Source organism: Paludibacterium sp. (assembly GCF_019232825.1).
Lineage (GTDB): Bacteria > Pseudomonadota > Gammaproteobacteria > Burkholderiales > Chromobacteriaceae > Paludibacterium.
Genome location: NZ_JAFAND010000080.1, coordinates 1 through 53,683 on the forward strand (window position 1 = coordinate 1; position 53,683 = coordinate 53,683).

The following is a 53,683-nucleotide window of genomic DNA, read 5'->3' on the forward strand; positions in this document are numbered from 1 at the left end:
AGCGTGCGTTCGCGAAGCAACGCACGACCTTCCCATAATGTGTTCACCTCTAGGAGGATGAAGCAGGCGATTTAAATCATGGTGGCCACAACAGGATCAAGGGGTCTGGCAACGCGACGAAGACGCCCCGCCATGCCCATCGGAGCCGGCCCAATGTTCAGGAAACGTTAGTCGTTGGCTGCGCGCAGCCAACGACGCCATGCGTCTGCCCTGGAGATAGTGCATCGGCAAGGATTGCCCTATATGCTATTTGCTTGAATCAGACAATCAACCGACATCTTGGCAAGGGCGCCACATGCACATCCGTCTCGACGATCTCCACGGCGACGCCATCGTCCAACTTCTCGGCGAACACCTGTGCGACATGCACGCCAATTCGCCGCTTGGCAGCGTGCACGCGCTCATGACATTGATGCTCCAGGAGTCCTAAGACGCCGCGATTGCGGGTATGCTGTGCACCTATCTTTAAGCCGCCATATTAGGAGAAGCCCATGTCCCATGCCCGCGCCGAACCCGCATCCCACGGGTACGCCGGCCAGATCGTCGCCACTGGCGTGGTGTTGGCGCTGCTTTACCTCGGACGGGACGTGCTGATTCCGATCACCCTGGCGGTGATGCTGAGCTTCCTGATCGCGCCGCTGGTGCGCAAACTGCGTCATCTCGGCCTGCCGCAGAGCGTGGCGGTCTGCGCGGCCGTGGCGGCGCTGACCGTGGGACTGCTGTTTACCGGCATGGAGATCGGCAGCCAGGTGATCAAGATCGGCGCCGCCATGCCGCAGTACGAAAGCACCATTCACGACAAGCTGGCTGAGCTCAACCAATTGACGCTGGGCCGGCTCGACATCTTGGCGCAGCGCGCCGACGCGGTCATGCGCGAGATGGCGCCGCCGGCCGGCGCCTCGGCGCCCGCCGCGCATGTCGCGGCCGTGCTCAACGGCAGCGGCGGCGAACCGATTCCGGTCGAGCTTCATCCGCCGCGCCCCGGTCCGCTGCAACTGCTGCTGAACATCTTCAATACCGTGTCGCGGCCGTTGGAGACCACCGGCGTGGTGTTGATCGTGCTGCTGTTCATCCTGTTCGAACAAGACACGCTGGGCGACCGCTTCGTCCGCTTGGCCGGACCGGGCAATTTGCGCGCCACCACCGCCGCGGTGGGCGATGTGGCGCAACGGTTGTCGCGCTATTTCGTATCGCAATTCGGCGTCAACTTGGCCGTCGGCGCGGTGATTTGGCTCGCGCTGGCGCTGTTGGGTCTGCCGCAAGCGTTCTTGTGGGGTGCGATGGCGGCGCTGTTGCGTTTCGTGCCCTACATCGGCGTGTGGATCGCCGGTCTCTGCGCCACAGTGCTCGCCGCCGCCATCGCCCCGGGCTGGTCGCAGGCGGTACTGACCGCGGCGGTATTCCTGGCCACCGAACTATTGGTATCGCAACTATTGGAGCCGCGGCTGTATGGCCACAGCACCGGGCTGTCGCCATTGTCGGTGGTGGTGTCCGCCATTTTCTGGAGCGCGCTGTGGGGACCGGCGGGATTGGTGTTGTCCACCCCGCTGACGCTGTGCCTGGTGGTGGCGGGCCGCTACTTGGCGGCGCTGCGCTTCCTCGACATCCTGTTCGGCGACGTGCCGTCGCTGAGCCAGCCGGAGCGGTTCTACCAGCGGGCGCTACGCGGCGACAGCCACAGCATCGTGCTGAGCGCGCGCCAGTTTCTCAAGGCGCAATCGCTCGGCGCCTTCTGCGACAAGGTGCTGATGCCCGCGCTATTCATGGCCCGGGCCGATTTCGAGCAGCAGGCGATCACCGACGACGAGCGCGACAAGGTCAACCACTCGGTGGCGGCCCTGCTGGTGGCATTGGCCGGGCAGCGCGAGCGGCACCGGGTTTCGGTGTCGGTGCTGGACGGCGAATCGCTGGCGCGTAAGCTGCGCCTGCAACGGGAACGGCAAGGCGGTCGCTGGCAAGGGCCGCTCGATGTGCCGGCCGCCTCGGTGGTGGTGGTGATCGCCGTCGGCGGCGAGTTGGACGAGCTGGCCGCCGAGGTACTGGTCTGGGCGCTGCGCGCGCAGCAGATCGACGCCCGCCGCATCGCGCTTGACGAACTGCGGCCGGCCGATGCCGCCGAGGCGCCGGTCGACATCGTGTCGCAGTTTTGGTTGGTGAGCGCCGAAGCGGCGGACATCGGCGCGGCGCGGGCGGCGGCACGGGCACGCCTGCCGGAGACCAACAAGGTCATGACGCTCAGTCTGCACTCGCCGTACGCCGCGGGGCGCGATCCGCTCCCCGCCTCGCCGGACGATTTCGGCAGCTACCAGGCGGCGATCGAATGCTGCAAATCGGCAACCGCCCAGGGGGCGCTGGCCGGGTCATGACCGGGCCGGCGCTCGCCTCGCGGCAGCGCTAATCGCCCAACACATGCGCGTGACCGTCGACGGCCACGCGCACCATGCTGCCGAGCGCCGGCAACGCGAGCCCGGCGTATTTCACCTGCAATGTGACCGCCTCTTCCCCATCGCGCGCGGGCAGCACAATGTCGAGCAGGCTGCTATGCCCGCCGAAATCGATGTCGGCGACCCGCCCCTGACAATCCGCGCCGTCGCCGGCCGGCAGCAAGCGCAGCTGTTCCGGCCGCAGCATGATGCGTGCCGTCCCCGCCACCGCTTGGCCGGGCGCCGGCAAATCCCCCAACGCGCAATGGGCGCGGCCGTTATGCAACCGGGCCGGCAAAATCACCGCCTCGCCCAGAAACAGCGCGGTGGCGCCGTCGCGCGGATGCCGGTACAGCTCGGCCGGCGTGCCGTGCTGCACCAGCCGCCCTTGCCGCATCACCGCCAGCTGATCGGCGAACGACAACGCCTCCGCCTGATCGTGCGTCACCAGAATGGCGGTAATGCCCGTCTCACGCAGCAGCTGCGCCACCGCCTTGCGCATGCTGACGCGCAAGCCGGTATCCAGCGCGGAAAACGGCTCATCCAGCAACATCAGCCGTGGCCGCTGCGCCAGGGCGCGCGCCAGCGCCACACGCTGCTGCTGCCCGCCGGACAACTCGTGCGGCCAGCGCGTGCCCAGGACCGGGTCGAGCGACACCATGGTCAACAGCGCATCGATGCGGGCGCGTTTGGCGTGGCGCGTCTCGGACAAGCCGAAACCGATATTGTCCGCCACGCTCAGATGCGGAAACAGCGCCCCGTCCTGCGGCACATAACCGATCCCCCGCTCGTGCGCCGGCACGGCGCGGTGCGCGTCGGCCAGCAGTTGACCGTCCAACGCGATGCGGCCGGCGTCGGGAAACTCGAAACCGGCGATCAGCCGCAAAAGCGTGGTCTTGCCCGAGCCGGAGGGACCGACAACCGCCATGCGGCTGCCGGCGGCGATGCTCAGCGTGACGTCGTCGACCGCGGGCATGGCGCCGTAGTGCTTGCTCAGTTGGTGAATGTCGATCGCGGTCATCGGCCAGCACTCCGTCTGGATTGGTGATAAAGCAGCCACGTCAGCGGCAGGGAGAGCAGAATCATCAGCAGCGCATACGGTGCTGCCGACACATAGTCGATTTCGCTGGTCAACGACCAAAAGCAGGTCGCCAGCGTGCGCGTGCCGTTGGGCGCCAGCAGCAAGGTAGCGGTCAGTTCGTTGGTGATGGCCAAAAACACCATGGCGGCGCCGGCGGCGGCGCCGGGCGCGGCCAGCCGCAGGGTCACGCGCCACAGGGCGCGGCCCGGCGACACGCCCAGGCTCTGCGCGGCGTTTTCCAGCGTTTCCGGCGCCTGCGCCATGCCGGCGCGCAGGCTGATCAGCGCACGCGGCAAGAACATCAGCACATAGGCGAGAAACACCGTCAGCAGCGTTTGATAAATCGGCCGCGCCCAATGGATGGTGACCGTCACCAGCGCCAATGCCACCACGATGCCGGGCATGGCGCTGGCCAGGTAATGACAGCCCTCCCACACGCGATTGAGACGGCTGGGATGGCGCACCGACAGCCAGGCCATGGGGATGGCCGCCAAGGTGGTCAACACCGCGCCGGCGAAGGCCAATAGCAGGGTTTGCCCCAATGCCGGCAACAGGCTCTGCCACGGCCAAGCGCCCAGGCCGCCGATCAGCAGCCAGCGCCCCAGCGTCAGCAGCGGCACGCCCAGCGTCAATGCCGCCACCGCGCCGTTGAGCAACAGGCACAGCGCCGCCATGGCCGGCGACAGCCGCCGCGGCGCGATGGACCGGGCGCTGCCCGAGCCGACGCGGGCATAGCGGGCCCGGCCGCGCATGCGCGCCTCCAGCGCCAACAGCAACAGACAGCAAAGCGCCAACACGCCGGCCAGCATGTTGGCGGCCGGGCCGCTGAATGTGGATTGGAATTGATCGAAAATGGCGGTGGTAAAGGTATCGAAGCGGATCATCGCGTAGAGCCCATACTCGGCCAACAGGTGCAGACCGACCAGCAGCGCGCCGCCGCCAATGGCCAGGCGCAGCTGCGGCAGCACCACCCGCCAGAAGATGCGCCCAGGGGATTGACCCAACGACGCGGCGACGTCTTCCAACGCCGGATCGAGCCGGCGCAGCGTGGCCGCCACCGGCAGGTACAGAAACGGGAAATAGGCGATGACCGAAATCAGCACGCCGGCCGCCAAGCCGTGCAGCGACGGCACCAGGCTGACCCAGGCGTAACTGTGCACGAACGCCGGCACGGCGATGGGCGCCACCGCCAAGGCCGACCACATGCGCCGCCCCGGCAGGGTGCTGCGCTCGGTCAGCCAGGCGAGCCCCACGCCCATGACGATGCACAGCGGCACCGTCAACAGCACCAACGACACCGTGTTGATCAGCAGCTCGCCGACGCGGGGCCGGAACAGCAGGGTCACGATGGTGGCCCAACCGGTCTCTAGCGCCACGACGGCGACAAAGCTCAACGGCAGCAGCGCCAGCAGGGCGATGGCCACCACCAGCCCCGTCAGCCAGGGGACGGCACTGCCGCCGCGGCGCGCGGCGGCGGGCAGGGCGCGGGCCGTCGCGACGGCCGGCTCGGCAAACGGCGGCAAGGCGCGCGAAAGCGGTTCCGACATGGCGTTACAGCAGGCCAGCCTGCATCATCAGATCGATCACCTTCTTGCCGTTGAGCTTGGCGGCATCGACCCGAGGCGCGTCCAATTCGCTCAGCGGCATCAGCTTGGGATTGGAGGCGGCGCCTCGACCGACCGCATATTCAAATGCGTTGCCAGTGCGCAGCACCGTCTGCCCTTCTCCGCCGGTGATCCACTTCACGAAGGCCTGCGCCTGTTGCGGGTGCTTGCTCGATGCCAGCACGCCGGCGCCGGACAGGCTGACGAACGCACCCGGATCCTTGTGCTTGAAGTAGTACAGCGCGGTGTTCTTGCTGTTTTCGCCGGTCTTGGACTGGTCGACGAAACTGTAATAGTGGTAGATCACGCCGCCTTCGACCTGGCCGGCATTCACCGCCTTGAGCACCGTGCTGTTGCCCTTGTAGGCGACGACGTTGGCCTTCATGCCCTTGAGCCAGGCAAGCGTGGCCGCCTCGCCCTTCAGGGCCAGCATGGCGCTGACGATGGCTTGGAAATCCGCCCCGCTGGGCGACGCGGCCCAGCGGCCTTGCCACTTGGGCGCGGCCAGATCGAGCAACGACTTGGGCAGGTCGGCCGGCTTGAGCTTGTCCTTGTTGTAGACGAATACCGTCGAGCGGGCGGCGATGCCGATCCACTTGCCATGGACGGGCCGGTAGGCCGGCGCCACCTGGGCCAACGTCGCGGCCGGCAGCGGCGCGAACAGGCCGGCATTGTCGACCAGCGTCATGGCCGGCGAATTCTCGGTCAGAAAGACGTCTGCCGGCGACGCCTTGCCCTCTTGCACGATCTGATTGCCCAGCTCGCTATCGCTACCGTTGCGCAAGGTCACCTTGATGCCGGTGGCCTGGGTAAAGCCATCCACCCAAGCTTGCGTGAGATTTTCGTGCTGGGCGTTGTACACGACGATACCGTCGTCGGCCTGCGCGGCCTTGGCGCCAAACAGGACGGCCACGGTCACGGCGGCCAGCGCCATGTTGCCAAGACGGGAAGAGAGGGAAGCCATAGAGCCTGAATTCCTGGTCAAGAAACAGCGATGAGAAGAGGCGGGCGCGATACTCCCAAAGCATGCGCCTACGAATTAGGACTAATTATAACGATTAATTTTGATAATGGGAATGATTTTCATTTAGATCGCTGGCGCCGCTGACCAACGGCAAGCAGCGATCACAAGGTCAGCACGCGCACGCTCATGAGCAGCAGCACCACGCCGGTGGCCCGATTGACCCAGCCCATGCGGCAACGCAGCAGGGTCAGCACGCGCGGATGGGACAGCAGCAGCGCCACCAGCGAATACCAAGCCATGTCCAACACGCCGGCCAACAGCACCATGCCCGCCTTGTGCGCCCACGACATGCCCGGCACCACGAACTGGCTGAACAGCGCCAGGAAGAAGACCGCCAAATGCGGATTGGACAATGCCACGACCAGCCCCTCGCGCGTCGAGCGCCACAGCGACGAGCGCGCTTGCGCCGGGTCCGCTAGCGCCGGACCGTCGCCCCCCGCGCGCAGACTCTGCCAGCCGAGCCAACACAGAAACGCCGCGCCGGCCCAGGTGATGGCGCGAAACAGCCACGGCTCGGCGGTCAACACCAGCGCCAGTCCCTGCACCGCAGCCAGCGCGAACAGACCGACGCCGACGCCGTGGGCCGCCGCGGCGCACACCCCTTGTTGCCGGCTGCCGCCGAGCGTTTGACGGATGATCATGGCCAAACTGGGTCCGGGCGACATCGCCCCCAGCAAACACACCCCGGCCAATGGCAGCCACGCGGTGAAATTCATACGCAATCCCTCTTTCTCAACGGCAACGATTCATGAGAAAGCAGTCTAGCCGGCATGCACCATGCAGGGAACGGCTATCTCCTCATGGTCACCATGAGAAATTTTCATGCTTGGTGATGCCGTAGATCGAGTGGTACAGCACGTCGAACACTTGCTTGCGGAACCACTGGTGTGCCGGATCGCGCTCCATGCGCCCGTGCCACAACAGCCAATAGCGGTAGGTGTGCGCGTCGAACGGCAGCGGACGGAAGCTGACCGGGAATTGCAGCGCGAAACGCGCCGCCAGGTGCTCGGGCAAGGTCAGCAGCATCGTGCTGCCTGCCACCACACGCAGCGCCGACACGAAGAACGGCACCGAGACCCGCACCTCGCGCCGCAGTCCGGCCTGGGTCAAATAGTGGTCGACGAAGCTATCCTTGTCGCTGGCGGTGGTGATGCGCGCATGCGGCCAGGCCAGGTAGTCGCTCAGCTCGAACGTCGCCTGGCGGCACAGCGGGTGGTCGTGCGCCATCACGCAAACCGGCTTGTCCTGTCCTAGCGACATGCCGTGCAGATTGTCCGGAATCCGCTCGGCGATGGTGGTCACCAGATCCACCCCTTCGTCGACCAGAATGTCGAACCGCCCGGCCTGCCACATGCGGAAAATCAGCGTCAGCCGCGGCGCCTGCGGCAGCACCTGGCGCAGGATATCGGGAAACATGTATTCCGCCAGATAGTCCGAGCCGGCGAACTCGAACTGGCGCGCGCACGTGGCCGGATCGAAGCGCGGCAGCTGCGACAGGCCGTCGATATCGGCCAACACCCCCTTGAGCGGCAGCCGCAGCGCCTCGGCGCGCTCGGTCAGCACAAAGCGCTGCCCCTCGCGCAACAACAGCGGGTCCTCGAAATGGTCGCGCAACAGCGCCAAGTGGCGGCTCATCGCCGATTGCGTCAGCGCCAGGCGCTCGGCCGCCCGGGTCAGGTTGCGCAATTCGAGCAGCACGTCCAGCGAACGCAGCAAATTGAGATTGAGAGAAGACAGCATGACGATCGTCCTTCACCGTCAAGCGGTTAATCGTTTGCGGCGGAATCGGACGCGTTATCCCTACTGTCCGCGCCAGACCGCAGCAGCGATTTACTCTGTGTCCATAAAAACAGCAGCGCGCCCAGCGGCAGAGAAATTGACAGCGTCCAGCCACCAAACAAGGGAGCAAAATAGCTCTCACCCAACAAGAGCAAGCTGACAGGGTGGAACAGCCATTCCCCCGTGGTCCAGTTAAGGCTGAATTGACCTAAGCCGACAAGAATGAACAGTATCCACAGCCACTTGCGTTTAACCTCCTTGCTCCTTATGCAGCAGACCACGGCAAATATCATCAGCAGAGGAATGAGAACGCAGGAGAGCAGAACAAAATAATGGAGCGGACCTTTACCTGCCAGAGTAAATCGGTTGATGTGCTCGAGCGAGTCGGCGCTCTGATAGACGTGCATGCCGGTAAGGGTGACGCCTGTCGCGCTCTTTTGACTCGCCACGTTAATGATCAGCCACTTATCGGAGAATTGGTATTCGTAAGTCAGGTTGACGGTTGTCCAGGCCTTTAGCGTGGAAGAGTAATCGGACGCTCTCCAATCGACCACCTTCGCGGAGAGCGGGGCTTGTTGCGGCAGCAGTCCAGCCATGGCCACGAACGTCTCATGGGCTTTGGCGCTTTTGAGTCCGGGGTCGAGATCTTTCTCGAGCTGGTCGAACTGCCGGTTCTGCAACAAGGCGATATAGTGTTTAGCCGTGGTCATGTCCTGTGCCGGCACCTGCTGTTCGATCGCGGCGTCCTCTCCACAACCGCCCAGCAGGACGAACAAGGCAAAAACGGGAATCCATATTCTCCACCGCATACTGCCACCCTGATTATTATGCAAATTTGTTAGGTGACAGTGTACCTGATCCATATCGATTGACGACAGGACGGCAAGAGAACGGTCAATGACGTTTTCAACGCCAATCGGGGCCGGTCATCACCGTTGCGGCAGCGCCGCCAGATAGGCCGCGTACGGCGCGGCGTCGTAGATGAACTGATCGGCGACGATCTTGCCGGCCCGGACGGTGAGATGCTCGGTCACGTAGCCCCCTTTCACCGGCAGGGTGTCGGCACGGTAGACGATCACCGCCCGTTCTTCGTCGCCGAACAGCGCCTGCAGCGTGAGTTTTTCCAGCATGCGCGCGAAGCCCTCGTGAAACCCGCGATAGGCTTGCACCCCCGACAGCGACCCCGCGGGACTGTCGCAGGTGACCTGCTCGGCGGCCAATGCCAGCACGCCCGCCACGTCCTTGTTGGCCATCGCCTCGAAGTAGGCGCGCGCCACTTTCACCGCCCCATTGATCTGCCTTGCCATGTCGTCCTCCCGCCGCGCGACGGTTGCCGCGATATGAGCAAGATAACAACGGCTAATGACAGTTTTTGTCAGCAGCACCTAGTAGCGTGCGTTCGCGCAGCAACGCACGGCCTCGGGCGCAAACAGAACGTGCATTGCTTACGGCGAATGCGTGCTACAAGCCTTTGGTAACGCAGAGACCACGGACCGGGGTGGATACACTCACTGCGGGATGCGCACCATCATGGCTGGCGCTACCCCCAGATCAGTTCCCCTTATCTCAAAGCCGGTATCACTGGCGTTCTTTCTGATGTGCACCCCCCGATAACCAAACACCAGCGGCTTGGTAAAAATACTGTCCATCGAGATCGTGCCGGTCGAACCTGTGGTGATGGTGCCGGACACACCAGGTAAGTTCTCCTGCGAGCTCTCCATGCCGGTCAGCAGGCTGACCACCGCCGCAGACAACGCCTGGGTTTGCGCGTCTTGACCGGATGCAGTGCCACCATTGCCAGCGGGGGCTTGCGTCTTGCCGGCAGTGGCAGCGCTAGCCTGCAACTTTTGGATCGTACTTAGTGTATTGGCCACCGTACTGCCGCTGGACAACACGGTATTCAGCTGCATCTGTGCGGTGGCGGCCTTGCTGGACTGCAGTTTCAAGCGGATGCCATTGGCCAGGAACACTTCGGAAACCACGACTGCCTGAGCGTACAAATTTAACGGCTGGCACTCGGCCTCTTTGGCGTCAAGCGCCTTCTTGAAATCCTCCCTGCCGAGTTCGCCATTTGGACCAATCTGCTCCTTCACCAACGGCATGATCTTTGCCTGTGGCAAGCCGTAATAGGATGCGGAGGTGATAGACAACGAACCCGAGTCCACCTCCTGGCTGCTGATGCCAAACCGTCCCAGCGCAACCCCGGCGGGAATCAGCGCCGAAAGGCTACGGCTATCTAGCGAGGCATGCATCGCATCCGGAAACGCAACCAACTGCAAATGGGTAAACGTTCCGCTTGCCGAGGTGTTTTGCTGAATGCTCGGCTGCGACGCAGCCTGTCCGCCAACCACTTTGTTGATCGGCATGATCAGGCGGGTACGGTAGTAGTCTTCAAGTAATTGTTTGATCGTCGTGGCATCCAAGCGCGTCCAATACGTGGAAATGGGCAATACCTGCTTAGATGGATGAGTCGGGTCACTCCCGGCACATAGGATGAAAACGTCGCCCGGCTGAATATCTTCGCGAATAGGGAACACCGGTTCAACTTGCATCTGACGCAGCTCCTGCCCCCAACTGGTTGCCACTGATTGCGTAGGATCCGTTGAGCTACAACCCAACAAAAGCGACACGGCGCCAAGCGAACAAGCGCTGATATAGAGGGTCCGCATCATGTTCTCTCCTGCTACAAACAAGAAGATATTTGTATATGAAAAAATATATTATTATGCAAAAAAATTACCATGAATTAATAATCAGGCGCATCGCCTGACCCGATTCCGCGCCAGGCGACCACCCGGCGCGGTCGATCCGTCACTTGCCTTGCAGGGTGTGAAAAGTGCCCAGCAGCACGATCAGCGCATCGCGGCAATCCGCTTGGCGTGGCGTGTCGGCGCGCAACGCCGACAATGCACGGTCGATCGACGCGTCCAGCCGATGCCAGTCGGCCGGCGCGCGCGGCTTGAGGCCCGCCTCAGCCGTGTCCCACGCGATTTCCAGATCCTTGATCCTCGTCTTGGCTGAAGCCAGATCGCCCTTGTCCACGCGTGCGGCGACGTCGGCGGCGATCACGCTGAATGGCGTCAAATCGCCCAGCGCCGAGGCGGGGGCACTAGCCGCGGCGCTCGTGCCGCTCGGGGAGGACACGGAAGAAGGCGCCGGTGGCGCCGACTTGGAGCAGGCGGCCAGCCCCAGCAGAAACAAGACGGCCAACAGCCGGCGTGTCGTCAACATCAACATACGGTTCCCTTTCTCAAACGCTCAATCGGCCGCATCGGCAGCCTGCGCCAACGGCGGGATGGGTGCGCGCCGTTGCGCCATGCCGACGAGCAGCACGATCACCGACAAGAACAAGACGCTGGTCCACATCGGCCCCATGCCAAGACCGCCATAGTCGCGCGCTTGGGTCAGCCAATCACCTAATGCCGCGCCGAATGGCCGCGTCAAAATGTAGGCAATCCAAAAAGTCAGCACCGCATGGCAGCGCAGGCGCCATGCCAGCCAGGCTAAACCGATCAACGCGCCGAACACGAAGACACCCAACACGAAGCCCAGACGCAGCGCCTCGGTCGCCAAGTCGCCGGCCGCGGTGCCCAGGGCAAACGTGCACAGAATAGCGGCCCAGTAAAACAGTTCGCGTCGGCGCGTTGTGACGGCGGCAATCGACAAGGTGCGCTCAATGCGATACCAGACAAAGAAAATGCCGGCCAATACCATGGCGAAGGCCGCGGTGCTGACATAGAGACTGACACCCAGGCCATCGGTGAGCAGATCGGTGATTTGCGTGCCGACCACGCTGACCAGCACCACGCTCAACCAATAGGTCCACGGCGTGTAGCAGCGCGCGCGCAATTGCGCCGACAGCGCCACCAGCAACAACGCCCCCATGGCGACACAGGTCAAGCTCTGCCCCCAGCCTGCGTTGACCGCGAGAAAATCGGCGCCGGTTTCGCCGACGGTGGTGGACAAGATTTTGATGATCCAGAAAGACAGCGTGACGGCGGGCACCTTATTCAATAAGGCCCGCGCATCCGCCTCGGCAACGGTTTGCATCGGTGCGACTCCTTCGCAAAAAGATAAAAGGACAGGGGGAGCTTAATAGGTCAGACTTAGCTGATACTTAACCGCCGGCAACGGCACCGAGCTGGCGGTGCATACACGCCACACGACGAATGCGTTATGCTCATGTCCTTTCATTCAAAACAATACCCATGACGCCATTGCACCAACCCGTCGGCATCTTCGATGCCGGCATCGGCAGCTACGCCATCGTCGAGCGCGTGCGCGCCCATTTTCCCCAGCAGGACATCCTCTACCTCGCCGATCGCGCGAGCTTTCCCTATGGCGCCAAAACGCCGGCCGAGCTGCTCGACGCGGTCGGCGCCGCCACGCGCTATCTGCTCGGCCAAGGCTGCGCGGCGGTGATCCTGGCCTCCAACGCGCCCAGCATCGTGGTGTGGGAGGCGCTCCGCGCCGAGGTCGACGCGCCGATCATCGGCGTCTTTCCGCCGGTAGGCGACGCGCTGGCCGCCTCGTCGAGCAAGCAGGTAGCTGTGCTCGGGGTGAAATCGATGGTGACGAGCCAAGCGATGCACGACTACGTGGCGCGCGAACGGCAAGACGCGGGGGAGGTCGCCTTGATCAACGCCTCGCCGCTGGTCGACCTGGTGGAAAACTTCGCCTTTCTGCGCGACCCGGACGGCACGCAACAAGCGGTCGGCCGCTTCATGGCCGAACTGTTGCAAGCAGAGCCGCACATCGACGTCATGACGCTGTCGTCGACCCATCTGCCCTGGCTGCGGCCGTTCTTCGAGCGCGCCGCGCCGCGCGTCACCTTCCTTGATCCGGCCGATAGCGTGCTCGATCAGCTCCGCCCCTACAACACGTCCGGCGCCGGCATCACCCGCTGCGTGGCGACCGAGACCGCCGCGCTGACGTTGACGGATTTCAACGCGGCACTGGCGGCGCTGGGTTCGCCGCTGCGGGCGACGTTAACGACATCCCCTTAAGTCCAGGCGGCCGCGAGGACCTCGCGGCATCGCCTAATGCCATGCAAATTTAGTCACATCGCAAACTATCTCCTATACATAAGATTTGGGCATAGCGTTTGACGGACCTCGCCGCCGGCAGCGCCGGCGCGGCGGGCATATTCTTCGTGACGGCATCGGTCTGGCGGGAGTTTCGGATGTTGAGCGCGTTTTTCACAACGGGCGACCCCCTGTCGCTCTATATGCAATCGAGCTACAACCCCTGGCTGGTGGCGTTGTCGCTGGCGATCGCCATCATCACTTCTTGCCTGGCGCTGCAGATCGCCGGGCTCGCGCGCCACGCGCAAGAGCGCTGGCTGCGTCACGCGGCGCTGCTGTCGGGCTCGATCGCCATGGGTTGCGGCATCTGGGCCATGCACTTCATCGGCATGCTGGCCTTCACCCTGTGCAGCACCATCCGCTATGCGTTCTGGCCGACGGTGCTGTCGATGGTGCCGGCGCTGTTGGCGTCATGGTTCGCCTTGCGTCTGCTGGCCAGCACACACATCAACACGCGCCGGCTGGTGGTCAGCGGCGTGCTGGTCGGCGCCGGCATCGGCGCCATGCACTACAGCGGCATGGCGGCGATGGAAATGGCGCCGCTGTTGCGCTACGACCCGCTCTGGTTCGCCGCGTCGATCGTCGTGGCGGTGCTGTTAAGCACCTTGGCGCTGTGGATCCGTTTCGGGCTGCGCCATACCCGCCTGAACGACACGCTCTCCATCCTGCTTAGCGGCATCGTCATGGGCTGCGCCATTACCGCCATGCACTATTTCGGCATGGCGGCGGCGCGCTTCATCGGTGTGAATGAGCCCGGCTTCGCGCCATCGGTCAACAACGTCGCCTATTTGGCCCAGGCCATCACCCTGACGGTCTTGGCATTGGGGGCGCTGATTTTCGGTGGCAACATCCTGCTGCGCTATCGCCCGCTTTATCTGTCCGCCCAAGCCAATGAGGCCAAGCTGCAAGCGGTGGTCAACACCATGGCCGACGGCATGATCACCTGCGACGCGGAAGGGACGATTCTGACGGTCAACGAGGCCGTGCCACGGCTGTTCGGCCAGCCGGCCGAGGCGCTCATCGGCCAGAACATCCGCGTGTTGATCCCGGCACCCCACCAACTTCGGCGCGCCGAGGACCTCAGCACGGCGCCAGGCCTCGATCTGCCGCGCCTGGCCGGCAGCGAGCGCGAGACGGTCGGACTGCGGCACGATGGCGCCACGTTCCCCCTCCGTCTGGCGGTCACCAAGACGCTGCTGCCGGATCAGGCGTTATACGTCGCCTTCATCGGCGATCTGAGCGAAAGCAAGCGCATGCAGCGCGAGCTGGCGGCCAGCGAACAGCAGCTGCGCTCGCTCATCGGCAATATCCCCGGCGTCGCCTTCCGCAGCCGCAGCCATGAGCCGTGGGAAAAGCTCTTCATCAGCGACGGCATCGAAACGCTCAGCGGCTGGCCCAAGGAACTGTTCATCAGCGGCGAGAAAACCGTGCTGGAGCTCGTTCACCCCGATGACCGCGAACGGGCGCGGCTCGCGATCTATCAAGCGCTGGCGCGGCGCCTTCCCTACGTGGTCGAGTACCGCATCCAACGCCAGGACGGCACCGAACGCTGGGTATCGGAAAGCGCCAGCGGCGTCTTCGGCCCGGCCGGTCAGGCGGACTTCATCGACGGCGTCATTCTCGACATTACGGCGTCGAAGCTGCGCAATGCCGAGTTCGAAAGCATCGTGCACGCCATCAGCCGGGCCATGGCGGTGGTGGAGTTCGACATGCAGGGCTACATCGTCGACGCCAACGATCACTTTCTGCGTTTGAGCGGCTATGCGCGCGACGAGCTGATCGGCATACACCACGGCGTTTTCTGGGTGGCCGAAGGCAACGGCAGCAACAATCTGGCGACGCTGTGGCAAGCGCTGCGCCGCGGCGAGTTTTGCAGCGGCGAATACGCGCGCCGGAGCAAAAACGGCGAGTTGATCTGGGTGTATTCGCATTACAACCCGATTCTTGGCGCCGACGGCAAGCCGTATAAGGTGCTCGGCTTCGTGGTCGACCTCACCGAGCGCAAGCAGTTGGAAATCAGCCTGCTGGGCGCCAAGGAGCGCGCCGAGGCCGCCACTGCGGCCAAGAGCGCCTTTCTGGCCAATATGAGCCACGAAATCCGCACGCCGATGAACGCCATCATCGGCTATGCCGACTTGCTGCTCGACACCCCGCTGGAAACCAGCCAGCGCCAGCACTTGGAAACCATCGAGCAATCGGCGCGCAGCCTGCTGGGGCTGCTCAACGATATCCTGGACACCGCCAAGCTGGAGCAAGGCGCATTCCAACTGGAGCACGAGCCGTTCTCGATGCATCAGGTCTGCCAGGGGGTGATCGACGCGCTGTTTCTCAGCGCCACGGCCAAGGGCCTGCAGCTGCGGCTCGATTACCCGGCGTACATGCACGACATCTACATCGGCGACGCCTTCCGCCTGCGCCAGGTATTGCTCAACCTGATCGGCAATGCGATCAAGTTCACCGAACACGGCTACGTCGATTTGAAAGCCAGTAACGACCAGGGTCCGGTGATCTTGACCATCAGCGACAGCGGCATGGGCATGAGCGCGGAGACGCTCGCCAAGATATTCGCGCCGTTCGTGCAGGCGGAAGCCTCCACCGGACGCCGCTTCGGCGGCACGGGCCTGGGTACGACGATCTCGCGCCAGCTGGTGGAAAAAATGGGCGGGCAAATCGAGGTGGAGAGCACGCTGGGCCAAGGCAGCGTGTTCCGCGTGATCGTGCCGCTGCCGCGCGGTAGCCAAGCCGCGGCGTTGAAGGCGCCGCCGGCGTTGGCGTCCGCCTTGCCGGCCCTGCATATCCTGATCGCCGACGACGTGCCGGCCAACCTCAAGCTGATCCAGCTGCTGCTCAAACGCAAAGGGCACACCGTCGAGACCGCCACCGACGGCGCCGAGGCACTGGCGCTGGCACGCGCCGAGCACTTCGACATCATCCTGATGGACGTGCAGATGCCGAACATGGACGGCCTGGAGGCCTGCCGCCAGATCCGCCAGTGGGAAAGCGAGCAAGACCGGCCGGCGGTGCCGATTCTGGCGCTGACGGCCAGCGTGCTGCACGAAGACAAGGCCGCGGCGGATGATGCCGGCATGAATGGCTTCGTGACCAAGCCGATCAACCTGGCCGATCTGGAGGCCGAGATCGCCAGAGTGCTGAACCTGGCGAACATGTCGATAGAGGAACGTGCATTGCCTACGGCGAATGCACGCTACGATGGGGCGTAGGGTGCCGGGCCCTAGCCGGTCTTGAGCATCCGCGCGCAGACGAAGTCGACGAAGCTGCGGATTTTGGGGCTCTCGTGGCGGCTTGACGGCCACACCGCCCAGAACGTGCCGCGCTGCGGCAGGCAATCGCTCAGCGCCGTGTCGAGCGTGCCTTGCGCCAAGGCCTCGCCGATCAGGAAATCGGGCAGATACGCCAACCCCAGCCCCCGGCCGGCGGCCTGTATCAGCGCCTCGATACTATTGCACACCAGCGTGGGCGGGATGTGTTCGGCGACCGGCGAGAGCGCCCACGGCTGCAGTTTGCCGGTAGTGGGGAATTTGTAATGCAGGCAGGCGTGGCCGGCCAGCTCCGCCGGTCTGCCTGGCTTGCCGCGGCGGGCAAAATACGCCGGCGAGCCAACGACGCAAAACCCGAACGGCGCGATCGGCCGCGCCTTCAGACGCGAATCGCGCAGCTGGCCGCTGCGGATAACCACGTCGAATCCTTCCTCAATCACGTCCACCAGCCGGTCGTTGAAATCCAGGTCGAGCGACACCGACGGGTAGGCGCGCAGGTAATCGTCCAGCATCGGCAACAACATCCGGTAGCCGATCAGCGGCAGGCTGACACGCAGTTTGCCCTGCGGCGTGTCGCGCGTTTGGGCAATGGCGTGCTCCGCCTCCGCCAGATCGGCCAGGATGCGTTGCCCGCGCAGCAAAAAGGTTTCGCCCTCGGCGGTGAGATGCAGATGCCGTGTGCTGCGCTGTAGCAGCCGCACGCCCAGCCTGGCTTCCAACCGCGCCACGCTCTTGCCCACGGCCGAGGCCGACAGCCCCAGCAAGCGGCCGGCGGCGACGAAACTACCGCTCTCCGCCGTGCGCACGAAGGCCAGCAACCCGTTCAAGTTCTCCATGCCATTCAATCCATTTTGTCCGTACTGAGTGGATATACAGGTTATTTTTTCCTGTTACCGCGCAATTTAGCATGGGCTCGCTAGAGAAATCATTCTCAAGGGAGAAACCATGTCGTTATCTGATGATGTATCGCGGCGGCTGGCGCTGCTGTCGGTCTGCCTGGCCGCGCTGGCCATGCCGTTATCGTTCACCGCCCCCGCCATCGCCATGGCCGGCATCCGCCAGGAATTGGGCGGCGGCCCGGTGGCGCTTGCCTGGGCCACCAATGCCTTCATGCTCGGCTTCGGCGCGAGCCTGATGGCGGCCGGCACGCTGGCCGACCGCTGGGGCCGGCGCAAGCTATTTTTGCTCGGCACGGCGTTGTTCTCGCTGGCGTCGCTCGGCCTGACCCTCGTGCCGAGCCTCTTGGCCTTCAATCTGCTGCGCGCGCTACAGGGACTGGGCGCCGCCGTGGCGCTCTCTTCCGGCTTGGCGGGGCTGGCGCAGCGTTTCGGCGAACACGAGCGGCTGCAGGCATTCAGCTGGATCGGTACCGCCTTCGGCATCGGCTTGGCCTTCGGGCCGATGATGTCGGGGTTCCTCATCGGCGCGGCCGGCTGGCGGGTGATCTTCTGGGCGCCGGTGGCGCTGACGGCGCTGGCCTTCTTACTGGCGCGGCGCGTCTGGCCGGAATCGGCTGATCCGTCGGCACGGCTGGACTGGCCCGGCTTGGCGGGCTTTACCGCCTCGCTTGGCACGCTGACCACCGCCTTGCTCTGCTTGCCCGATTGGGGCTGGGACTCCCGCCGCTTCCACCTGGCCATGCTGGCGTTTTTGCTGTTGACCGGCCTGTATCTGTGGCAGGCGCTGCGCGCGGCACGGCCGATGCTCGACTTGCGGCTATTCCGTTATCCCCGCTTCGTCGGCGTGCAAACGCTGGCCGCGGCGCCCGCCTATGCCTTCGTGGTGCTGCTGGTGCTGCTGCCGGTGCGCCTGGTGGGCGTGGAAGGCGTGAGCCCGCTCGTCGCCGGTCTGGACATGATGTGGATGACGTTGCCCATGCTGGCGCTGCCACTGCTGTCGGCACGGCTGAGCCGACGGGTGCCGGCGGCGGTGCTGTCGGCGGGCGGGCTGCTGGTTTGCGCGCTCGGCTTGAGCCTGCTCGGCACGACGGCGCGCATCGACGGCAACGGCACCGCCGGGCTTGCCATGGCGCTCATCGGCGTGGGCATCAGCTTTCCGTGGGGGGTGATGGACGGACTGGCGGTCAGCGTGGTGCCGGTGGAACGCGCCGGCATGGCGGCGGGCATCTTCAGCACCACGCGGGTCGCCGGCGAGGGCGTGGCGTTGGCGGTGGTTGGCGCCGTGTTGGCGGCGCTGATTCGCGCGCACTTACCGTCGGACGCCGCCGGTGCCGCCGCGCAACTGGCGATGGGCAACCTGACGGCCGCCTCGGCCGGTCTGCCGCCGGCCCTGCTGACACAGGCCTACGCGCAAGCCTTCCAGACGTTGGCCTTCGGTCTGGCGGCCGTCACCGCGCTGACGGCGTTGACGGTCTACGGCTTCTTGCGGCCGAGCGCCGCCTAGGGCCTGTCTGCCGGCCGCAGCCGCAAAAGGTTGGCAGACAGCCCCTAACCCACCGGGGTCAACGGCGGACGGCCGCTCAACACCGCGGCCAGGTTGTCGAGCGCGCACTGTCCCATCAAGTTGCGCGTCTCGACGGTCGCACTCGCGGTGTGCGGCGTCAGGAACACGTTGGGCAGCCGGGTAAAACGCAAATCGAAATCGGGCTCGGCGGCGAAGACATCCAGCCCCGCCGCCGCCAGCTGGCCACTCTGCAACGCCTCGATCAACGCGTCCTCGTCCACCAGCTGGCCGCGCGAGGTATTGATCAACACCGCGCCGCGCGGCAACAGCGCCAAGGTCTCGCGGCGGATCAGCCGATGCGTTTCGATGCCGCCGGGCGCGTGCAGCGAGAGGAAATCGCAGCGCGGCAGCATGGCGCGCAAATCGTCGAAGTAACAGGCATCGTGTTCCAGCGCCGACGCTAGCCGATGACGATTATGGTAGAGGATGGTCATGCCGAAACCGCGCGCACGTTGCGCCACCTCGCGGCCGATGCGGCCCATGCCGACGATGCCGAGCGTCTTGCCGCTCACTTTCACCCCCAACATGTCGCCAAAGGCCAACGGCCGGCGCCAGCCGGCCTGCATCAGGTCGCGATACTCGCCGGCGCGCCGCGCCGCGCACAACAGCAGCATCATGGCCATGTCGGCGGTGCACTCGGTGGGGCCGTCGGGTACATTGGTCACCAAGATGCCGCGCGCCTTGGCCGCCGCCACGTCGATGTGTTCGTAGCCGGCGCTGACGGTGGCGATCACGGTCACGCAGGCCGGCAGACGGGCGATGGTGGCGGCATTGAACGGCGTGGTGCCGCCGATCATCAGCCCCTGCGGCTGATGGCGCTCGATACGGACAAGCAGGGTATCGGTATCGGGAATATCGTCCTGCGACAGCAGGGCGTCGAATTCGGCGGCGGCACGCGCGGCGACCGCCTCGGGCATGGCCCGGGCAACGACAATTCGCGGTTTCATAGCGACCTTTCTTCCGGTTTACAGACTGACCCTAGTGCGTTTCCACCAGCATCCGCTGCCAAGCAGCTTCCTCTTCCGCCAGTACCGCATGCATGTCGCCCAGCCAAGGCGCGAAATGCTGCCAGCGCTGCATCGCGTGCCTGTACAACGGCTGACGCACCTGCGTCATGCTGGCGGTGCGTACGCGGCGTCCGGTCGAATGGAATTGCAAACAGGCCGGATCCCAAGGCAAGCCGATGGCATCGAGCAGGCGCCGCACCTCCTCCTCGGGCTGTTGCACCACCCGCTCGTACGCCACGGTCAGCACGCGCCCCGGCATGACCTGCTGCCAGTGCCGCATCAGCCGGCGGTACAGCAGAAAATGTCGCGCCACGCCGACCTGGTCGAAGCACTCCTCGTGGCCGGTCAGGAACGAAGTGGTAAAACAGGAAAAACAGGTGTCCATCGGCGAACGGGCACAGTGGACGATGCGCGCCTCGGGCAGCATCAGGCCGATGAGGCCGAGGTAGAGGTAATTGCTCAGCATCTTGTCGCAAATGACCTGCGCCGACGGCGCCAGCCGCCACAGCTGATCCAGATAGTCCTGGCCCAGCGCGTGCAGCCGCGCGATCTGCGCCTCGTCTGGCGGTCCGTTCAGAATCGCCAGCGCCGGTTCGACGAACTGCTGCATCAGCGTCAGTTCGCCGCCGCCATGCACGGCGGGATGCGCCGCCAGCATCTGCTCGACCAGCGACGAGCCCGAGCGCGGCATGCCGACGATGAACACCGGAACGCGGCGGGCCGGCGAAGCCGCCGGCCGCGCCCACGCGCGCCACATCGACGGGGTGAACGGCTGGCCGAGACGGTCGATCTGCGCTTGCGCCGACGCCTCGTCATAGGGCATCAATCCGGCGCGCAGGCGATTGCCCTGGTCGTAGCAGGCAAAGGCCTGCTCGTAGTCGCCCGCCTTTTCCCAGGCTTTGCCCCAAGCGAGATGGAACATGATCCGTTCCGCCAGCGGCCACTTCGGCAGCTCAGCCCGCAGACGGGATAGATGAGCAAGCCGGGGGTCGTCGGCCCGCAGCGGCAGCATGAACATCACCGCGGCGACAATGCCCGGCTCGGTCGGCGCCACCGCCAGCGCGCGCTCGGCCAGCGACGTCGCCTCGTCCATGCGTCCGACGCTAAACAGCAGGTCGGCGAGATTGATCAATTTGCGCGGGCCAGCGGGATCGCGCGCCAGCGCCGCGCGCAGGCACTGCTCGGCCTCGTCCGTTTGCCCCAGATCCCCCAGCACCATGCCGAGATTTTCCAGCGTGTCGATATCGTCCGGCCGCAACGCCTGGGCGTGCCGCAACACCACGGCGGCATCCGCCGCCCGGCCTTGCTTGCGCATGACGATCGCCAGGAACTGATGCGCGCGCAGATGCGTACGGTCGAGCAGCAAGGCTTGCCGCAGCGACCGCTCGGCCAGCGGGTACTGGCCCAGATCGAGCAGCAGCGTACCCAGATCTGTCAGCAGATCCGGCGTGGGCGGGTAGCCGGCCAGGGCCTTCTGGTACACGGCCAACGCCTCCTTGGCGCGGTCTAAGCGCTGCATCAGCAGCGAAAATTGCCGGCAGCTGACCGCATCGTCCGGCTGCCGGGCCAGCGCGGCGTTGAGCGCCGTTTCCGCCTGGTCGAACCGTTCTTGCTGCAGCAGCACCTCGACCAGATTGTGGCCGACCTCCGGCAACGTCGGCGCTAGCTCCCCCGCCAACCGGAACAGCTGCTCGGCATCGACCAGGCGTCCTTGATCGCGCAGCACGCAGGCCAGATTGTTACAGGTCGTCGCCCGGCGCGGGTCGAGCGCCATCGCGAGCCGCAGGCGCTTTTCCGCTTCCGGGAGCTGCCACCGCTGGCGCAACAAATTGCCGAGATTATTGAGCACGTCGATCGACTGCGGCGCGCACCGCAGCGCCTGGCGGAAAGCCGTCTCGGCATCGACGGGCAAGCCCATGTCGCGCAGCGCGTTGCCGTGCAGCAGATGAAAACCGGCCTCGCCCGGCGCAAACAGACAGGCGGCTTGCAGGCACTGCCGCGCCTCGGGCAGACGCCGCTGCTGATATAAAAGCGTGCCCAGCCGGCTCCAGGCCCAGGCATCTTGCGGCGCGAGCCGCACTGCCCGCTGCCAGGCGGCTTGCGCCAGATGCGGCATCTGCAGCGATTCGGACACCAGCGCCAGCATCTTCCAACTCAGCGGCTGCAAAGGGGACTGCCGGCAGGCGTCGAGTACGCCGGGCCAGCTATCTAGCGCGTTTCCCGCGTCGATTTGGGCGATCAGCGCCTGGCGCGCGGCGTCGATCCTGTCGGGCTCGGCCGCGAGGGTTTGCCCGGCGTCCTCAGCGCCGTCCGCCTGAAAATGCCTCAGCAGGGCGCTTTCGACCGGCGTGAGCGTGGCCTGCGCTTGCAGCCAGGCCCGCGCCTGCGCCGCCTCGCCCAGCTGCGCCTGCGTCTCCAGCCAGATCAGCCTCGCCGCGGACGGCAGCGCGCCGGACGACGATTGCAGTCCTTGCAAACTCGCCATGGCCTGGCCGGGGGACCGTTGCCGCAACGCCAGCAGCGCATCCGTCACCGCCTGCGCCGCCTTCTCCTCCGCTTGACCTTCCATGCCGCCCGCGTTTGCCATGCACGCCCTCTCCCTCATCGCCGTCCGGATCATGGCTGCATTGTGCCGGGGGGGATGGCGGCGGCGCCAGCGCTTCTTTCTCCAAGGAAGAAACGTGCAATATTTATTCGCCAAATATCACATCTGGCCAACATTACTGCGCACAGCTTTACACGCTTTACATCGACAATCCTGTCGGACATTTCGCCCCTTCTTCCGGCAGGGCGAATCAGCATCAGGAAGAATCGATGACGGCACAAGCACCGGCTCACCCAACCATCTTGCAAGACCCAGACGCTCCGCAGGCACGCTTTCTGCGCGCCCTGCAGGCGCTCGGGCAGCGCCAGCCGGCGCTCGCCGCCGAGTTGCTCGCGCCGCTGTGCCGCAACGCGCCGGCGATATCGCGGCAAGTGATCAAGCTCGCATGGCTGGAGGCGCGCGCCCAGCAGGACGACATGACGGGCGCGCAAACGGCGTTGGAATCCGAAGGCCGCCAGATCGGCGTCGGCGCCGCGCTGTTGCGGCATTTCCGCGCCAATGGCCGTCTACAGCTTCCGGACGACGCCGCGACCTCCCCGCGCCGGGGCAACACGGCGGTCAAATCGGCGCCGGCTGAGGTCAGCGAAGCGCTGGCGCGGCATTTCCAGCAGGGCGAGTCGGCCGCCCTGGCGGAACAGGCATTGACGCTCATTGCGACTTACCCGCAAGACGCCTTTCTATGGAAACTCCTCGGCGCGGCGTTTTCGCGCATGGTCATGCCGCATTGCGCCCAGGCTGTCATGCAGCAGGCGCTGCGGCTGCAGCCGCGCGACCCGGAGGTTTGGAACAATCTGGGCAACCTCTTGCGGGTGCACAGGCGGCTCTCGGAATCGCTGCAATGCCTGGAACAGGCCCGCGCGCTCGCGCCCGGCGCGATGCTGATCCACTTGAATCTGGGTCAGGCGCTGCTGGAAATGCGCCGGGCGGCCGAGGCGGAGTCCTGTTTCCGCCAAGCGCTGCAACTTGCGCCACAGTCGATCGAGGCGCTGAACCAGCTGGCCAATCTGCTGCGGCCGCAACAGCGTTTCGACGAGGCGCAAGCCTTGCTGCAAACCGCCATCGCCTTGGACCCCGGGCAAGCGATCAGCCACAATAACCTCGGTTGCGTCTTACGCGACCGCGGCGACTTGGCCGGCGCCGAACGGCAATACCAACATGCGCGGACCCTGAGCCCCGAGCGGTCGGAAATCGCCAACAACCTGGCGGGCATCTGGCACCTGCAGGGCCGGCTGGCCGATGCCGAAGCCCAATTGCGGCAGAACCTGCGGCAATGGCCGGGCGATCCGCAAGCCTGCAAGCAGTTCTCCTTCCTGATGCGCCAGCAAGGGCGCGCGGCCGAAGCCGTCGCGGTGTATCAGCATGCGCTGGCCGTCTCGCCGCGTTACGCACAGCTTTACTTCGACCTGGGCGCCCATTTGCTGGACATGGGGCAGGCCGAGGCCGCCCAAGCGCCATTGCGGCAAAGCATCGCGCTCGACCCCGAATACGTGGCCAGCTACAACCTGCTAAGCATCGGGCTTAGGCAGCTGGGACGGCTGGAAGAGGCGCGCTCCCTGTTGCAGCAAGCGCTGGACGTGCAACCGCGGGATACGGAGACACTGTGCAATCTCGGCATCGTGCTCGGCGACCTCGGCCAGACCAAGCTCGCCGAAGCCTGCCTGCGCCAGGCCATCTCTTTCCGGCCCGACGAAGCCCGCAATTATCTGAACCTGGCCGACGCGCTGATGAGCGGCGGCAACGGCGAGGAGGCGCGCGCGCTGGTCGACCAGGCGCTGACGCTGGCGCCGCGGCAGCACGATATTCTCGCCAGCGCCATGTTGATGCTGCCCTTGCGCGCCGACGATCCGCGACTGGCCCAAGCCGACGCGCTACTCGCCGAACGCGATCAATGGACGTTGAGCGAGCGGATCAAATTCATGCTCGCGCTCGGCAAGGCGCGCGAGCACGCCAAGGACTACGCCGGCGCCTTCGCCTGCTACGCCGAGGGCAATCAGCTGCGCGCGAGCCTCAAACCCTACGACAGCGTGGCCGACGAACGCATGGTCGACGCCATCTGCCAGGTATTTTCGGCCCCGCAGTTGGCGGCATGGCAATCGCCGGCGCCGGTCTCTTCGCGACGCACGCCGGTATTCATTGTCGGCATGCCCCGCTCGGGCTCGACCTTGATCGAGCAGATGCTGTCGGCGCATCCGCAGGTGCACGGCGCGGGCGAGCAGTATCTGATCAACGAATTCACCGCCGAAGCCAGCAGCATCCTCTACGGCCAGCCCAACCCCGACGGCATGGCCCGGCTCAGGGAACTGGGCGATGCCTATCTCGACCGCCTGTGGCAGCAGGCGCCGGAAGCCGACGTGATCTGCGACAAAATGCCGGAGAACTGTTATCACGTCGGCCTGATACGGTTGATGTTGCCGCAGGCCAAGATCATTCACAGCCAGCGCTCGCCGTTGGACACCTGCTTCTCCTGCTTCGCCACGGCCTTCCAGACCGGGCATGACTACAGCTCGTCCGAGCGCGCGCTGGCGCGGCGCTTCCTCGCCTACCAGCGGGTGATGCGCCACTGGCACGAGGCGCTGCCAGGCTTCGTCCTGGACGTGCGCTACGAATGGCTGGTGCGCGACCCGGAGGTGCAGATCCGGCGCATGCTCGACGCCATCGGCCTGCCCTGGCATCCGGACTGTCTGGATTTTCATCAAGCCGCGCGCCAGGTCAGAACCGCCAGCATGACCCAGGTGCGCCAACCGCTCTACACCAGCGCCATTGCCCGCTGGCAACGCTTCGCCCCCTGGCTCGGCGAGCTGATCGTGCTGTTGGCGGGCGAGGAAGCGGCGTGGCAAGAACAGTTGATCTCATAAACCACTTGGGTAATCTATAAAAGAGAATAATCCTCATTCATATTTCATGGCCGCAACCAGGAGCCGCCGTCTATGGCCTCAATCTCGCTCGATGCCTCCGCGTTGCCGCAAGGGCAAAGCCGGCTCTTGCTGCGTCAGGTGGTGAAATCGCTATGCAAGACGGTAGAAGAGGCCGAGGTCGGCACCTCGTATCATCACCAAGGCGTGGCCAGCTTGTGCTATTTGCTGTCGCGCCGCATGGGATTCACCCGCGAACAGGCGCTGTCGCTGTATCTGGCCGGCAGCTTGCACGACATCGGCAAGCTGGCCATTCCCCCCGGCATCCTGCTCGCCCCGCGCCGGCTGACCGAGCAGGAATATAAGCTGGTGCAGGGGCACGTGCAGGCCTCGGTGCGCATTCTGCGCCCGCTCGGCATCATGTGGCCCGACCTGCCGATCATCGTCGGCCAGCACCATGAACGCATGGACGGCAGCGGCTATCCGGCGGGGCTCAAGGGCGACGCCATCCACCCGAGCGCCCGCATCTTGGCGGTGGTCGACGTGGCCCACGCCATGCTGTCCAAACGCAATTACCGCCAAGCCGGCACCTTCGAAGCCGTGCTCGCCGAACTGCGCGGTCCCGGCTTCGACCAATCAGTGGTCGACGTCATCGATATCGAGCACGGCAACTTCGTCGGCTGGCTCGACCGCAGCATGGGACACGTGGCCACCCATTACCGCTAACCGGCCCGAAAGGCCACCTAAAAATTCCTTTTCCCCGCACTAAACTTCGCCATGGGCAGCCGATATATAACCACACTCAAAAAATAGGCACACCATGAAAAAGACAGTCTTGATACTGCTTTCCTTTGGCATGGCTGGCGGGGCGTGGGCCGACAGCTTACCGGATCCTTCCGGCCCGCAACCGGCGGGCGATAACACAAACTCCTTCAGCCGCGACGCGGCCGGCTTCGTGCAAAACCTGGCGTCCTCCCAGTCGGGCGCCCAGGGAGCGCTCAACCAGGTGACCAACCTGGGCGTCTCGGCGATGCAGCAAACGGTGATCGACCATATCCGAGCGTATCTACCCACGTTCGAACTCAATACCGCTTTCACCCAGGACGGCAAGCCGCTGTTCGGCGCGCTGGGCGTCATTCCGCTGGGCGAGGTCAGCCCAAGCGGCAACGCGCCGTTCAGCCAGGTAAGCCTTTTCCGTACCGACGGGCGCACCACGGTGAATCTTGGCATCGGCGATCGGCAATTGCTGGCCAACGAGCGCGTGCTGGCGGGCGTCAACCTGTTTTACGACCAGGAATTTCCCTATAACCACCAACGCGCGAGCTTGGGTGGCGAGCTGCGGACCTCGGTGGCGGAACTCAACGCCAACTGGTACCAGGCGATTTCGGGTTGGAAAATCAACAGCGACGGCATTGCCGAGCGCGCGATGGGCGGCGAGGACGCCGAGGTGGGGCTCGCGTTGCCCTATATGCCCAAGATGCGCGTGTACGCCAAGCAATTCCAATGGAACGCCTACGACGGCATCGCCGATGTCAAAGGCTATACCTGGAGCCTGAAGGGCGAGTTCACCCGCTGGCTGACGATGGAAGTGGGCCGCACCCATTACACGTCGGGCGCCGACGATGCCAATTTCGTCAGCATGAACCTCGATCTGATCAAGCTGTGCCAAGCGCCGACGGCGGATGAGCCGTTCTTCTCCGACACCGCCTGGCAGCTGACGTCGATGCGTTCGCACCTGTACGACAAGGTCCGGCGGGAAAACCTGATCCAGAAACAGGCCGGCAAAGGCTTCACCGTTTCGGCGGTCGGCAACTGATTCCTTCGATTCAAGCTCTTGGGGAAAGACACGCACCATGCATCTCGTTAACCGCTTCCTTATTGTCATGGGCCTGCTGCTGGCGCCTGCCGTGGCGCTGGCCAGCAACACGCCCGCCTGCACCTATGACGGCACGGGCGCCGTCATCAACACCGCCCAGTGCGCCACCACGCCGCAAGCGTTCGACGTGCTGATTTACCAGCTCGGGCTCTGTACCCAAAATCCGACCAGCGGCGGCTCGTTGGATACCCGCTCCTGCACGATGCTGATCAATAGCGCCGGCACATCGGCCGATCTGAGCGCCGGCGCCTCGGTGGTGCTGTCCGACCAGGCGATACCGCCGCAGGGGACGTACGGCTACGCGCTATTGGTGGCCAGCAACAGTATCGCGGTCACCAACAGCGTCCACTATTCGCAGCCGATGGTCGGTTCGGCCGGCGGCACCGGCAATTGGTGCTGGACCGTCTCGGGCGTGGTGAAGGAGGTCTCCCCGTCCCCCGCGCTGGTCGCCTGCGGCAGCGCGCCGAACCCGCAGCCGACGGTCAACAAGCTCGACAGTTTCAGCAATGGCTGTTCGTGCGATCCGTCGTCCACCGGCCTCAGCAGCGATTTCCACGGACAGACGGGCGTGGCGGCCGTCGCGGGCGGCACGATGCAGGCCACGCTCGCCACCAACAACAACAGCTTTGCCACAGCGGCGGATTTCCCCGACAACATCACCCGGGTCATTGCCGTCGAAACCTTCGCCAACCCCGTGGTCATCAACGCCAATACTCTGGGGCTGAAACTGCAGTTCACCGTGTCCAACGCCTCGGTGCCGGCGCAAAACGGCGGCAATGGCCAAGGCTTCGGCGCCAGGGTCTACGCCTATGAAGTCAGCGCTTTCTCGGTGCTGATGAGCACCTACTGATCCGGCTGCGCCGCGACGCTTGCCGACAGGCAAACGGCCGCGGCGCGTTCTTACCCAAATGCAGCGCTAACTCCCTGTCAGTTTTTCAGAAAACCCCTGTACAGCCACGCCGCTCGCACGTCAAATCGACCGTTCGGGTGGCTATGCTGCCGTTCCGAACATTTCCGATTTTCCCACTTGAAACCTTACTACACTCCGCCGCAGCAAACGTCTCTACGAGGCGCTCACTGCTCACTCAGGGAGGTAGTAAATAATGACTTCAACCAGCAAAACACTCGACGCCGGGCTCGTCCAGCCCGCCGCCGCCACCGCCTGGAGCGCCCACGACCGCACATGGGTGCTCGGCCTGTTCGCCACCGCCATCGGCGCCGGCACCTTGTTTCTGCCGATCAACGCCGGTCTCGGCGGCATTTGGCCGCTGCTGGTCATGGCCGTTCTGGCGTTCCCCATGACCTATTTGGCCCACCGCGGCCTGTTCCGCTTCATCCTGTCCTCGGCCAAGCCCGGCAGCGACATCACCGAGGTGGTGGGCGAGCATTTCGGCGAAACCGCCGGCAAGCTGATCACCCTGCTGTATTTCTTCACCATTCTGCCGATTCTGCTGCTCTACGGCGTCGGCCTGACCAACACGGTCGAAAGCCTCGTCACCCATCAGATGGGCATGGCCGCGCTGCCGCGCGCGCCGCTGGCGTTCGTGCTCACCGCCGCGCTGATCGGCGTGGTCGCCTCCAGCGAGCAGATGGTGGTGCGCGTGATGGCCTGGCTGGTCTACCCGTTCATTTTCGTGCTCATCGGTCTCGGCCTCTTCCTCGCGCCGGATTGGAACAGCGCCGTGCTGCACGGCGTGCCGTCCGCCGGCAAGTTCAGCGTCACGCTGTGGCTGAGCATTCCGGTACTGGTGTTCTCCTTCAACCACTCGCCGGTCATTTCCCGCTTCGCCGTGGCGCAGCAGCAGCGCTATGGCGCCCACGCCGTGCGCAAGGCCGAGCAGATCGAGAAGTACGCGGTGATGATGATGGTCGCCGTGGTGATGTTCTTCGTCTTCAGCTGCGTGTTCGCGCTGTCGCCGGCCGACCTGGCGCTCGCCAAGAGCCAAAACATCTCGATCCTGTCCTATCTGGGCAACAAGTTCCAAAACCCGCTGGTGGCTTGGCTCGCGCCGGCCGTGGCGCTGGTGGCGATGTCGAAGTCCTTCCTCGGCCACTACCTCGGCGCGCGCGAAGGCCTGCACGGCCTGATCACGCAATACCTCGACGCCAAGGGCAAGCAAGGCAACACCAAGGCGATCAACCGCTACATCATGGCGTTCATGTTCGTCACCATCTGGGTGGTGGCCACGCTCAACCCGAGCATTCTGGGCATGATCGAATCGCTGTGCGGCCCGATCATCGCCGCGATGCTGTTCATCATGCCGATGTACGCCATCCGCAAGGTGCCGGCGATGCGCAAGTACGCCAACCAGCCGGGCAACGTGCTCGTGCTCTTCATCGGCGCCGTGGCGATGTCGGCCATCTTCTATTCGCTGCTCGGCAACTGACGACCGAACCGCGCTTCCTCCGGCCCGCGGCTGGGGAAGCGCGTCTTTCCAGGGGTTCACATCATGATCAGCCTATTCCAGCTCTATAAGGTCGGTATCGGTCCCTCCAGCTCCCATACCCTCGGTCCGATGAACGCCTCGCGCCGTTTTGTCGACGGCCTGCGCGAGCGCGGCCTGCTGGCCAAAACCACGTCGGTGGTGATCGACGTGTTCGGTTCGCTGGCGTTGACCGGCCTCGGCCACAAGACCGACGTCGCGCTGCTGCTCGGCCTGATGGGCGAGTTGCCCGATACCGTCGACGTGGCGGCGATACCGGCATTGATCCAGCAGGTACGGCAAAGCCAGCGCCTGCGACTGGGACACGATGGCCCCGAGGTCGAGTTCGCCAATACCGCCATGACCTTCCACCGCTCCAACCTGCCCCGGCACGAGAACGGCCTGACGATCAAGGCCTTCGCCGACGGACAGCTGCTATTGGAAAAGAATTACTACTCGATCGGCGGCGGCTTCGTCATCGAGGACGGCGACAACGCGGCGTCGGAAGACGGCGCGAGCGCCGTGCCGTACCCCTACGCCAGCGCGGCCGAGCTGCTGGCGCACTGCCAAAACACCGGCTTGTCGTTGTCCGGCCTGGTGCTGGAAAACGAACAGGCGTGGCATTCGCGCCAGGAGATCGGCGACTATTTCGGCCACATCTGGCAGACCATGCGTCAATGCATGGAACGCGGCATGAAAACCGAGGGCGTGCTGCCCGGCCCATTCCGCGTGCCGCGCCGCGCCGCCGCGCTGCAACGCCGGTTGGCCTCGTCGGGGGAACTCTCGCGCGACCCGATGAACATCGTCGACTGGGTCAACATGTTCGCGCTGGCCGTGGCGGAAGAAAACGCCGCCGGCGGCCGGGTGGTGACGGCGCCCACCAACGGCGCCTGCGGCATCGTGCCCGCGGTGCTCGCCTATTACCACCAATTCATCCGCCCGCTGGACGGCGACGATTGCATCCGCTTTTTCCTGGCCTCCGCCGCCATCGGCGCGCTGTTCAAGACCAACGCGTCGATCTCCGGCGCCGAGGTCGGCTGCCAGGGCGAAGTGGGTGTCGCCTGCTCGATGGCCGCCGCCGGCCTCGCCGAATTACTGGGCGGCTCGCCCGAACAGGTTTGCATTGCTGCTGAAATTGCCATGGAGCATAATCTTGGCCTCACTTGCGACCCGGTCGGCGGACAGGTGCAAATCCCTTGCATCGAACGCAACGCCATGGCCGCCAACAAGGCGATCAACGCGGCGCGGATGGCGCTATCCCGCACCAGCGCGCCCATCGTGCCGCTCGACAAGGTGATCGAGGTCATGCTGGAAGTCGGCAAGGACATGAGCCCCAAGTACCGCGAGACCTCGTGCGGCGGACTAGCATTGAAGCTGGCGGCGCCGGCGCCGGTCAGCACGGCGGCCATCGAACCCGAGTGCATCCGCTGGGCGCCCTAGGATCTGTCGTCACAAGAAGCGGTGCACTGCCTGCGGCGAGTGCACCCTACGCGATTGCGCCAAACGCACCATCTGAAGGGAATTCACGTTGGCTTTGCATTCGATTGTCACGCTGTCGGTGATGCTCTTGCAGCAGATGTGCGTTTACCTGGCCGTCGCTTACGCCTTGAGCCGCACGCGGTTGTTCATTCCGTTGACGCGCGCCAGCATCCGCTGGCCGCACCGCCTTGCCTGCTACGTGATTTTTTCCGCGTTTTGCATCATGGGCACACTGCTTGGCCTGCCGGTGGTGCGCGGCAACGCCATCGCCAACACCCCGGCCATCGGCGCCGTGCTCGGCGGCCTGCTCGGCGGTCCATTGGTCGGTCTGGCGGTCGGCATCACCGGCGGCGTCCACCGCTATTTCCTCGGCGGCTCGTTCGGCCTGGCGGCGGCGCTCGATATCGTCATGCAAGGCCTGGCCGGCGGCGTCACCCACCGCTATCTGATCAAGCACGGCAAGACCCGGCTGCTGTTCAGCCCACTGCTCGCCGGGGGACTGACCGGCTTCACCATCCTGATCGAGCTCGGCATCGACCTGGCGCTGTCGCGGCCGTTCAACGAAGCGCTCTACATCGTTTCGCTGATCGCGCTGCCCGAACTCATCGCCAACGCCGCCGGGGCGGCGGTGTTCGTCAAGATCCTGCTCGACCGCCGCGACAGCATCGAGCAACATTCGAGCGCCTTTTCCGCCAAGGCGCTGGAGATCGCCGCCCACGTCGACGGCGTGCTGCGCGACGGCTTCGATCAGGAAAACAGCATGCGCGTCGCGCGCATCATCTACGACCAGACCGGCGTCGGCGCGGTGGCGATCACCGATCGCGACAAGATTCTGGCTTTCATCGGCATCGGCGACGACCACCATCTGCCCGGCACCCCGATCACCTCGCCGCAAACCCGGCACGCCATCGAGTGCAACGAAGTCATCTTCGCCGACGGCAACGAAGTGCCGTATCAATGCTCGATCAGCGCGCACTGCAAGCTCGGCTCGTCATTGGTGATTCCGCTGGTGGGCGAGGACCGCCAGGTGATCGGCACCATCAAGCTGTACGAACCGAAGACCCGCATCTTCTCCACCATCAACCGCACGTTGGGCGAGGGCATCGCCAAACTGCTCTCCAGCCAGATTCTGGACGGCCGCTACGAGCGGCAGAAACGCCTGCTGCTGCAGTCGGAGCTGAAGCTGCTGCACGCGCAGGTCAACCCGCACTTTCTGTTCAACGCGCTCAACACCATCATCGCCGTCACCCACGACGACGTCGCCAAGGCGCGCGCGCTGTTGACCGATTTGTCGGTGTTCCTGCGCAAGAATCTCAAGCGTCCGACCGAGGACGTGCAGCTCGCGGACGAAATCGAGCATATTCAAGCCTACCTGGGCATCCAGCTCGCGCGCTTCGCCGACCGGCTGTCGGTCGAGATCGATATTCCCGAGGGGCTGCTGCGCGTGCGCCTGCCCGCCTTCACCCTGCAACCGCTGGTCGAGAACGCCATCAAGCACGGCACCTCGCAGATGATCCGCCCCGGGCATATCCACATTCGCGCCCGCATGGACGAGCAGGGCATCTGTCTGCAAGTGACGGACAACGCCGGTCTATACGACCCGGCCGCGCCGGGCGGCGGATTAGGCATGAACATCGTCGACCGGCGCATCAAGAACCGTTACGGCGAGGCTTTTGGCGTAACGATGGCATGCGAGCGCAACGTGTCCACCCAGGCGACCGTGCGCATTCCGATGGAGGCAACGAGCTGACATGATTACCGCATTGATCGTCGACGACGAAATCCACGCCCGCCAGGCGCTGCGCCGCGCCTTGGAGCCCGCCCAGGACATCCATATCGTGGGCGAGTGCGGCAACGCCATCGAGGCCCTCAGCCGCGTGTACGTCGACAAGCCGGACGTGGTGTTTTTGGATATCCAGATGCCGCAGATCACCGGGCTCGAGATGCTGAGCATGCTCGATCCGTCGACCATGCCGTACATCGTGTTTCTGACCGCCTACGACGAGTACGCCGTCCAGGCCTTCGAGAAGAACGCCTTCGACTACCTGTTGAAACCGGTCACCGCCGACCGCCTCGGCATGACGCTCGAACGGCTGCGCCACAGCCTGTACCGGCCCGACTTCAGCGTATTGCCCGAAGCCAACCGCCTGCGCCAGATTCCCTGCTTCAGCCAGCAGTCGGTGATTTTTCTCAAGCTCGACGAGGTCGAGTTCATCGAGTCGCGCGCCAGCGGCGTGTTCGTCTCCGATCTGCAGGGCAACGAGCATCTGACGGCGCTGCGCCTGAACGTGCTGCAGCAGCGCACGCCGCTGTTGCGCTGCCACCGGCAGTATTTGATCAACGTCGATCAGGTGCAGAAGCTGCAATATCTGGAGAGCGGATTGGCCGAGTTCGTCACCCGCCGCGGCCGCGTCATTCCGATCAGCCGCCGGCTGTTGCCGGAGATCAAGGAGCTGTTGGGGATCATGTAGCGGTGGACACGGCGAATATTTTGGCGGCTAATTCGACGAGAAGAATCACGGTTCGCAGCACCGCATTCAATGATTAGGCTTCAGCTTCCACCCATAGCCTGGGGAAAAGATAACGCCACAAACGCAATGGAATACCTAGCGAAACAGGCCCACGCGCTGTCGGCGATGTCAGGATGCCGAGATCCAGCAGTTGTTTCAAAACCCGGTCTGCCGACCGATCCGCTATTCCCATCATCGCCTTGCATTGTCCGCGGCTCAGCTCTTCAAATGCCGCGAGATGCAGCAATGGCGTGACTGCGTTCTCCATGGAAGAAGGTGCTCCAATTACAGCCCCTTCGGCGGCCAACATAACTCGCACCCTATTTGCGAACTGGTCAAGCGCCAGGGTCTGTTTCATGAACTGCACCTGATCCAAACAGGTCGTGAGGCCATACCGAATGAAGTCGACTAAGCCCCGTTCGGTGAGAATGCCACGGCCGTCAGTATCGCCCTGCCGCTCCACGTCCGCGCGGTTCAAGGTGGCATAGTATTGATCTGTTGTCCTGGCAAAACCACGCATGGGAGACCAAAGCCCTTTGGTCAGGCCCATGGCATGCAGTCCCAGATGCGTATGCAACCGGCACGTTCTACCGTTGCCATCGATAAACGGGTGAATCCATGCCAGACGATGATGAGCGGCAAACAAGGCAATCAGCGCATATTCACCGGCCCTCCTTGAAGCATATTCGCGCTGCCAAAATGCCATGAAAGCCTCGATCTCAGCGGGATCCGGCGGAATATGCGTGCCGACTTTCACCCCTTGCCGGCGAAATTCACCAGGGACGATATCAACCGGAGCCATTGACTCTCCGGCATGCCCAGCCTGGATACGATCCTCGGCAGGCAACTGGCTATACAAGTGGTGATGAATCGAACGAACGAACTCTGACGAGAACAACCGAGATCCGTCAAAGTGCTGACATAGGGCCTCTCCCCACTGCTCCGTCTCGATGTGCGCAACGGCCACCCGCTGCTTTCTCGCTTCGTCCGGCCGATCATCGTACCTGGCCGCCAAAGCGTCCTGGATCAGCAAAGGCGACGTATGCTGGCCTTCAATCTTGTTGGTATAAAACGAGTTCATCTGCCGCAGCGACTCTTGGAGCAAGCGGCACACGCTTGGCAGCGCCCCATTGGGCAACTCGTAGGCATGGCGCATCAGCTCGGCTGTCATCTCGAGCAAGGGCTGTATGGCCCTATCGCCAGGCATCAACGGAGTCATTTGTGTTGGATGGGTGAAATGGTAAGGCATACCAGCCTCCGTAACGCCTTCATTGGCGAATCTTATGGCGAGTATTATACGCAAAAAAACTCACGTTAACACGCTGAAATAAATGAGTTTATGTAACTTTTGGCGAATATCATGGCGAATAATTAAATCAGAAATGCCATGAAAGTGGCGTGATCTTCACCGCACTCAACGGGCTGTCCGTAAGTCGGATGACGGATTTTTGCGAAAAATCCGTCAATAATGCATGAGTGCGCAATGGGCGCCACGTCTCCAAGAGGAACGCCGCAATGAAGATGGATGCTTTTCCGTTTGTCACGATCGACTGGAACACCGTCGAGCGCACCGAGCACAAAGGCGCCACCGGCTGCGCCTACTGGCGCACGCGCTTTTTCGGCAAGGGGGAGAACCGCATCCGCGTGCGCATGGTGGAATACACGCCAGGTTATCTGGCGGACCATTGGTGCGAAAAAGGTCACATCCTGTTTTGCCTGCAAGGCGAGCTGAAAACCACCCTCCAAGACGGCCGGACGTTCGTCCTGACACCGGGGATGAGCTACCAGGTCGGCGACAATGCCGAAGCGCACCAATCTCAAACCGATACCGGCGCGACGCTGTTCATCGTCGACTAAGAACCTCTAACAGAACACATTCCGTGGTTGGGTAGCGTGCGTTCGCGAAGCAACGCACGGCCTGAGGACTCACGCAAGACGTGCATTGCCTGCGGCGAATGCACGCTACAAAACTCGGGCGGATGCCTGGCCGGTGCTTTTGTCAGAGATTCTAAACCAGGCACACCCCAATACGCTCCGCCAGATCGACCACCTCGGCTTTGGCCTCATCGCCCAAGCCTCGGCCGGGGCCATGCGGCATCAACACCCCCGCCGCAATCCGATCGCCAAACAGCATCACGGCGCGCGCACTATCGTCCTGCCGCGACATCCAGCACAAGCCCTGCGCATCCGGACATTCGGCATGAACTCGCTCGGCAAAAGCCCGCGTCTGCGGATACAGGTCTTTTTCCGTATCGATCAACTCCGTCCGCCGAAAACCCAATTTCCGTAATGCGACATTGCGTAAATCGACCAATGTGAGCGCCTGCCGCACAATCAGCCGGGAATGCACAAGCTGCGCCAGCTTGCTTTCATCCACCGTTTTCAGTCCGGGCACGAACGGCACATCGTGGAAAACTGTTTCCATCAGGGCGCAATCGAGTGTTGTTCCGGCGTAGAGCGTGGGAATGGGATGACCGTCGGCATGCTTGATCTGGCTGAACCTGGCATTGCCGCGCACGCCGGGGTTGAACTGGCCGGCGGCATAGCAATCGGGGTGAACCCGATGCAGAAGCGCGTCTTTGGGCCAAGCGAGTAGCGCGATCCGGTCCTTCAGCCATGCCGGCTTAGCCATGCGTGATTCCCATCGCTTCATCTTCGGCAGCGGCAATCACCTTCTCAGGGGCGGATTTCAGCAGGTCTTTGGGGCGCTGGCCGCCGAGAAAACCATTGGTGGAGGAAAACCAGAACGCCAGCAGCCAATCGGACTTCGTTTCGCCGAATTTCGCCAATACGTCACGGATGACCGGCAACGGCCGATAGCCATTGTCATCATCCAAGGCATAGCCGGGGAAATAGTCGATTCCCTCATGCTTGACGGCGAAGATCTGCCGCGCGCGTTTCCATTTGTTAGGCTGCGCGCTGGGGTTTTTCATACTGAAACCAGCCACTTGCGACAGCTCCGACGCGGTGAGCCAATCGCCATCGGCAAACGTCGCATTGATGGCGCTGGCACGCATCCGCGCCTGCGTCAGCATATGGGTTGGCGTCGGCACCGGTTTCACCAGCGCCCTGATCACCGCTTCAATTTGCTGCGACTGATGCGCTTGCTGAATTTCCGAAATGACTGGCGTCAGGTTCAACAAGGTTTCGGCCAAAGCTTGCGAATCGCGAGGCCGTGCATGCTCCATCGTCAACACCACGACCTGGTCGGGGTGTGTGGCGAGTTGCTGTAACTGGCCACGCACGGTTTCGACGCTCCCCGCCATCGCCTTCACGACGAGATGATCCGCCACTACCTGCCGCTGCGCGCTCATCTTGCATTCCTTGATTGGTTATTTCGGATATCAAAATAGAATCATAACCAAAATAATTCAACCCCACCATGCAATGCGACATCACCCTTTATCGAAGGCCGCCCGGTAGCGTCGTGGCGATAGACCGGCGATGCGGCGGAATTTTTCGCGGAACGCGGAGGCCGAGCCGAAGCCCACTTCGGTGGCGACCTCCTCGACCGACAGCGCGGTCGTCTCCAGCAACTGCTGCGCCCGCCTAACGCGCATCACCCCCAGCCACTGCAGCGGCGGCATGCCCGTCTGCTCGACAAAGCGCCGCGTCAATGTTCTGGGGCTCGTCAGCGCCCGCCGGGCCAGCTGGTCCAGCGTGATCGGCTCGGCCAAATGCCGCTGGGCCCAATCCATCAATGGCGACAAAACGCCGGCGCCGATCAGCGCGTCGTTGGCGATGTACTGCGCCTGCCCGCCTTCGCGCACCAGCGGCACCACCGCCAGCTTGGCCGCCAGCGTGGCCAGTGCCGCGCCATGGTCCTGCCGCAACATGTACAGACACAGGTCGAGCCCGGCGGAAGCGCCGGCGGACGTCAGGATTTGTCCATTGTCGACAAACAGCACATTCGGATCGACCGTCACCGCGGGATAGCGCCGCGCCAATTCATCGGTGCCGCGCCAGTGCGTGGTTGCGGTCAAGCCATCCAGCAACCCCGCCTCGGCGAGCACGAAGGCGCCGGTGCAAATGGAGGCAATGCGGCAGCCGTGCCGCGCCGCCGCCCGCAACACCGCGATCACCCGGGGGGAGACGGCCGCGCCGGGGTTTTCGATGCCGGCGACGATCAGGGTGTCGGCATCCCGCGCGCCCTCCAGACCGTATGGCGCCGTGAGGCCGAACAATCGATGGCGCACGCGCCGCGCCTCGCCGCAGACGCGCACTTGGTAAAGCGGCACGCCATCGCTTGACCGGGCGCGAGCAAATACGTCGCAGGGTGTCGCCACGTCGGAAGGAACGAAATCATGTAAAACCAGCACTGCGATCTTGTGCATGATGAATTGGCCAAAAACCGTCGAATGTTGTCATTTTAGCCAATCGACGCGCGCCAGGCCAAAGCGGAATAATGGCCGCGACTGTCAACGGAGAATCCTCATGGATGAACATAGCGGCGATTTGCAAAACTTACGCGGGCTGGCACGTCGAGGCGCGGCGTCATGAGCTACCTGTTGCTCAAAGGCGTGCACGTCGCGGCGGTATTGGTGTTCGTCAGCGGCTTACTGCTGCTGGCGATGGCGGGGGCGACGCGCAACTGGGCGCTGGCGCAGAAACTACGGGCATGGGACCGCTATGCGACCTCGCCGGCATTGGCGCTGGTATGGCTCACGGGACTGAGCATCGCCACACAAGGTCATTGGTTCGGCGCGCTCTGGCTGTCGGTCAAACTCATCCTGGTGATCGGCCTGTCGGCGCTGCATGGCTGGCTGTCGGCGCGGATCAGGCGTTCGGCGCAGGCCGGACTCGCGACAGCCGGCTGGTTGACCGCCATACCGCAAGGACTCGTCATCGCCACGGCGCTCATCGCGCTGTTGGCCGTGACAAAACCGTTTTCCTAACGCCGTCGGGCTCGGTCAATACACGCCCGGGAACAGGCGCCAACGCACACGGGCGCGGTAAGCGGCATAGCCGGGCAATTGCGCCGCCAGTAGCGCTTCTTCGTCGGCCAGACGCCAAGCGAACGCCAGAATCGCCACGGCGGCGGGAAGAAGCCCCCACCAAGACCCCAGCGCCAGCGGCAGGCCCACGGTATAGATCGCCGCGCCGGCATACATCGGGTGGCGCACGACGGCGTAGGGACCGGTATCGATGACCCGCTGGCCATCGACCACTTGCACGGTGGCAGAGCCGAACGCATTGACCTGGAACACCCGATAGGTCAGCCCCATGCACGCCAACACCAGCGCCTCGCCCACCAGGCACAGCCAGACGGGCACGGCCGACCAGCCGAAGCGACGGTCCAGCGCGGGCACCAGATAGCCGGCGAATACCGCTGCGAACAACAAGGCGGCGATCACCTTTTGGATCGGCCGCGACTCCGCTCTCGGCCCGCCCTTCAAGCGGCTTTCGCGCAGCAACGGATCTTGGCCGATCAGCCACACGTACGGCAGGCCGGAGAAGAACAGGACCGCCAGCAGCAGCCAGGCCTGCCAATAGGCGGCCGTCCCCGCCGCCAGCAGCAGGCCGAGGCCGATGACGGCGAGCGATATCACGTCCCGCCAGAAGATTTTCATCACGGAAGAAGTCATGGTTGCGAACCCGCCCCCCACCCATCATCAGGGGCTATGAATTTGCCGAAATCGGGATCAGAATACCCTCGGGCACGTCAGAATCCATACTCTTAGTATGGATAATTTTCGGACCCAGCTGTATCTCCTGCAACAGGTTGCGACTCACGAAAGTAGCCAGGCGAAAGCCCGCTGGCCGCTGCCGGTGTCACCCGCCGGCAACCACGAGCGTACTTAACCGAGCATTGGAGATGACGATGAATACCATTTCTGTATCACTGACCGATCAGCAACTCGATGCGATTCGAGAAGAACTCGCCGAGTTCATCAATCTGGGCCACCGCCTGGGCATTGAATTCCCGCCGCCCTCCCTTGAAGAGTACCTCACGGCCAAAGTCACCGGAGACGCGTCGCCGCTGATCACCCGCTGCTGCACCCAAATCACCAAGATCGGCGCCGAGCGCATAGGCGTCGCCTTCAATGACGTTTTGCGCATGGCCCGGCCTTTTGGCTTCGTCATGGTTTCCACCAGCGACGACACCATTGCCATCAACAACAAGGCCAAGCAGCTGGCCGAACGGCTGGTGACCCAATTCGGCTTTAGCCCGGCGTCCGCGCAGGCGATGGCCGAGGCGCTGGTTGCGTCGACCTATTCCGTCAGTGAATTCGCCTCCGACCCGGCAAGCTGATTGCCGTTCCCTGCCGTCCTTTGCCACGACCGCTGAGCCACACGCTCCCCCAGCGATCGCCGTAACACGATGCAAAGCCAGCCCCGCCCATCGGCGGGGCTTTCGCTGCCGAAACCTTTTGCGGGCAGACTTCTCCTCCCCAACACCCCAATCGTATTACTGTGCTAGTTTTAATGTGACAACGTAATAACAACTCGATAGCACCCCTTTCCTCTTAAGGGACCAACATGATCTTCTGGCGTAAAAAAGAGAACACAGCGGAAGCGCGACCTGAAGAAAGTCAAAAACAACAGGTCGATGGCTCGGCGGGGACCTTGGCGGCAAACTTCAACGAGATGGGATTGGGCCTGGCGCAAGTCTGCTACCGGCTCAACCGGCTGACGCAGGACGCGGATAAAGTCGTTTCGCAATCGGCTTTGATCCGGCAGGAATCCGGCGCCATCCGCTCGCTCTCCGCGGCGGTGAATGGCCACGCCCATGACGCCACCGAGGCCGCCAACCGCACCCGCAGCAAAGCGGAAGCCGGGTCCGTCAGGCTGATGCATACCGTTACGCGCATGCAGAGCATGTCGGCGCAAGCGGGCGACTCCGAGGTCTTGTTGAAAGCCCTGTCCGCTCAGATCGACCAAGTGCTGCGCGCGTCGGCCAACATCCAGCTGATCGCCCAGCAAACGAACCTGCTGGCGTTGAATGCCGCCATCGAGGCGGCGCGCGCCGGGGAGGCCGGCCGAGGTTTCGCCGTGGTGGCCGACGAGGTGCGCAAGCTGGCCAATCTCGCCGCCAGTTCGTCATCCGACATCACCTCGATCATCACCACCGTGCGCGCCAACACCGAACAGGCGGTCAGCACCATCAGCCAGCTGTCCGGCGAAGCGAAAGAGGTGTCGACCACCGCGGCCGACATCGGCGCCGAACTGGGCGACATCCTCAAGGATGCGATTCAAACCGCCGAGTTGGTCGACAATATCTATCATGGCGCCGATAAAACCGCCGCCTCGGCCGAGGTCATCGCCAACCAGGCGGAGAGCAGCCATGGGCTGATGGCCACCTTCCAGCAGGAGCTCACCGCGGCGGCGGATCTATCCGATAAGCCGGGCGAGCAGATTTTCCGGCAAATGGTGCGGCAGGGCATGCCGGTGAACCACCGCCGGATCTTCGAAGTGGCCAGCAACGCCGCCAAGGAGATCGGCGCGCTGTTTTCCAAGCTATTGGCGGAGGGGCGCATCAATCGCGCCGCGTTGTTCTCCAATCAATACACCCCCATTCCCAACACCCAGCCGGTCAAGTACGGCACGCCGTTCGACAAGTTGCTGGACGACGTCCTGCCCGCCATCCAAGAGCCGATTCTGCAGCAGCACGCGGACATCGTCTTCGCCATCGTCACCGATAAAAACGGCTACGTGCCGACCCACAACCGCCGTTTCAGCCAGCCGCTGACGGGCGACCCGCAAAAGGATCTGGTGGGCAACCGCACCAAGCGGCTGTTCAACGACCGCACCGGCAAGCGCTGCGGCTCGCACACCCAGGACATGCTGATTCAAACCTACCAGCGCGACACCGGCGAGGTGATGCACGACCTGTCGGTGCCGATCTACGTCAACGGCGAGCACTGGGGAGGATTCCGGGTGGGGTATAAACCGGAAGCCGCGGCCTAGGGTCTGTCAACAAATCGATTGCAGGGCGCCATCCGTCATAGGGCGCCCTGCTCCTTTTTCGGGCGGCAGGGGCTTATTTGCAAACCTGCGGCGAGCTGCACCATTTCACATTCAATGCGATTGCCACGTTTTAACGTAGCCCGGATCTGCTTCAACGCAAATCGGGAGCGCGCATCCGCAATCCAACACAAAGGAAAACGAAATGGTCACCTTGAATAGCATCCCTGTCTCAAATCCGTTCCAAGTCCGGCTCATGTTGTACAACGGCGTGAATGCCGTGGCATCGATCGAACCGGAGGATGCTCAAACCATCACCAAGAGCTTCGATCGCATCGTACTCGTGCCCGGAGGCGGCGCACACGCTGTCTATACGCAATCGACCGCAGGCAACTTCACCATCTCGCCGGGTTATGTCGCCTCGTTTACACAAGCGGGCACGACCATCCGTATGGAGTGCATCAATCCTCTGCCGCCCGCGACCACCACTGTCATCAATTTCACCAGGTAGCACGCTGAATACAGGTGACGCGCCCCACTTCAGTGGGGCTTTTCAACCTGAGCCCATCGGACAAGAGACTGTGCGTTGGCTCAGCGAACGCATGCGCCCCCTCCGCTTGCCCACGACGCATCCGACTGATGTAGCGCATTCATTACAACAATGCCCACGCGGATAATGGCCTGGACTCTTTGCCAAGAGATCGGCCATGCTGACCTTTCCCATGCCTGGGGGCATCCGCCACAAGACCGTTTCGTCACGGTTGATCGGCAATTTCATGCACATGGCGCGCCGCATCGGCATCGCCGAGGCGGAATTCTGCCGGCTGACCGGCATCACCGCCGATGACCTGGAGGCGCGCGACGGCCGCTTGGCCGGCGATAAGCACCTGCGCATGCTGCGTCTGGCCGAGCAGACCCCCTTCGCCCTCAGCGATTTGCCGCCATCGCTGGAAGCCATCTATCCGCACTATCCCGAGCTGGCCGCGCTGTGGAGCGTGAGCCGCACCCCCCGGCTGGGCGTGGTCCGTTATGTCGAGCATCGCGGCCTGATCGGCGAGGTGGACAGCGTCATTCTGGAACAGACGCAACACAGTATCCGGCTTGAATACGTGAACGAAGCGGGCATGCCGCGCTCGGCGGCCAGCGCCTTGAGTAATTTCGTGCTGGTGCTGAACATCCTGCGGCACTTGCTGGATGGCGCGCCGTGCCAGGTTGAGATCGAGCTGCAGCACACGCTGGACGTCCCCGCCGTCGACATCGCGCAGCACCTCGGCGTCCGCGTGCGCTTCAACCGCCCCGCCAACCGCTTCACTTGCGCGTCCGACGCGCTGGACACGGTCTACCGCCTGCATCAACCGCTGGTTGAGCGCCATTTGCAGGCGCAAGTGGAGGCGGCGCGGCAGCGTCTATCCCGGCGGGAAAACTTCTACGAGCAAGTCTATGCCGCGCTGCAAGCGCGCCTGCACATGCCGGCCGGCGCCAGCGACAGCGAACAGGCGCTGCAAGCGCTGTGCCGGCAATTCGATGTGTCGCGCTGGACCTTGCTGCGCCGCTTGAAGCAAGACGGCAGCACCTTTCAATCGCTTTGGTCGCGTCTGCGCGCCCAGGAAGCGCACAGACTGCTGAGTGAAACGACCATGGCGATCGGCGACATCAGCGCACGGCTGGGCTTCCGCTCGCAAAGCGCCTTATCGCGCTTTTTCCGGGCGAACTGGGGGCTGTCGCCCGCCCAGTTCCGCACCGGTCACAGATAACCACCATCCTCGCGCACCGTTGCGCCAAGGGCCGCCGCGTCGCGGGAGGACGTCCCCACCGCCAGGCCGACCGGGCCAGCGGGCATGCGCCAGCGATGCGCCGACACGTCCCATATCGCCAGGCGCTGCGGCGCCACCTCGATCGTCACGCGGCGCGTCTCGCCCGGCGCCAGCATGACCTTCTGCCAAGCCACGAGGCGCTTGGGCGGTTCGCCGCTCAACGCCGGCAGATTGGCGTAAACCTGGGCCACCTCCGCGCCGGCGCGGTTGCCGGTATTACGCAGCGTGACGCGCAAGGTCACACCGCCATCTGCGCCCCGTCGCGACTGTAGCCCGCTCAAGCCGAAATGCGTATAGGACAGGCCATAACCGAAGGGAAACAGCGGCGCGATGTCCTGGGCGTCAAACCAGCGGTACCCCATGCGCAAGCCTTCGCCGTACACCACGTCGGCGGTACTGGCTGAAATCAGCTTTTGCGGCAGATCGGCATCGCGTTGCGGGAAAGTCAGCGGCAGCTTGCCCGAGGGATTGACGTCGCCGAATAGCACGCGCGCCAGCGCCGGGCCACCTTCCATGCCGGGGTACCAGGCGTCGAGCACCGCCGACACCTGCCCGATCCAAGGCATGGTCACCGCCGTGCCGTTCTCCAGCACCACCACCGTGCGCTTGGCGCGTGCCGCCACGGCGCGGATCAGCGCTTCCTGGTCATACGATTGATTGGCCGCATCGGTCTCGGCATTGGGTAGCGTCAGCGACGGCAGGTCCATGCCTTCGCTGCTCCACTGCGTGGCGAAGACGATGGCCACATCCGCCTGGGCGGCGGCATCGGCGGCCGCGGCAACGTCATGGCCGTCCAGATAGCTAAACGACATCCCCGGGGCACGCGCGCGCAGCGCGGCCAGCGGCGAGGACTTGAACCAGGTGGCGCAGCCGGTCATGAAATGATCCGAGCCGATCGCGGCTTGCGGTTGCAGACAGGCCACGGCGTTATCGGGGGACGGTGCGGCGCCGCTCGACTGCACGCCGGACCCGCCGGACCCGCCGCCCGCCAGCACCCCGGCGTCGGCATGGCCGCCGATCACCGCCACGGAGCGAATCCGCGCCGGATCCAACGGCAAAGTGGCGCCATCGTTCTTGAGCAGCACCATCGACTGCTCGGCCACCTCGCGCGCCAGTGCATGGCCGGCCGCCACGTCGATTACGCCGCCACGCGCGGGCGGGTTCGCCACGATGCCGAATTTGACCATAGTGCGCAGCTTGCGGCGCACCATGTCATCCAAGCGCGATACCGGCACACGGCCATCCAGCACCGCTGCCTTCAGCCACTGATTGAAATGGCTGTGCACCCCGAAATTCACCGCGTTGTCGTCTTGCGAGCCAGGTTCCTCCTCATCCAGCCCCGCCAACGCGGCCGGCACCGTGTCGGTGACCGCCATCAGCCAATCCGACTGCACCGTGCCCTTGAAACCCCACTGCCCTTTGAGCACGTCCGTCAGCAGCACCTTGTTCTGGCAGCTCTTGCTGCCGTTGACCAAGTTGTAAGCGCACATGACATTGCCAACCCCGCCTTCCTTGACCGCAATCTCGAACGGCAGCAGCGACAGTTCGTGCAAGGTGCGCTCGTCGACCACCGAGTTGGAGGTAAAGCGCTGGGTTTCCTGATCGTTGGCGGCAAAGTGCTTGACGGTGGCGATCACGCCTTGCGACTGGGTGCCCCGGGTGCGCGCGGCGGACAGCACGCCGGCCAGCACCGGGTCTTCGCCCAGGTATTCGAAGGTGCGGCCGTTACGCGGCTCGCGCGCGAGATCGATGCCGCCGCCCAGCCCCTCGCCAAAGCCAAGAGCGCGCAGCTCCTTGGCGATTTGGGCGCCGTAACGCTGCGCCAGGTACGGGTCCCAGCTTGCGGCCAACGCCAATGGTGCGGGAAATTGCGTCGCCTGACTCTTGGGCACGTTCAGACCGCCGACGCCCCCGGCCGAATCCGCGCTCGCCAGCGCCGGAATCCCCAAGCGGGGAATGCCGGGAATGTAGCTGGCCCCACCCACCGGCGACGGCATCCCCACCCCATGCACCATCTGGATTTTTTCGTCCAGCGTCATCCGTTTCACCCATGCGGCCGCCTGCGCGTCCGCCCGCGCGTCCGAAATGGCGGGCGCAGCGCTGGCGGCATGCAGCATGCCGACGGCAAGCAAAGCGCAACACACGCGGGTCAATCGTCTGGATGGCATGGCTAGGCTCCTGAATGGGCAATGAAATTGTCCAAGAGCCTAGCATGGGGCCAGACGGTGGTTTTACCTTGGGGGAGCGTGCTTTAACCGCTAGGGGCGAAAGGCGAAAATTCTGTCCCGATGGCTGACGACTTCGGCATCACCGGATAATTCGGCTTACGAGTGCCGACGATCGTGTTTTGGATCACCAGTTCCACGTCCGGCGTCTGCTTGACGAAGGCCTCGATACCCGCCACAACCACCTTGCCGTGCACGCAACCTTCGACGTAGACAAAGCGGCGCTGCACGGTGATCCACAAGCTGGCATCGGCAAAGCGGCGGCTTTGGGCAAACCGGCGCTGCAGATCCTTGCCGATGTCGGCGTCGTACATATAGGCATTCGGCTTCTTGCACTTTCCCGCCAGCCAGCAACTGGTGCCGCGCTCCACGCGCGAATGCTCTTGCAGCTTCATATCCGTTTCGGCAATGAAGGGGCCCAGCGGCCGAGGGCAGTTGGCAATACGATCGCGCACCTGAAAGAAGGGGTCGTTGAACCAGTTTTTGAGCGGCGGCGCGCCCGACGCTGCCGTACTGGCAAGCAGTACCAGACAGCAGCCGAGCCGGCGGATGGCGTAAGAGGGCAATCGCACGGAGACCCCCACAGATCGGTTGGATGATTTCTCAGTGTAGTGGGTTGCGGGACGGCTTTCTCTCCAGTCTTGTAGCGTGCGTTCGCGCAGCAACGCACGTTTTGCGAGCGTCCTGAAGCCGTGCGTTGCTGCGCAAACGCACGCTACCCCCTCAGGCCCGCGCCGCCTCGCTCACCTTCTTGCCGGCGGCCTGGGTGCGCGAGCCGATGCGCAAGCAGCTCACCGCCGCCGCGCAGACCGAAATTGCCGCCGCCACCAGCAGGCAATCGCGCGTGCCGGCGATGCCGAATAGGCTCAGGAACAGCGCCACCATCGCGGCGCCGGTGGTCTGGCCCAACAGGCGCGCGGTCCCGAGCATGCCGCTGGCGCCGCCGCTGCGTTGCGGCGGGGCGGCGGAGAGCATGGCGAAGTTGTTCGGCGATTGGAAAAAGCCGAAGCCAATGCCGCAAACCGCCATGCGCCAAGCGATATCACCTGGCAGCGGGTGCGCCGGCAACGTGCCGAGCAATGCCAGACCCAGCGCAAAAATCGACAAGCCGATGCCGCCGAGCAGACCTGGCGAGTGACCGTGCTCCACCAGCCGGCCGGCCAGCGGCGCGACCACGACGATGGCCAGCGGCCACGGCGTCAGCAACAGGCCGGTCTCGGCCGCGCTCATGCCGAGCTGGCTCTGCAGATAAAACGGAATCGCCACCATCGCCAGCATCTGGGCACAGAACGACGTGATCGAGGTGGCGATCGACAATCCAAACACCGGGATGCGCAACAGATCGAGCGGCAACAGCGGCGAGGGCAGCGTCATCTGCCGGCGCACGAACAGCGTGCCCACCACGGCGGTGAACAGCAGCAGCGCCCCCAGCTCCAACGGGTTGGCGTGATGGCCGAAGCCGTCCACGCACACGATCAGCGCACCGAAGGTCAGCGCATTGAGCAGCGCGCTCAGGGAATCAAAGCGGCCGGCGGTCTTGGCCGGGTTGTCCGGCAGGGTTTTCAAGCCAATGAAAAACGCCGCCACGCCCAACGGCACGTTGATGGCGAAAAGCCACTGCCAGGGCGCGATCGACAGGATGCCAGCGGCCAGCGTCGGCCCGGCGGCGGAAGACAACGCCACCACCAGCGCATTGAGCGCCATGCCGCGCCCCAAGTGCTCGCGCGGATAGATGATGCGGATCAGCGCGGTATTGACGCTCATGATGCCGGCGGCGCCGAAGCCCTGTGCGGCGCGCGCCAGCGTCAGGGTCGGCAGGCTGCCGGCGAGCGCGCACAGCAGCGAGGTAACGCTGAATAGCGCCAGGCCGCATTGGTAAACACGGCGGTAGCCGAAGAAATCGCCGAGCGACGCCAGCGCCAGCAGCGACACCACCACCGCCAGTTGATAGGCGTTGATCACCCAGATGGAAGCGGCGGGGCTGGCATGCAGATCGTTGGCAATCGCCGGCAGCGCCACGTTGGCGATGGCGCCATCGAGTACGGAGAGACTGATGGTGAGGGCCACCGTGGCAATGGCCCAATAGCGTTGCGGGACGGGTACACCGTCATGAGGCGTGTTCATTGGTCGATCAATACAGTTATCGTTCTGTTTTATTTTAATAAAATACGATATTCGGTTCTATAATATCATTCGTCTTAATTGAGTCGTTTTACGACCTAATCAGCATCGAGGTCCGCCGTGGAGCTGCGCCAGCTGCATTACTTCATTACCGTCGCCAAGGAATTGCACTTCGGCCACGCTGCCGAGCGCCTCGGCATGACCCAGCCGCCGCTCAGCCAGCAGATTCGCGCGCTGGAAGAGGAGCTGGGCATCCGGCTGTTTCACCGCACCAACCGGCGGGTGGAGCTGACCGAGGCGGGCCAGGCGCTGCAGCAGGACGTCGAGCGCCTGCTCACCGAACTGGACCTGGCGGTGTCCCATGCGCGCCATATCCACCAGGGGCAGAGCGGCATTCTGCGATTGGGCATTACCGTCTCGGCGCCGTTTGTCGAAGTGTTCGCGCGCTCGGTGCTGACGTTTCGCCAGAGCCATCCTCATGTGCAGCTGAGCTTGCACGAGCACGCGTCGCAGGCGCAGGTCGAAGCGCTGCTGGAGCGGCGGCTGGATATCGGCATGCTGCGGCCGCTGAATCTGCCGCAAGACCTGGAGGCGATCGAGCTGTTGCGCGAGCCGCTGGTGATGGCGATGCCGATCACCCACCCGATGGCGCAAACGCCGCCCGACCAGGCGGTACCGCTGGCCCGCTTCGCCCACGAGGGCTTTGTCGCCTTTCCGCGCGGCGTCGGCTTCGCGCTGGAACGGCAGATCAACGAACTGTGCCGCCAGGCCGGCTTCGTGCGCCGCATCGTGCAGGAAGCCCGCGAAACCACCACCCAGATCGCGCTGGTCGCCGCTGGCCTCGGCGTGGCGATCATCCCGGCCCTGCAGCAGCGTATCCAGGTGCGCACCGTCACCTACCGCACCATCGCCGACGAAGCGGCGCAATCGTCGATCTGGATGGTGTACCGGCGCTTTCAGCAAAACTCGCTGGTGCGCGATTTCATCAACCTGGTGCGAACGGAGTTGGCGCGGGAGGGGAAGAATGATCCCTGATCGACGCTCCACCCACCCACTGACATGACGATTCAAGTTCATCGCCAGTTTTGTGACTGTTTGTGACATATTGTTATGTTATATGTACTAAACTACCGTCACATTTCAACTGCAATGGAATTGTTAGGATCGATCATGCATAAAAAAACGGCCTGTGCGTTCGTGGCCCTCACCATCGCACTCGGCGGCTGCGCTGCTGATTTTCAGTCGTCCGCCTCGGACAATGAGATGCAGCAACGCCAGGAACTGGCGACGCGATTGACGATGAAGCTGATCTCAGTGGACTCCCAAGCAGCAACGAGCATTCAAGGGATCATGCCGAATGGCGTTTCGAGATTGCCTGTGGCGCAGCTCTCCAACATCATGGTCCATCCCGCGCAGGCCAATGCCGCCCCGGTGCCGGCAAACCATTTCGAAATCAAAAAGTCGACTTCCGCGGAAGTCGAAAACCTGCTGGGCACACCGGGTTATACGCTCAAGCATAAGAATGAATCGTTCACGTACACCTACAGAGCCGTGGCGAATTTCTACGTCACCTACCTGTTCGACAAGAGCAATGCCCTGCAAACCATCTATGCCTATCGCGACGACAATTTGAATTGAGAGCGTAAAGGCCTGTTTGTAAACCTCATGTTATGGTGCGTTGCTACGCGAACGCACTACTCACATCTAGCGTGCTAGTACTACTGCGTTAGCTCCTGGTCTCGCCTCGCGGCGGCATTGGCGCAATGCCGCGCATTGCGCGGCGATTGCTCCCTACGATCCCGGATGCGCACTCGCGTAGGGCGCACTCGCCGAAGGCAGTGCGCCATAGATACTAGGCAGGCAGCACCGTCAAAAACGCGGACAGCGCCAGCGCTGCAATGCCGCCGGCCAAGGCCAGATAAGGCAGCAACCCGGCGCGCGCGCACGGCAGCGCCATGTCCTCGGCCATCGACGGCGGAAATTGGCCTTTGTCCTGCCAGTAGTGGCGATAGGCAAAGACCGGCAGGATCATCAGCACCGTCAGCAGCCCATTACGCAGTGTGTGTTCGCCCTGAAAGTTCGCGCCCGCTCCCACGAAGACCAGATCCAGATAGCCCAGCCCGGCGCCGAAGGCCAACAGCCACAGGCTGCAACGATAGGGCCGTATCCAGTCCGCGCGGTCCATGCGGTGAATCCACCCCGCTTGCAGATTGAGAAAAACGAAAATCATGTAGCAGACATTGGAAACCGACAGCACCACCATGTCGTTCGACATCAACAACAGAAGCAGATTGAACAGCAAGTCCGTCCACATCGCACAGGTCGGCGCGCCTTGGGCATTCACCCGCGACAGATAACGCGGCAGCCAGCCATCGCACGAGGCCTGATAAAGCGTACGCGACGACCCCATCATCGAGGTCATCACGATCAGCAGAATCGACAACACCAGCATGGCGACGATGAGGCGCGTCAGCAGGAACCCGCCGCCAATGAAACGCGCCATGGCCGTGCCGACGCCGGAACCATCGACGATCGCCGGCGCCAGCATGCCCTGCAAGCCCAGTTTGCCTTGAAAGGCCATGGGCACCGCAATGAACATGAACAGGCACAACAGACCGGACGAGAAAATAGCGCGGAAAGTATCCTGCCGGGGATTGCGGAACTCGCGGGTGTAACAGACGGCGGTCTCGAAGCCGAACGTCGACCAACACGCCAAGAACATCGCACCCAAGGCGGTGCTGACGCCCGCGGCGTTCCAGCTGCCCATCACGGAGCCACCGGCGGCGTCGTGCGCCAAGGGCAGCAACGGCAAAAAATGCTGCGATGGCATCGCGCCGGTCGCCAAGGGCACCAGCGCGATGATCAATAGCGGCGCCAATGAGGCGATGCCGAGGATTTTTTGGGTCTTGGCCGCCGAGGCTGCGCCGCTGTGCTGCAATTTGAACGTCAGCAACAAAAAACAGGCGGCAAGCACGAAGGTGGCGTTCACGCGCAAGGTCAGACCCTGGCTGATGCCACCAAGATCAAGCAGGGTGATTTGCCACGTATTGATCGCGGCATCGGCGGGAAAGCCATTACTGAGCACATAGCTGGCCGCTAGGCTAGACCCCAGGGCCAACATGGGCGACCAGGCGATCCAGTTGCACCAGACGGAAACCGGCGCCAAAAACTTGCTGTAAGGCGCCCATGCCATCGCGCCGTACACCGACGCGCCGCCAGACTTGTGCGGATACAGCCCCGAGATCTCGGCATAGGTAAACGACTGGACGAATCCCACCAGAATCGCCGCGATCCAAATCAGCCACGCGGGCGTGCCGATCGTGGCCGAGACCCCGCCGATGGTGAACAGCACCCCGGCCGGCACACCGCTGGTCACCCAGAACGCATCCTTCCAGTTCAGATTACGGTGCATGTGAAGCGCCCCGCCCTGAGTGGCATCCTGATGTATCGACGCCCCGGCGTCGAGGACCTTCTCGTGTTGCATGCTCACCGTGTTCCTCCTGTTGGACGCTGGCGGGCATGCCCTGCCAACAGACCGGCGGCATGACGGCGTCACGCTTTTTCATTATCTCTTTCCTGAAGGATTTGAGACCCGACCAAAAGGGCGAGGTCTCAAATCCGCGCGGAGACGATACATTCCCGAATCTCCGGCGGTGGGGCAATGGAAAGGACAGAGATGAGCACGGTTGAGGAGTTCGATTACATCATTGTCGGCGCAGGCTCGGCCGGATGCGTGCTGGCGGCCAGACTGACCGAAGACCCGGATGTCAGCGTACTGCTGCTCGAAGCCGGCGGGCCGGATTGGCGACTCGACTGGCGCACGCAAATGCCCGCCGCGCTGGCCTACCCATTGCAAGGCACCACCTATAACTGGGCGTACTCGACCGAGCCGGAACCGTACATGGGGCGTCGGCGCATGAGCCAGGGCAGAGGCAAAGGGCTCGGCGGCTCGTCGCTGATCAACGGCATGGTGTACATCCGCGGCAATGCGCTCGACTATGAAGGCTGGGCCGCGCGGAAAGGCCTGGAAAACTGGCGTTACGCCGATTGCTTGCCGTATTTTCGCAAGGCGGAAACCTACGACAAAGGGCCGAACGACTACCATGGCGGCGACGGCCCCTTGCATGTCACCACCCCCAAAGCCGATATCAGCCCGCTGTTCGAGGCCTTTCTTCAAGCGGCGGAACAAGCCGGCCACCCGCGCACCGCGGATCTGAACGGTTTCCAGCAGGAAGGCTTTGGCATGATGGACCGGACCACCACGCCGACGGGCCGGCGCTGCAGCACTTCGCTGGCCTACCTGGATCAAGCCAAACAGCGCCCGCAACTCACCGTGCGCACGCGCGCGCTGGCGGACCGTATCCTGTTCCAAGGCGTGCGCGCCGTTGGCGTCGCCTACCTGCAAGGCGAACAGCCGCGCCAAGCGCGCGCCAGACGCGAGGTGATCGTCAGCAACGGAGCGATCGGCTCGCCGCAGCTACTGCTACGCTCCGGCATCGGCCATGCCGACGAGTTGCGACAGCACGGCATCGCGCCGGTCCTTCATCTACGCGGCGTGGGCGAGAACCTGCAGGATCATCTGGAGATGTACCTGCAGTACGAATGCACCCAGCCGGTCACGCTCTACCCGGCGCTGCAGTGGTGGAACAAACCGGCCATCGGCGTGGAATGGTATCTGCGCGGCAGCGGCATCGGCGCATCCAATCATTTCGAGGCGGGCGGGTTCATTCGCAGCGGCACGGCATTCGACTGGCCGAACCTGCAATACCATTTCTTCCCGCTGGCGGCGAATTACGACGGCAGCAATCCGGTCCGCTGCCACGGCTTCCAATGCCATGTCGGCTCAATGCGCTCGCTCAGCACCGGCTTCGTCAAGCTAGCGGGACGCGATCCGCGCCTGCCCCCCCGGCTGCGCTTCAACTACATGGCGCAAGACGCCGACTGGCGCGAATTTCGCGCCGGGGTCCGCCTCACGCGCGACATCATTGCCCAGCAAGCGCTGAGCGGATTCCGCGGCCGTGAAATCCAGCCGGGCATCGCGGTGCAAAGCAATGCCGAGATCGACGCCTTTGTCCGCCGCCACGCCGAAACGGCGCTGCATCCCTGCTGCAGCTGCAAGATGGGCGCCGAAGACGACCCGACGGCGGTCGTCGACGGCGAAGGACGGGTCCATGGCGCCAGCGGTCTGCGCGTGATCGACGCCTCGATCATGCCGCAAATCATCACCGGCAATCTGAATGCCCCGACCATCATGATGGCCGAAAAACTGGCGGACGCGATTCGCGGGCACGCGCCGCTACGGCCGGCGAACGTGCCGTTTTACCGGGCGGACCGGCGCGCTTGACGGATCGCGATCATCCCGTGGACCGCTACGATCTCATTGGCTTAGTTGGCGTTACCGCCTATTTGGCGGCATATTTCGGCGTGCAGCTGATGGGCTGGCGTACGAATAGCGCCGGTTATCTCGCGCTCAATGTCTTCGGCCCGCTCTGTATCCTGGTTTCCCTGGCGCACAGTTTTAACCTGGCCGCCTTCGTCACCCAATGCGCCTGGCTGGCGATCACGCTCTTCGGCGGCTGGCGGGCCTGGCGCAAGAACGGCGCCTGATGCCCCCGGGGCAGGGAATAACGTGTGGGTAAGAATCTCTAACAAAAGCACCGGCCAGGTTTTGTAGCGCGCATTCGCCGCAGGCAATGCACGTCTTGCGCGAGTCCTCAGGCCGTGCGTTGCTTCGCGAACGCACGCTACCCAACCGTGACACGGCATTACCGCGGCAATTGCCCGAGCATGCGGCTGACCCAGCCGAATCCCAAATGCTCTTGCTCAAGGCGAACGCCTGCGCCGAGGCGGTTGTCGCGCAGATCGTCATAGAGTGCCCGTTCTTCCACGGTCAGTCTGGGGAGATCCGCGCGTTGCGGCTTGTCCTCCACTCCCCATAGCTCGCGATGGGCGTTCAATGTCTCCCTATCCATCAAAATCGAGACCACATGGGGAAAATGCTCGCGCAACTGATTCAAAATGGCGAAGCCATGCGTATCGATATCACCCCAGTAATGGACCGTGCATGCCGCCAGCCACTGCGCGCGCGACAAGATATCCCATCCATATCCGGAGCCGAAAATGGCCATTG

46 protein-coding genes are annotated in these 53,683 nt (G+C 63.7%); 23 read left to right on the forward strand and 23 right to left on the reverse strand.

The features are described 5' to 3' along the window. Positions 1-295: 295 nt before the first annotated feature. Both JOZ06_RS10010 and JOZ06_RS10015 read left to right on the forward strand, forming a co-directional pair. Complete coding sequence (locus JOZ06_RS10010) at positions 296-430, forward strand: hypothetical protein (RefSeq protein ID WP_293231980.1); 135 nt, start codon at positions 296-298, stop codon at positions 428-430. A gap of 61 nt (positions 431-491) precedes the next feature. Next, a complete protein-coding gene (locus tag JOZ06_RS10015; protein ID WP_293231982.1) occupies positions 492-2,366 on the forward strand; it encodes an AI-2E family transporter in 1,875 nt (624 codons plus the stop codon). A gap of 28 nt (positions 2,367-2,394) precedes the next feature. Here the strand turns inward: JOZ06_RS10015 and JOZ06_RS10020 are convergent, their stop codons facing one another. The 10 genes from JOZ06_RS10020 to JOZ06_RS10065 form a co-directional block, all read right to left on the reverse strand. Further along, positions 2,395-3,444 (reverse strand): ABC transporter ATP-binding protein, encoded by a 1,050-nt coding sequence (locus JOZ06_RS10020; protein WP_293231984.1) that lies wholly within the window; start codon positions 3,442-3,444, stop codon positions 2,395-2,397. Next, entirely contained in the window at positions 3,441-5,051 is a 1,611-nt protein-coding gene (locus JOZ06_RS10025) for an iron ABC transporter permease (protein WP_293231985.1), read from the reverse strand. The genes JOZ06_RS10020 and JOZ06_RS10025 overlap by 4 nt, the downstream gene beginning before the upstream one ends. Positions 5,052-5,055: 4 nt before the next feature. Then, positions 5,056-6,072, reverse strand: a complete 1,017-nt coding sequence (locus JOZ06_RS10030; protein WP_293231987.1) for an iron ABC transporter substrate-binding protein — start codon at positions 6,070-6,072, stop codon at positions 5,056-5,058. 161 nt (positions 6,073-6,233) lie between these two features. Then, complete coding sequence (locus JOZ06_RS10035; protein WP_293231989.1) at positions 6,234-6,848, reverse strand: LysE family translocator; 615 nt, start codon at positions 6,846-6,848, stop codon at positions 6,234-6,236. 88 nt (positions 6,849-6,936) lie between these two features. Further along, entirely contained in the window at positions 6,937-7,872 is a 936-nt protein-coding gene (locus tag JOZ06_RS10040) for a LysR family transcriptional regulator (RefSeq protein WP_293231991.1), read from the reverse strand. Between the two features lie 26 nt (positions 7,873-7,898). Further along, entirely contained in the window at positions 7,899-8,687 is a 789-nt protein-coding gene (locus JOZ06_RS10045) for a hypothetical protein (protein ID WP_293231993.1), read from the reverse strand. Positions 8,688-8,840: 153 nt separating this feature from the next. Next, a complete protein-coding gene (locus JOZ06_RS10050; protein ID WP_293231995.1) occupies positions 8,841-9,218 on the reverse strand; it encodes a nuclear transport factor 2 family protein in 378 nt (125 codons plus the stop codon). Between the two features lie 201 nt (positions 9,219-9,419). Continuing rightward, positions 9,420-10,583: a hypothetical protein gene (locus tag JOZ06_RS10055; protein WP_293231997.1), complete on the reverse strand. Its 1,164-nt coding sequence runs from the start codon at positions 10,581-10,583 to the stop codon at positions 9,420-9,422. A 139-nt stretch (positions 10,584-10,722) separates the two neighbouring features. Further along, positions 10,723-11,142, reverse strand: a complete 420-nt coding sequence (locus JOZ06_RS10060) for a hypothetical protein (protein ID WP_293231999.1) — start codon at positions 11,140-11,142, stop codon at positions 10,723-10,725. Between the two features lie 27 nt (positions 11,143-11,169). Further along, on the reverse strand, positions 11,170-11,961 hold the full coding sequence (locus tag JOZ06_RS10065) for a hypothetical protein (protein ID WP_293232001.1): 792 nt from the start codon (positions 11,959-11,961) through the stop codon (positions 11,170-11,172). 158 nt (positions 11,962-12,119) lie between these two features. On the opposite strand from JOZ06_RS10065, the gene JOZ06_RS10070 reads away from it, so the two are divergent. Next, positions 12,120-12,917: an aspartate/glutamate racemase family protein gene (locus JOZ06_RS10070; RefSeq protein WP_293232003.1), complete on the forward strand. Its 798-nt coding sequence runs from the start codon at positions 12,120-12,122 to the stop codon at positions 12,915-12,917. Between the two features lie 98 nt (positions 12,918-13,015). Continuing rightward, positions 13,016-16,216 carry a PAS domain S-box protein gene (locus JOZ06_RS10075; RefSeq protein ID WP_293232005.1) on the forward strand — a complete coding sequence of 1,067 codons (3,201 nt, stop codon included), beginning with the start codon at positions 13,016-13,018 and terminating at the stop codon, positions 16,214-16,216. Positions 16,217-16,227: 11 nt separating this feature from the next. Here the strand turns inward: JOZ06_RS10075 and JOZ06_RS10080 are convergent, their stop codons facing one another. Continuing rightward, entirely contained in the window at positions 16,228-17,109 is an 882-nt protein-coding gene (locus JOZ06_RS10080) for a LysR family transcriptional regulator (RefSeq protein ID WP_293232007.1), read from the reverse strand. A 109-nt stretch (positions 17,110-17,218) separates the two neighbouring features. Between JOZ06_RS10080 and JOZ06_RS10085 the strand changes: the two genes are divergently transcribed. Next, the gene (locus JOZ06_RS10085) at positions 17,219-18,676 is read left to right on the forward strand and encodes an MFS transporter (RefSeq protein ID WP_293232009.1); all 1,458 of its coding nucleotides are present in this window, start codon (positions 17,219-17,221) and stop codon (positions 18,674-18,676) included. 44 nt (positions 18,677-18,720) lie between these two features. Here the strand turns inward: JOZ06_RS10085 and JOZ06_RS10090 are convergent, their stop codons facing one another. Beyond that, the gene (locus tag JOZ06_RS10090; protein WP_293232011.1) at positions 18,721-19,683 is read right to left on the reverse strand and encodes a D-glycerate dehydrogenase; all 963 of its coding nucleotides are present in this window, start codon (positions 19,681-19,683) and stop codon (positions 18,721-18,723) included. Positions 19,684-19,714: 31 nt separating this feature from the next. Next, entirely contained in the window at positions 19,715-22,330 is a 2,616-nt protein-coding gene (locus tag JOZ06_RS10095) for a tetratricopeptide repeat-containing sulfotransferase family protein (protein WP_293232013.1), read from the reverse strand. Positions 22,331-22,557: 227 nt separating this feature from the next. Between JOZ06_RS10095 and JOZ06_RS10100 the strand changes: the two genes are divergently transcribed. From JOZ06_RS10100 to btsR, 8 genes are all read left to right on the forward strand, one after another. Next, the gene (locus JOZ06_RS10100) at positions 22,558-25,203 is read left to right on the forward strand and encodes a sulfotransferase (protein WP_293232015.1); all 2,646 of its coding nucleotides are present in this window, start codon (positions 22,558-22,560) and stop codon (positions 25,201-25,203) included. A gap of 72 nt (positions 25,204-25,275) precedes the next feature. After that, positions 25,276-25,926, forward strand: a complete 651-nt coding sequence (locus JOZ06_RS10105) for an HD domain-containing phosphohydrolase (protein ID WP_293232017.1) — start codon at positions 25,276-25,278, stop codon at positions 25,924-25,926. A gap of 94 nt (positions 25,927-26,020) precedes the next feature. Continuing rightward, positions 26,021-27,016, forward strand: coding sequence for an inverse autotransporter beta domain-containing protein (locus JOZ06_RS10110; RefSeq protein ID WP_293232019.1), 996 nt, complete (start codon positions 26,021-26,023; stop codon positions 27,014-27,016). Positions 27,017-27,053: 37 nt separating this feature from the next. Beyond that, positions 27,054-27,926 (forward strand): hypothetical protein, encoded by an 873-nt coding sequence (locus JOZ06_RS10115; protein WP_293232021.1) that lies wholly within the window; start codon positions 27,054-27,056, stop codon positions 27,924-27,926. A gap of 253 nt (positions 27,927-28,179) precedes the next feature. Then, positions 28,180-29,463: a hypothetical protein gene (locus JOZ06_RS10120; RefSeq protein WP_293232023.1), complete on the forward strand. Its 1,284-nt coding sequence runs from the start codon at positions 28,180-28,182 to the stop codon at positions 29,461-29,463. Between the two features lie 63 nt (positions 29,464-29,526). Then, a complete protein-coding gene (locus JOZ06_RS10125) occupies positions 29,527-30,939 on the forward strand; it encodes an L-serine ammonia-lyase (protein WP_293232025.1) in 1,413 nt (470 codons plus the stop codon). A gap of 88 nt (positions 30,940-31,027) precedes the next feature. After that, positions 31,028-32,728 carry a sensor histidine kinase gene (locus JOZ06_RS10130; RefSeq protein WP_293232027.1) on the forward strand — a complete coding sequence of 567 codons (1,701 nt, stop codon included), beginning with the start codon at positions 31,028-31,030 and terminating at the stop codon, positions 32,726-32,728. A gap of 1 nt (position 32,729) precedes the next feature. Beyond that, positions 32,730-33,449 (forward strand): two-component system response regulator BtsR, encoded by a 720-nt coding sequence (gene btsR, locus JOZ06_RS10135; protein WP_293232029.1) that lies wholly within the window; start codon positions 32,730-32,732, stop codon positions 33,447-33,449. 73 nt (positions 33,450-33,522) lie between these two features. Here btsR and JOZ06_RS10140 read toward each other — a convergent pair whose 3' ends face one another. Beyond that, a complete protein-coding gene (locus tag JOZ06_RS10140) occupies positions 33,523-34,737 on the reverse strand; it encodes a Fic family protein (protein WP_293232031.1) in 1,215 nt (404 codons plus the stop codon). Between the two features lie 266 nt (positions 34,738-35,003). Here JOZ06_RS10140 and JOZ06_RS10145 point away from each other — a divergent pair, with 266 nt between their 5' ends. Continuing rightward, positions 35,004-35,345, forward strand: coding sequence for a DHCW motif cupin fold protein (locus JOZ06_RS10145; protein WP_293232033.1), 342 nt, complete (start codon positions 35,004-35,006; stop codon positions 35,343-35,345). Between the two features lie 151 nt (positions 35,346-35,496). On the opposite strand, the gene JOZ06_RS10150 is transcribed toward JOZ06_RS10145, so the two are convergent. The 3 genes from JOZ06_RS10150 to JOZ06_RS10160 all read right to left on the reverse strand — a co-directional run bounded on the left by JOZ06_RS10150 (position 35,497) and on the right by JOZ06_RS10160 (position 37,822). Beyond that, entirely contained in the window at positions 35,497-36,120 is a 624-nt protein-coding gene (locus tag JOZ06_RS10150; protein WP_293232035.1) for an RES family NAD+ phosphorylase, read from the reverse strand. Beyond that, entirely contained in the window at positions 36,113-36,802 is a 690-nt protein-coding gene (locus JOZ06_RS10155) for a hypothetical protein (protein WP_293232037.1), read from the reverse strand. Before JOZ06_RS10155 ends, JOZ06_RS10150 begins: the two co-directional genes overlap by 8 nt. 81 nt (positions 36,803-36,883) lie before the next feature. Then, entirely contained in the window at positions 36,884-37,822 is a 939-nt protein-coding gene (locus JOZ06_RS10160; RefSeq protein ID WP_293232039.1) for a helix-turn-helix domain-containing protein, read from the reverse strand. 162 nt (positions 37,823-37,984) lie between these two features. Here JOZ06_RS10160 and JOZ06_RS10165 point away from each other — a divergent pair, with 162 nt between their 5' ends. Further along, positions 37,985-38,383, forward strand: a complete 399-nt coding sequence (locus JOZ06_RS10165) for a CopD family protein (protein WP_293232040.1) — start codon at positions 37,985-37,987, stop codon at positions 38,381-38,383. A 15-nt stretch (positions 38,384-38,398) separates the two neighbouring features. Here the strand turns inward: JOZ06_RS10165 and JOZ06_RS10170 are convergent, their stop codons facing one another. Continuing rightward, positions 38,399-39,073, reverse strand: coding sequence for an isoprenylcysteine carboxylmethyltransferase family protein (locus tag JOZ06_RS10170; RefSeq protein WP_293232042.1), 675 nt, complete (start codon positions 39,071-39,073; stop codon positions 38,399-38,401). A 236-nt stretch (positions 39,074-39,309) separates the two neighbouring features. On the opposite strand from JOZ06_RS10170, the gene JOZ06_RS10175 reads away from it, so the two are divergent. The 4 genes from JOZ06_RS10175 (at position 39,310) to JOZ06_RS10190 (ending at position 43,147) form a co-directional block, all read left to right on the forward strand. After that, a complete protein-coding gene (locus JOZ06_RS10175; protein ID WP_293232044.1) occupies positions 39,310-39,741 on the forward strand; it encodes a DUF4088 family protein in 432 nt (143 codons plus the stop codon). A 227-nt stretch (positions 39,742-39,968) separates the two neighbouring features. Further along, complete coding sequence (locus JOZ06_RS10180; protein WP_293232046.1) at positions 39,969-41,396, forward strand: methyl-accepting chemotaxis protein; 1,428 nt, start codon at positions 39,969-39,971, stop codon at positions 41,394-41,396. 202 nt (positions 41,397-41,598) lie between these two features. Continuing rightward, positions 41,599-41,904 carry a hypothetical protein gene (locus JOZ06_RS10185; protein ID WP_293232048.1) on the forward strand — a complete coding sequence of 102 codons (306 nt, stop codon included), beginning with the start codon at positions 41,599-41,601 and terminating at the stop codon, positions 41,902-41,904. 196 nt (positions 41,905-42,100) lie between these two features. Next, entirely contained in the window at positions 42,101-43,147 is a 1,047-nt protein-coding gene (locus JOZ06_RS10190; RefSeq protein ID WP_293232050.1) for a helix-turn-helix domain-containing protein, read from the forward strand. Here JOZ06_RS10190 and JOZ06_RS10195 read toward each other — a convergent pair. From JOZ06_RS10195 to JOZ06_RS10205, 3 genes are all read right to left on the reverse strand, one after another. Further along, positions 43,138-45,375: a glycoside hydrolase family 3 C-terminal domain-containing protein gene (locus JOZ06_RS10195; protein ID WP_293232052.1), complete on the reverse strand. Its 2,238-nt coding sequence runs from the start codon at positions 45,373-45,375 to the stop codon at positions 43,138-43,140. The two genes, JOZ06_RS10190 and JOZ06_RS10195, sit on opposite strands and share 10 nt — an antisense overlap. 83 nt (positions 45,376-45,458) lie before the next feature. After that, positions 45,459-46,004, reverse strand: coding sequence for a BON domain-containing protein (locus JOZ06_RS10200; RefSeq protein WP_293232054.1), 546 nt, complete (start codon positions 46,002-46,004; stop codon positions 45,459-45,461). Between the two features lie 151 nt (positions 46,005-46,155). Next, a complete protein-coding gene (locus tag JOZ06_RS10205) occupies positions 46,156-47,556 on the reverse strand; it encodes an MFS transporter (protein ID WP_293232056.1) in 1,401 nt (466 codons plus the stop codon). A gap of 117 nt (positions 47,557-47,673) precedes the next feature. Between JOZ06_RS10205 and JOZ06_RS10210 the strand changes: the two genes are divergently transcribed. Together JOZ06_RS10210 and JOZ06_RS10215 are read left to right on the forward strand one after the other, a co-directional pair. Beyond that, a complete protein-coding gene (locus JOZ06_RS10210; RefSeq protein WP_293232058.1) occupies positions 47,674-48,588 on the forward strand; it encodes a LysR family transcriptional regulator in 915 nt (304 codons plus the stop codon). A gap of 135 nt (positions 48,589-48,723) precedes the next feature. Beyond that, positions 48,724-49,191 carry a hypothetical protein gene (locus JOZ06_RS10215; protein ID WP_293232060.1) on the forward strand — a complete coding sequence of 156 codons (468 nt, stop codon included), beginning with the start codon at positions 48,724-48,726 and terminating at the stop codon, positions 49,189-49,191. 214 nt (positions 49,192-49,405) lie between these two features. On the opposite strand, the gene JOZ06_RS10220 is transcribed toward JOZ06_RS10215, so the two are convergent. Beyond that, positions 49,406-51,037: an APC family permease gene (locus JOZ06_RS10220; protein WP_293232068.1), complete on the reverse strand. Its 1,632-nt coding sequence runs from the start codon at positions 51,035-51,037 to the stop codon at positions 49,406-49,408. A 192-nt stretch (positions 51,038-51,229) separates the two neighbouring features. On the opposite strand from JOZ06_RS10220, the gene betA reads away from it, so the two are divergent. Then, on the forward strand, positions 51,230-52,897 hold the full coding sequence (betA, locus tag JOZ06_RS10225; protein WP_293232062.1) for a choline dehydrogenase: 1,668 nt from the start codon (positions 51,230-51,232) through the stop codon (positions 52,895-52,897). After that, entirely contained in the window at positions 52,894-53,160 is a 267-nt protein-coding gene (locus JOZ06_RS10230; RefSeq protein WP_293232064.1) for a cyclic nucleotide-binding protein, read from the forward strand. Before betA ends, JOZ06_RS10230 begins: the two co-directional genes overlap by 4 nt. 158 nt (positions 53,161-53,318) lie before the next feature. On the opposite strand, the gene JOZ06_RS10235 is transcribed toward JOZ06_RS10230, so the two are convergent. Next, the coding region (locus tag JOZ06_RS10235) for a DUF2220 domain-containing protein (protein WP_293232066.1) at positions 53,319-53,683 on the reverse strand (365 nt) is incomplete at its 5' end.

Coding starts and splice junctions, on each gene's coding strand:
- JOZ06_RS10010 (WP_293231980.1), top strand. CDS start 296: ATGCACATCCGTCTCGACGATCTCCACGGCGACGCCATCGTCCAACTT.
- JOZ06_RS10015 (WP_293231982.1), top strand. CDS start 492: ATGTCCCATGCCCGCGCCGAACCCGCATCCCACGGGTACGCCGGCCAG.
- JOZ06_RS10020 (WP_293231984.1), bottom strand. CDS start 3,444: ATGACCGCGATCGACATTCACCAACTGAGCAAGCACTACGGCGCCATG.
- JOZ06_RS10025 (WP_293231985.1), bottom strand. CDS start 5,051: ATGTCGGAACCGCTTTCGCGCGCCTTGCCGCCGTTTGCCGAGCCGGCC.
- JOZ06_RS10030 (WP_293231987.1), bottom strand. CDS start 6,072: ATGGCTTCCCTCTCTTCCCGTCTTGGCAACATGGCGCTGGCCGCCGTG.
- JOZ06_RS10035 (WP_293231989.1), bottom strand. CDS start 6,848: ATGAATTTCACCGCGTGGCTGCCATTGGCCGGGGTGTGTTTGCTGGGG.
- JOZ06_RS10040 (WP_293231991.1), bottom strand. CDS start 7,872: ATGCTGTCTTCTCTCAATCTCAATTTGCTGCGTTCGCTGGACGTGCTG.
- JOZ06_RS10050 (WP_293231995.1), bottom strand. CDS start 9,218: ATGGCAAGGCAGATCAATGGGGCGGTGAAAGTGGCGCGCGCCTACTTC.
- JOZ06_RS10055 (WP_293231997.1), bottom strand. CDS start 10,583: ATGATGCGGACCCTCTATATCAGCGCTTGTTCGCTTGGCGCCGTGTCG.
- JOZ06_RS10060 (WP_293231999.1), bottom strand. CDS start 11,142: ATGTTGACGACACGCCGGCTGTTGGCCGTCTTGTTTCTGCTGGGGCTG.
- JOZ06_RS10065 (WP_293232001.1), bottom strand. CDS start 11,961: ATGCAAACCGTTGCCGAGGCGGATGCGCGGGCCTTATTGAATAAGGTG.
- JOZ06_RS10070 (WP_293232003.1), top strand. CDS start 12,120: ATGACGCCATTGCACCAACCCGTCGGCATCTTCGATGCCGGCATCGGC.
- JOZ06_RS10080 (WP_293232007.1), bottom strand. CDS start 17,109: ATGGAGAACTTGAACGGGTTGCTGGCCTTCGTGCGCACGGCGGAGAGC.
- JOZ06_RS10085 (WP_293232009.1), top strand. CDS start 17,219: ATGTCGTTATCTGATGATGTATCGCGGCGGCTGGCGCTGCTGTCGGTC.
- JOZ06_RS10090 (WP_293232011.1), bottom strand. CDS start 19,683: ATGAAACCGCGAATTGTCGTTGCCCGGGCCATGCCCGAGGCGGTCGCC.
- JOZ06_RS10095 (WP_293232013.1), bottom strand. CDS start 22,330: ATGGCAAACGCGGGCGGCATGGAAGGTCAAGCGGAGGAGAAGGCGGCG.
- JOZ06_RS10100 (WP_293232015.1), top strand. CDS start 22,558: ATGACGGCACAAGCACCGGCTCACCCAACCATCTTGCAAGACCCAGAC.
- JOZ06_RS10105 (WP_293232017.1), top strand. CDS start 25,276: ATGGCCTCAATCTCGCTCGATGCCTCCGCGTTGCCGCAAGGGCAAAGC.
- JOZ06_RS10110 (WP_293232019.1), top strand. CDS start 26,021: ATGAAAAAGACAGTCTTGATACTGCTTTCCTTTGGCATGGCTGGCGGG.
- JOZ06_RS10115 (WP_293232021.1), top strand. CDS start 27,054: ATGCATCTCGTTAACCGCTTCCTTATTGTCATGGGCCTGCTGCTGGCG.
- JOZ06_RS10120 (WP_293232023.1), top strand. CDS start 28,180: ATGACTTCAACCAGCAAAACACTCGACGCCGGGCTCGTCCAGCCCGCC.
- JOZ06_RS10125 (WP_293232025.1), top strand. CDS start 29,527: ATGATCAGCCTATTCCAGCTCTATAAGGTCGGTATCGGTCCCTCCAGC.
- btsR (WP_293232029.1), top strand. CDS start 32,730: ATGATTACCGCATTGATCGTCGACGACGAAATCCACGCCCGCCAGGCG.
- JOZ06_RS10140 (WP_293232031.1), bottom strand. CDS start 34,737: ATGCCTTACCATTTCACCCATCCAACACAAATGACTCCGTTGATGCCT.
- JOZ06_RS10145 (WP_293232033.1), top strand. CDS start 35,004: ATGAAGATGGATGCTTTTCCGTTTGTCACGATCGACTGGAACACCGTC.
- JOZ06_RS10150 (WP_293232035.1), bottom strand. CDS start 36,120: ATGGCTAAGCCGGCATGGCTGAAGGACCGGATCGCGCTACTCGCTTGG.
- JOZ06_RS10155 (WP_293232037.1), bottom strand. CDS start 36,802: ATGAGCGCGCAGCGGCAGGTAGTGGCGGATCATCTCGTCGTGAAGGCG.
- JOZ06_RS10160 (WP_293232039.1), bottom strand. CDS start 37,822: ATGCACAAGATCGCAGTGCTGGTTTTACATGATTTCGTTCCTTCCGAC.
- JOZ06_RS10165 (WP_293232040.1), top strand. CDS start 37,985: ATGAGCTACCTGTTGCTCAAAGGCGTGCACGTCGCGGCGGTATTGGTG.
- JOZ06_RS10170 (WP_293232042.1), bottom strand. CDS start 39,073: ATGACTTCTTCCGTGATGAAAATCTTCTGGCGGGACGTGATATCGCTC.
- JOZ06_RS10175 (WP_293232044.1), top strand. CDS start 39,310: ATGAATACCATTTCTGTATCACTGACCGATCAGCAACTCGATGCGATT.
- JOZ06_RS10180 (WP_293232046.1), top strand. CDS start 39,969: ATGATCTTCTGGCGTAAAAAAGAGAACACAGCGGAAGCGCGACCTGAA.
- JOZ06_RS10185 (WP_293232048.1), top strand. CDS start 41,599: ATGGTCACCTTGAATAGCATCCCTGTCTCAAATCCGTTCCAAGTCCGG.
- JOZ06_RS10190 (WP_293232050.1), top strand. CDS start 42,101: ATGCTGACCTTTCCCATGCCTGGGGGCATCCGCCACAAGACCGTTTCG.
- JOZ06_RS10195 (WP_293232052.1), bottom strand. CDS start 45,375: ATGCCATCCAGACGATTGACCCGCGTGTGTTGCGCTTTGCTTGCCGTC.
- JOZ06_RS10205 (WP_293232056.1), bottom strand. CDS start 47,556: ATGAACACGCCTCATGACGGTGTACCCGTCCCGCAACGCTATTGGGCC.
- JOZ06_RS10215 (WP_293232060.1), top strand. CDS start 48,724: ATGCATAAAAAAACGGCCTGTGCGTTCGTGGCCCTCACCATCGCACTC.
- JOZ06_RS10220 (WP_293232068.1), bottom strand. CDS start 51,037: ATGCAACACGAGAAGGTCCTCGACGCCGGGGCGTCGATACATCAGGAT.
- betA (WP_293232062.1), top strand. CDS start 51,230: ATGAGCACGGTTGAGGAGTTCGATTACATCATTGTCGGCGCAGGCTCG.